Here is a 54185-nt window from a genome sequence, read left to right as displayed (position 1 = left end):
CTCGCCGGGCAGCCGGCGCAAGGCTTCCGCCACTCCGACACGCCGACGAAGCTGAAGGTGACGGGCATCAACCTCTATTCCGTCGGCGATTTCGCCGATGCGCCCGACCGCGAGGAGATCGTGCTGCGCGACGCCTCGGCCGGCGTCTACAAGCGCCTCGTCGTCAAGGACAACCGCATCCTCGGCGCCGTGCTCTACGGCGAGACGGCGGACGGCGGCTGGTTCGGGGACCTTCTGAAGAAGGGCACCGACATCGCCGAGATGCGCGACACGCTGATCTTCGGCCAGAGCTACCAGGGAGGGTCCCCGCTGGACCCTATGGCGGCCGTTGCAGCCTTGGGCGATGACGCCGAGATCTGCGGCTGCAACGGCGTCTGCAAGGGCAAGATCACCGGGGCCATCACGTCGAAGGGCCTGACCAGCCTCGACGACGTGCGCGCCCATACCAAGGCATCCGCCTCCTGCGGCTCCTGCACCGGCCTCGTCGAACAGCTGATGAGCCTGACGCTCGGGGACGCCTTCAACCCGAACGCGGTCAAGCCGATGTGCGGCTGCACCACGCTCGGCCACGGCGACGTGCGCCGGCTGATCATCGCAAAGGAACTCAAGTCCATCCCGGCCGTGATGCAGGAGCTGGAGTGGACAACCTCCTGCGGCTGCGCCAAGTGCCGGCCGGCGCTGAACTACTATCTCCTCGCCGACTGGCCCGGCGAGTACCAGGACGACAAGCAGTCGCGCTTCATCAACGAGCGCGTCCACGCCAACATCCAGAAGGACGGCACCTATTCCGTGGTCCCGCGCATGTGGGGCGGCATGACGACGTCGTCGGAGCTGCGCGCCATCGCCGACGTCGTCGACAAGTTCAACATCCCGGCCGTGAAATGCACCGGCGGCCAGCGTATCGACATGCTGGGCGTGAAGAAGGAGGACCTGCCCGCCGTCTGGGCCGACCTCAACGCCGCCGGCATGGTCTCGGGCGCGGCCTATGCCAAGGGCCTGCGCACGGTGAAGACCTGCGTCGGCACCGACTGGTGCCGCTTCGGCACGCAGGATTCGACCGGCCTCGGCATCCGGCTGGAGAAGTTCATGTGGGGCTCCTGGACCCCGGCCAAGCTCAAGATGGCCGTGTCGGGCTGCCCGCGGAACTGCGCCGAGGCGACCTGCAAGGACATCGGCGTGATCTGCGTCGACAGTGGCTACGACATCCATTTCGCGGGCGCCGCCGGCCTCGACATCCACGGCACGCAGGTTCTGTGCCACGTCGACACCGAGGACGAGGCCGTCGTCGTCATCGCGGCGCTCACCCAGCTCTATCGCGAGCAGGGCCACTATCTCGAGCGCATCTACAAGTGGCTGAAGCGCGTCGGCATGGATTCGATCCGCGCCGCGATCGTCGACGACCTCGGCAAGCGCCAAGCCTATTTCGAGCGCTTCGTCTTCTCGCAAGCGTTCGCGCAGGTCGACCCCTGGGCCGAGCGCGCCTCGAAAGGGGTCGCCGCCCACGAGTTCAAGCCGCTCGCCGATCTCACATCCTTCCGCGAGGCCGCAGAATGAGCAACGCTGGCAACTGGGCGCCGATCGGGCGTCTCGACGACATCCCCCGGCGCGGCGCGCGCTGCGTGAACTCGGCCCTCGGCCGGATCGCCGTGTTCCGCACGATGGACGACAAGGTCTTCGCCACCGAGGACCGCTGCCCCCACAAGGGCGGGCCGCTCTCTCAAGGCATCGTCCACGGCGGCTCGGTCACCTGCCCGCTCCACTCGCAGGTGATCGCGCTCGACACGGGCGTGGTGCAGGGGCCGGACGAGGGGCGGGTGCGCACCTTCCCCGTGCGCGTCGATGCGGACGGCGGACTGGAAATCCTGATCGAGGCTGAAGCCTTCCAACAGGCGGCGGAATAGGAGCTGAACATGCTATCGAAGAAGGACGTCACCGACCTCGTCTACGAGCGCAAGCGCCAGGCGGGCCTCTCCTGGGCGTCGATCGCGGAAGGGATCGGCATGAGCGAGGTGTTCACGACCTCGGCCTGCCTCGGCATGAACGCCCTGCCGCGCGACAAGGCCGACCTCCTCGTCACGAACCTCGGCCTGCCGCAGGAGGCGGCCGTCACGCTGGCGGAGTATCCGACCAAGGTCTGGGACCGCAGTGTTCCCACCGACCCCTGCGTCTACCGCTTCTACGAGATCGTCGGCGTCTACGGCGACACCCTGAAGGAGCTGATCCAGGAGAAGTGCGGCAACGGGATCATGAGCGCGATCGACTTCCACATGGAGGTCGAGAAGGTGGAGAGTCCCAAGGGCGACCGCATCGAGGTCCGCATGAGCGGCAAGTACCTCGCCTACAACGCGTGGTGAGATGAACACGCTGGCCGAAACGGGGTCGACCCGCACCACCTGCCCCTATTGCGGCGTCGGCTGCGGCGTGATCGCCAGCCCCCGCGCCGACGGCACGGTGGCGATCGCCGGCGACATAGCGCACCCCGCCAATTTCGGCCGCCTCTGCTCCAAGGGGTCGGCGCTCGGGGAAACGCTAATCCCCGACCGCCGCCTGCTGCATCCGACGATCGGGGGCGAGCGCGCGTCCTGGGATGCCGCGCTCGATCTCGTCGCGGCGCGCTTCAACGAAACGATCCGAGACCACGGACCGGATTCGGTGGCGCTCTACGTCTCCGGCCAGATCCTCACCGAGGACTACTACGTCGCCAACAAGCTGATGAAGGGCTTCGTCGGCTCGGCCAATATCGACACCAATTCGCGCCTTTGCATGGCTTCCTCGGTCGCCGGCCACCGCCAAGCCTTCGGCTCCGACACGGTGCCCGGCACCTACGAGGATCTGGAGGAGGCCGACCTTCTGGTGCTCGTCGGCTCCAACCTCGCCTGGTGCCACCCCGTCCTCTTCCAGCGGGTCCAGGCGGCGCGATCGAGGCGCCCGGAGATGCGCCTCGTCGTGGTCGACCCGCGCGAGACCGCGAGCGCGCGCGAGGCCGACCTTCATCTGCCGATCCGCGCCGATGGCGACACGGCGTTGTTTCTCGGGTGCCTCGCGGCCATCGAGACGGCCGGTGAGATCGACCGCGATTACGTCGCGGCCCATACCGAAGGGCTCGACGCTGCGCTCGATGCCGCCCGCCCCTTCGCCGACCTCGCACGCCTGGCCGAGGCGACCGGGATCGATGCCGACCGGCTCGGGCAGTTCCTCGATCTCTACGCCCGCACGGAGAGGACCGTCACCGTCTACAGCCAGGGCGTGAACCAGTCGGCGGGCGGCACCGAAAAGGTCGCGGCGATCCTCAACTGTCATCTCGCCACGGGCCGCATCGGACGCCCCGGCGCCGGGCCCTTCTCCGTCACCGGCCAGCCCAACGCGATGGGCGGGCGCGAGGTCGGCGGTCTCGCCAACCAGCTCGCCGCCCACATGGACCTCGGCAACCCCGCTCACACCGACGTGGTGCGCCGCTTCTGGCATGCGCCGAACGTCGCCGGGACGCCCGGCCTCAAGGCCGTGGACCTCTTCCATGCTGTGGCTGATGGCCGGGTGCGCGCGCTCTGGATCATCGGCACCAATCCCGTCGATTCGCTTCCCCAAGCCGACGGCGTCGCCGCCGCGCTCGGCCGCTGCCCCTTCGTCGTGGTCTCCGATGTCGTGACCGACACGGACACGATGCCCTTCGCCCATGTCGCCCTCCCCTCCGCCGCCTGGGGAGAGAAGGACGGCACGGTCACCAATTCCGAGCGCCGCATCTCGCGCCAGCGCGGCTTCCTGGCCGCCCCCGGCGAAGCGCGGCCGGACTGGTGGCAGATCCAGGACGTGGCAAGGCGCATGGGCTTCGGCGCCGCCTTCGACTACCCGAACGCGGCCGCGATCTTCCGCGAGCACGCCGCGCTGTCCGCCTTCGAGAACGAAGGCACGCGCGACTTCGACATCGGCGCCCTCTCCGCACTCGACGACGGGGCCTACGAGGCGCTGGCCCCGGTGCAGTGGCCGGCGCCCGACCGGGCCGAGCCGACGGCGCGCTTCTTCGCAAGCGGCGGCTTCTTCACGCCGAACGGCCGCGCCCAGCTCCTCCCCGTTGCGCCCGCCCCCGCGCCGGCCGTCACGCCCGAGCATCCGTTCGTCCTCAACACCGGCCGCATCCGCGACCAGTGGCACACCATGACGCGAACCGGCCGCTCGGCGCGCCTGTCCGCCCATCTCGCCGAGCCCTTCTGCGAGATCCACCCGGACGACGCCGCGCGCTTCGGGATCGCCGAGGCCGACCTCGTGGCGCTTTCGACCGACCACGGTGCGGCAACGCTCCGCGCTCTCCTGACGGACCGGGTGGCACCCGGCAGCCTCTTCGCCCCCATGCACTGGACCGGCCAGTTCTCGGGAGCGGCGCGCATCAACGCGCTGGTCCCTGCGCACACCGATCCCATCTCGGGCCAGCCCGCATCCAAGGCCGTGCCTGCCGCGCTGCGGCGCGTGTTCGCCTCCTGGTACGGGTTCGCCGTCTCGCGCGCCGAGCCGGACGCCGGCGACCTCCTCTATTGGGCCAAGGCGCGCGCGCCGGGCGGCTGGCGGCTGGAATTGGCGGGGTCGGGCGCGGCGCCCGACCCCCACGCCCTTCTCGGCCTCGCGCCTGGCGCCGACCTCCTCGACTACGCGGACCGCACCGGCCACCGGCGCCTCGCCGCCTTCGACGAAACCGGCCGGCTCCTCGCCGCGCTCTGGCTCTCGCCCGAGCCCGTCGCCGTCTCGCGCGCCTTCGCCGTGTCGCTGCTGGGCGCGCCCGCCTTCGAGCCCGCCGCCCGAGCGCGCGTCCTCGCCGGACGCCCGGGCGCGGACCGGCCGGACCCCGGCGCGCTGGTCTGCTCTTGTTTCGGCGTCGGGGCGGACGACGTCAGGAGGGCTGTGGGCAGCGGCTGCACGAGCGTCGTCGCCATCGGCCAGAGCTTGCGGGCGGGCACGAATTGTGGCTCCTGCAGAACCGAGATCCAGGGATTGATCGATGCGGAACGACGTGTCCTCCAGCCTGTCTGACGCCGCCTCCGCCCGCCAGCGCCCGCAGCGCATGGCCGAGCTCGCGACCCTGCCCGTCTTCTTCGACCTGAAGGGGAAGCGCGTCGTGATGGCCGGCAGCTCCGACGGCGCGGCCTGGAAGGCCGAGCTCTTGGCGGCCTCCGGCGCCTTGGTCGACCTCTACTGCCCGGCCGAGGAGATCGGCGAGGAAATGCGCACCGTCCTCGCCCTGCCCTTCCCGGACGGCGCGATCCGCCACCACGACCGCCCTTGGGCGCTCGACGTGTTCCCCGCCGCCTCGCTGGCGGTGGCCGACTGCGAAGGGGAGTCGGAAGCGCAGGCCTTCTTCTGTGCCGCGCGCGCCGCGGGCGTGCCGGTCAACGTCATCGACAAGCCGACCTTCTGCCAGTTCCGCTTCGGCACGATCGTCAACCGCTCGCCGGTCGTTGTCGGCATCTCGACGGACGGCGCGGCGCCGATCCTCGGCCAGGCGATCCGCCGCCGCATCGAGACGCTGCTGCCGGCCACCCTCACCGGCTGGGCGAAGATGGCGGCGCGCGTGCGCGCCGAGGTGATGGATCGCCTCGCGCCCGGCCCCGCCCGCCGCGCCTTCTGGGAACGCTTCTCCGACGACGCCTTCACCCGCCGCGCGCCCGACGAAGCGGCCGAGCTGGAGGCGCGCGCCTTCGTGCGCGATCTCGCCAGCCGACCGCAGGCCGGCGGGCGCGTGACCCTCGTCGGCGCCGGCCCCGGCGACGCCGAGCTTCTGACGCTCAAAGCCGTGCGCGCCCTCCAGGCCGCCGACGTGATCCTCTTCGACGACCTCGTGTCCGACGACATCCTGGAGCTCGCCCGCCGCGAGGCCAAGCGCATGCTGGTCGGCAAGCGCGGCGGGCGCGAGAGCTGCCGCCAGGAGGACATCAACCGCATGATGGCGCAGTTCGCGCATGCGGGTAAGCATGTCGTGCGCCTCAAGTCCGGCGACGTCTCGGTCTTCGGCCGCTCGGGCGAGGAGATCGCGGATCTGCGCGCCCAAGGCATCCCCGTCGCCATCGTGCCGGGCATCACGGCGGCCTCGGCGCTCGCCGGCGCCTTCGGCGTGTCGCTGACGCACCGCGACCGCGCCCAGCAGGTGCGCTTCGTCACGGCGCACAGCCAGAAGGGGGACTTCCCCGACGACATGGACTGGCGCGCGCTCGCCGACGACCACGCCACCACGATCTTCTACATGGGCGGGCGCATGGCCCCGCGCATCGCCGAACAGCTCGTCGCCCACGGGCTGCCGGCGGAGACGCCCGTCGCGGTCGCCGCAGCCCTGTCGCGACCGGACGAGATCCGCGCCGTCGGCACGCTGGAAAAGCTCGGCGAGATCGTCGGGCGCGTCGGCATCGACCGACCGATCCTGATCGGCGTCGGCCGGGTCTTCGCCGATGTCGAGCCGGCGGCGCTTCTCGGTTTCGAGCCCGAACGCCTCGACGCCTCTCGCCAAACCTCGCGCCTTCAGGCAAAGGCCGTCTGACCTTTTCTCACGGGGGCAGACATGGGCGAGCAGGTGACGCTGGCGGGGCTGACGAACGCGCTGCTCAGCGAGGAGGGCGAGCGCCGTCGGATCGTCGCCATCGCCGGCGCGCCGGGCTCGGGCAAGTCCACCACGGCCGAGCAGCTCAAGGAGCGGCTGAACGCCCGCCGCGCAGGCGTCGCCGACGTCTTCCCGATGGACGGCTTCCATTACGACGACATGGTGCTGAACGCGCGCGGCCACCGCCCCCGCAAGGGCGCCCCGCACACGTTCGACCTCGACGGCTACCGCGCCGCTCTGGAACGCCTTCGGGCGGACGACGGGCGCGAGGTGGCGGTGCCGGTCTTCGACCGCTCCATCGAGATCGCGCGCGCGGGCGGGCGCATCATCGAGCCCTCGGCCCGCATCGTCCTGACGGAGGGCAACTACCTCCTCCTCGACGAGCCCGGCTGGCGCGACCTTGCCGCCCTGTTCGACGTGACCGTGATGGTGGAGGCGAGCGAGGAGGTGCTGATCGGGCGGCTCACCGAGCGCTGGATGGGCTTCCAGCTCGATCCCGAGGCCATGCTGCGCCAGATGGAGGGCAACGACCTGCCCAACATGCGCCTCGTCCTGGCGAAGAGCCGCCCGGCCGACCTCGTCCTGCGCTCCGACGCGGCCTGATCCGTCACGCGCCGGTCAGCCAGACGGCGACGGTGATCCAGACGGGCAAGGTGACGATCGAGGCGACGGTGGTCGCGACCAGAGCGCCGCCCGATTCCGCCGTGCCCTCGCGATAGATCGCCGACAGGATCGTCCCGACGAAGCCGGCGGGAATCGCCATGGCGACGACGATGCGCGCCTCGATGGCCGGCGGGAGGGCCAGGAGGAGGCAGAGCCCGAGCGCCAGGGCCGGGCGCAGGATGTTGGACAAGGCGACGGCCAGGAGGCTCTCGCGCGACAGGCGCAGGCGCTGGGTCGAGAGGATCACGCCGGTCAGGAACAGGCCCGCCCCGCCCGTCGCCTGGGCCAGCGGCTTCAGCATCGCAAGGCCGAGTTCGGGAAAGGGCAGACCGGCGAAGGCGATCGCGAAGCCGAGCAGCGGCAGGATGGTCATCGGCTTGACGAGGGCCGCGGCGAAGGCCCGGCCGATATGCCCGCCGCCCTGCATCTCCAGACGCATGAAGCAGTAGAGCGTCACCGTCAGCGTGCCGACGAGGTTGGCGACGGCGAGCGTCACCTCCGAGCCCGGCCCCTCCAGCGACTGGAACAGGCCGAGCCCGATGCCGCCGAGATTGGGCATGCCGACGGTCTGCACATAGAGCGCAGTGGTGATCGCAGGCAGGCCCCAGGCGCGTGCGAAGACGAGGGTCAGGCCCAGCACCGCCAGAAAGGTGACGGCATAGGCGAGCGTCGGCACGAGTTCGGCCGCGATCAGCTCGCGCGGCGCGGTGACGATCGCCAGGAAAAGTGCGATCGGCAACGCGAACTGCGCGACGAAGGCGCCGAGCATGCCGGTCGCCTTCGCATCGACCCAGCCGCGCCGGCCGGCGGCGAAGCCGAGGCCGATGACGAAGAAGACCGGCGCGAGCGAGAAGAGGAGGATCTGGAACATCGGGCGGCATGCGGAACGAGAAAGGGCCGGCGGAGCGACCGCCGACCCTTCTGGCATGCTTACGATTACATGGCGAGGCTTCGCCCGCGCCTCAGCGCATCACAGGCATCGAGAACTCGGCGCCCGACTTGATGCCGGACGGCCAGCGGCTGGTCACCGTCTTGGTGCGGGTCCAGAACTTGATCGAGTCCGGCCCGTGCTGGTTGAGGTCGCCGAAGGACGAGCGCTTCCAGCCGCCGAAGGAGTGGTAGGCGAGCGGCGTCGGGATGGGCACGTTGATGCCGATCATGCCGATGGGAACGCGGCTGGCGAAGTCGCGCGCGGCGTCGCCGTCGCGGGTGTAGATCGCGACGCCGTTGCCGTATTCGTGCTGCGTCGGCAGAGCGAGCGCGGCCTCGTAATCCTTGGCGCGCACCACCGAGAGCACCGGCCCGAAGATCTCGGCCTTGTAGATCTCCATGTCGGGCGTCACGTGGTCGAAGAGGCACGAGCCGACGAAGAAGCCGTCCTCGTAACCCTGCATGCGGAACTGGCGCCCGTCCACGACCAGCTTGGCGCCTTCCTTCACCCCGGTCTCGACGAGCCCGAGGATCTTCTCCTGCGCCGCCTTCGTGACGACCGGGCCGTAGTCCGCGCCGGCATCGGTGTAGGGGCCGATCTTCAGCGCCTCGACCTTCGGGATCAGCTTCTCGATCAACGCGTTGGCGGTCTCCTCGCCGACGGGCACGGCCACCGAGATCGCCATGCAGCGCTCGCCGGCCGAGCCGTAGCCCGCGCCGATCAGGGCGTCCGCCGCCATGTCGAGGTCGGCGTCCGGCATGATGATCATGTGGTTCTTGGCGCCGCCGAACGTGTGGGCGCGCTTTCCGCGCTTGGTCGCCTCGGCATAGACATGCGCCGCGATCGGGGTCGAGCCGACAAAGGAGATCGCGCCGATCTCGGGGTGCTCGAGCACGGCGTCGACGGCCTCCTTGTCGCCGTTGACGACCTGGAGGATGCCCTTCGGCAGGCCGGCCTCCATCATCAGTTCGGCCAGACGCATCGGCACGGACGGGTCGCGCTCGGAGGGCTTGAGGATGAAGGCGTTGCCGCAGGCGATGGCCGGCGCGAACATCCACATCGGGATCATGGCCGGGAAGTTGAACGGCGTGATGCCCGCGCCGATGCCGACCGGCTGGCGGATCGAGTACATGTCGATGCCCGGTCCGGCGCCCTCGGTGAACTCGCCCTTCATGAGGTGCGGAATGCCGATCACGAACTCGCAGACTTCGAGCCCGCGCACGATGTCGCCCTTGGAATCCTCGACCGTCTTGCCGTGCTCGGACGACAGAAGCTCGGCGAGTTCCTGCATGTGGGCGTTGAGGAGCTCGACGAACTTGATGAAGACGCGGGCGCGGCGCTGCGGGTTGGTGGCGGCCCACTTCGGCTGAGCCTCGCGTGCGGCGTCCACCGCGCGTTGCAGCTCGTCGCGGCTGGCCAGCGCGAGGCGGGCCGAAACTTGGCCCGTGGCGGGATTGAAGACGTCCGCAAAGCGCCCGCTGGTGCCCGCGACGCGCGCGCCGTCGATGAAGTGACCGATCTCGTTCATGTCGTTTCTCCCATAAATCCTCACCGTTCTGGCGCGTCGACGGACTTGAACGCAAGGGGCCGGATCGTGCATCCGTTGTGCAAGAATTGAAGTCCTCGGAGCCCTGGACGCATGAACTGGGACGATGTGCGGGTGTTTCTGGCCGTGGCGCGGGCCGGGCAGATCCTGTCGGCCTCGCGTCGGCTCGGCCTCAACCACGCGACCGTCGGCCGACGGCTCGACGCCCTGGAGGCCGCGCTCGGCGCGCGCCTGTTCGAACGGCGGCCGAACGGATGCGCGCTCACCGGCGAGGGCGAGGCCTTTCTTCCGGCGGCCGAGCGGATGGAGGCGGAAGCCCAGAGCGCCCGCGCTCTGGTCGGCGAAACCGACCTCGCCCTGTCCGGCACTGTCCGGATCGGCGCGCCGGACGGGTTCGGCACGGCCTTCCTGGCGCCGCGGCTCGGGCCGCTGATGGAGCGCCATCCCGGCCTGACGCTGCAGCTCGTGCCCGTGCCCCGCGCCTTTTCCCTGTCGCGCCGGGAGGCCGACATCGCCATCACGGTGGAGCGCCCCGAGCAGGGGCGGCTCGTCGCCCGCCGCCTCGTCGACTATAGCCTGCGGGCCTATGCGTCGAAAGCCTATCTCGACCTGGCGGGCCGGCCCCGCGATGCCGGCGACCTCGCGAGCCATGCCCTGATCGGCTATGTCGACGACCTCCTCTACAGCCCGTCGCTCCACTATGCGGCGGAGTTCGCGCCCGGCTGGCAGAGCCGCTTGGAGATCTCCTCGGCGCTCGGCCAGATGGAGGCGGTCGCCGCCGGGCTCGGCATCGGCATTCTCCATGCCTTCGCGGCCGCCGGGCGGACGGACCTCGAACGCGTGCTGCCGGACCGGGAGATCCGGCGCGAATACTGGCTGGTCTATCACGAAAGCGCACGAGGCCTCGCGCGCGTCCAGGCGGTGGCGCGCTACATTGCCGAACTCGCGGAAGGCGAGCGGGACCGCTTCGGATGACGCACCGCAGCATGACCCGACCATCCCAACTCTTTGCACCGCAAAACGAATTTCAGGCGCCTGACGAGATATGACGTAAGCACAACTTATAGTATTCGCCAAAGGTCTCACACATCGTTTCAGAGCGGTTACATCGATTTACGTCGGGTGCCGACAGATCACGACAAAGGCCGAAACACGCGGGACTGGTAGGGAAACGCGCCGACATATCTGTTGAAAAGGCAGGTTTCCGCAGAGTCCGGGCGTTCCGGCCTGTGCAACTGCGAAAGAAATCGTTGCTGAATAGACTCAACTCATCTATAGGATGGTTACCGTTCTCTTAAGGACATGACGGCACCTCCGATGTCTAAGATCACCACCCTGGCGGCCGTCACCGAGAGCGACGTCGCCGCCAAGCGCGCGCCGGTCGATCTGTCCCGTCCGCTCGGCGGCTCCCTGAAGCGCACGGTCGACATCACCCTAACCCTGGCGGCGCTCCTGTTTCTCAGCCCGCTGATGCTGCTGATCGTCGTCGCCATGAAGATCAGCGACCCAGGTCCTGTCTTCTTCGGGCACAAGCGCGTCGGCTTCGACGGACGCCATTTCCGCTGCTACAAGTTCCGCTCCATGGCGACCAATTCCGCCGAGCTTCTGCAGCGGCTCCTCCATTCCGATCCCGCCGCGCGCGCCGAGTGGGAAGCGACGCAGAAGCTGCGCAACGATCCGCGCGTCACGCGCATCGGCCGCTTCCTGCGTGAGACCAGCCTCGACGAACTGCCGCAGCTCTTCAACGTCCTGCGCGGCGAGATGAGCCTGATCGGCCCGCGCCCGATCGTGGACGAGGAAGTCCACCGCTACACCCACCGCTTCGACGCCTACAAGCGCACCCGCCCGGGCGTCACCGGCATGTGGCAGGTCAACGGCCGTTCCAACACGAGCTACACCTCGCGCGTAAAGTTCGACAGCTACTACGTCCGCCACTGGTCGCTCTGGCTCGACATCCAGATTCTGATCAAGACGGTCAAGGTCGTCATGAACCGCGAAGGCAGCTGCTGAGGCTTCGCCCTTCCGCAAAGGCATCGACAGGGAGGGTCCGCCGGGTCCTCCCTTTTTTCTTGGGGCAGCGCGCCGCTTCCTCTTCACGCGGCTTCGTGTCAGGAAGGCGGGCATGATCCCGTCCGCGCCCCCGTCCTCCCGATCCGACCTCGCCGCGCTCCTCGAGCCTCTCGCGGCCCTGGCCCTGTCGGCGGGCGAGCGCATTCTCGTCCATTACCGGCCGGATGTCGCCGTCTCCCGCAAGGGCGACGGGTCGCCCGTCACCGCGGCCGACCAGGAGGCCGAGACGCTGATCCTGGAGGGTCTCCGCGGTCTCGCGCCCGGCATCCCCATCGTTGCCGAGGAGGAGGCCGCCGCGGGGCGCGTCCCGGCGGCCTGCGCCCGGTTCTTCCTGGTCGATCCGCTCGACGGGACGCGCGAGTTCGTCGGCGGCAACGGCGAGTTCACGGTCAACATCGCCTTGATCGAGGACGGCGAGCCGGTGCTCGGCGTCGTTCTTGCCCCCGCCCTGCGCCGGCTCTTCGCCGGCAGCCCGTCCGGCGCCTGGCGCCGCGAGGCGGACGGTCCGCTTGTGCCCATGCGCGTGCGCCCCGCTCCGGCGGCCCTCACCGCCGTCGGCTCGCGCAGCCACGGCTCGCCCGAGACGGCGGGCTTTCTCGACGGCCTGCCGGTCGCGGCCTTCGCCGCCTGCGGCTCGTCCCTCAAGTTCTGCCTGCTGGCGGCGGGCGAGGCCGATCTCTATCCGCGCTTCGGGCGCACCATGGAATGGGACACGGCGGCAGGCGACGCCATCCTGCGCGCCGCGGGCGGGCGGGTGACGACCTGCGACGGCCGGCCGCTCGTCTACGGCAAGCGGGGCCGGCCGGACGAGACCGACTTCGCCAATCCGGACTTCCTGGCCTTCGGCGATCCGGCCCTCGTGCGCTTGGCCTGCGTCGATGCGAGACCGGCCGCCCCGCGCGCCGGCCGGTCGCGGGCCTGAGGGCGGTCCCGTGTCGCCTCCCTCCTCTCCTGATCACGCCTTCTCGCGCCTCCTCGTCTGCGGCATGGAGGCGGAGGACTTCGCGTCGAGGTTCCTGCCCCGATCGCCCCCCTCGCAAGGCGCGGCGCCGCCACCGCCCTGGCGAGCGATCTCGTCCGGCGGACGGCTCCTTCTCGTTTCAAGCATCGGCGCCGGGGCGAACGAGCTCGGGGAGATCGCCGCCCTTGCCGCCCGGTGCGACGCGCTGGTTCTGCCGGCCAGTCTTCGGGGAGATGCAGGCGCCTCCTCCCGCCGCCGGGCGGCCGTCGCCCGGATGATGGGCGTGCGCCATCTCGTTCTGGCCATGGACGATTCCCCGGACGGCCCGGACGAACCGGCCCGCTTCGCCGAGGCGCTCGGCTTTGCGACCCATCATCTCGTCTTGGAGCGGCCGGAAGCCGGAGGCGATGTGACGTTCGCGGCCCTTCTCAAGACCCTTCCGCCCGCGGAGGCGTCTTCGGAGCGGGCGTTCCGCATGATCGTGGACGAGGCGGACGCGGAAGGCGTGCTGCGCGGGCCGGTCCTGTCCGGCCGCATCCAGCCCGGCGACGCGGTGGTCGCCGCCGGCTCCGGCCGGGGCGCGCTTGTCGTGTCGGCCCAGGCGGGCGAGGCGGCGGCGGGCGAGAGCGCGGCGCTGCGCCTCGACCGCGACCTCGGCGCCGGGCGCGGCACAGTGCTGGCCGCGGCGGAAGACCGGCCGGAATCCTGCGACCAGTTCGCCGCGCAGCTCCTCTGGTTGGGCGACGAGCCGCTCCTGCCCGGCCGCCCCTACGGACTTCGGCTTGCGGGACAGGACGCGGTGGCCAGCGTCACCCGCATCAAGCACCGGATCGAGGGGGGCAGCGCGGCACCGCTTGCCGCCGGCACCCTGCGGACCGACGATCGCGGCCAAGTGAACCTTTCCCTGTCCGAGCCGATCGTGTTCGAGCCCTTCGAGCGCGACCGCGCGCTCGGGTCCTTCGTGCTGACGGACCGCCGGTCCGGCCGGACGGTGGCGGCCGGCACGATCGACTTCGCCCTGCGCCGCGCCGCCAACATCCACCGGCAGGCGACCGACGTCAGCAAGGCGGCGCGCGCCGCGGCCAAACGTCAGCGCCCCGCGCTTCTGTGGTTCACCGGCCTTTCGGGCGCCGGCAAGTCCACCATCGCCAATCTGGTGGAGCAGCGCCTCTTCGCGCTCGGCCACCACACCTATCTCCTGGACGGCGACAACGTGCGCCACGGGCTGAACCGGGACCTCGGCTTCACCGCCGCCGACCGGGTGGAGAACATCCGTCGCGTGGCCGAGACGGCCAAGCTGATGGTGGATGCCGGGCTGATCACGCTGGCCTCCTTCATCTCGCCCTTCCGCGCCGAGCGGCAGCTGGCACGCGACCTTCTTCCCTCGGGCGAGTTCATCGAGATCTTCGTGGACGCGCCGCTCAGCGTCGCCGAGGGCCGCGATCCGAAGGGCCTCTACGCTCAGGCACGGGCCGGCCGTATCCCCAACTTCACCGGCATCGACAGCCCCTACGAGGCGCCGGAGGCGCCCGAGCTGCATCTTCGCACCCATCTCCGCTCGGCCGAGGACCTGGCGGAGGAGGTCGTCGCCCATCTCCGCCGGTCCGGCTTCCTGACGGCGGGCGGAGGCTGAACGGGGATCAGACCAGCAGCGTCACGTTGATCATGGCCAGCCAGAGGATGGCCGACAGCGCCAGTCCGACGGCAAGGCCGCGTGCGGGACGCAAGAGGTCGGGGCATGCCACGTAGGCCCTGGACGCGGCGCGCCGCACCAGGGCGGCGAACTCTTGCGATCCGGTCATGGGAGGTGCCTCTCGTTTCCGTTGCCCGGGGTCGGCCCAGGCGGGAGCGGATCCCGGGACGGCCGCGACCGGCGCCCCGGAAACCCATGTCCACACTAGCGCCGCGGACTCGCCCTGTCGCCTGAACTCGCGGTCAGGTTTTCGTCACGTGGCGCGCCGCCCGGAGATCGGGCCGCCGCGCCGCCGTCAGCCGCTCGGCCTCCTCGCGACGCCAGGCCTCCACGGCGCCATGGTTGCCCGACAGGAGCACGGGGGGGATGGCACGCCCCTCCCAGAGCGCGGGGCGCGTGTAGTGCGGATGTTCCAGAAGGCCGTTCTCGAAGCTCTCCGTCTGCCCGGACTGCGCATTGCCCATGACGCCGGGCAGGAGGCGCACGGCGGCGTCGAGCAGCACGAGAGCGGCCATCTCGCCGCCCGACAGGATGTAGTCGCCGATCGAGACCTCACGCAGGCCCCGCGCCTCGATCACCCGCTCGTCCACCCCTTCGAAGCGCCCGCACACAATCAGCACCCCCGGCCCGGCGGACAGCTCGCGCACCAGCGCCTGGTCGAGCGGGCGTCCGCGCGGGCTCATCAGAAGGCGGGGACGCCCGTCGCCGGGCGGGCTCGCGGCGTCGACCGCGTCGGCCAGGACGTCCGGCCGCAGCACCATGCCGGGCGAGCCGCCGGCCGGCGTGTCGTCCACCGTCCGGTGACGCCCGATCCCGTGGTCGCGTATCTGCCGCGCCTCGAGGCTCCAGTCGCCGCGCTCCAGCGCCCGGCCGGCCAGCGACAGGCCGAGCGGCCCCGGAAACATCTCGGGATAGAGCGTCAGGACGCTGGCGCGAAAGGACATGCGCGGCGGCCTTTTCGTCAGGCGAAGGGTTCGACCGAGGCGGTCTCGATCAGCTTGAGGTCGAGCCCCTTGACCTCGACGGTCTTGAGCGCGTCGCGCCAGACGGTCATGTGCGGCGCGCGCCCGTGCGCGTCCAGTGCCTCGCGGCTTTCCCACTCCTCGTAGATCCGGATCAGGCCGGGCTCGTTGAGATCGTCGGCGAAGGAATAGACGATGCAACCGGCCTCGGCATTGGTGGTCGTCACGGTGGCGCGCGCCACCTCGCGCAGCGAGGCGAGGCCCTCGGGCGTCAGTCTCAGGGTTCCGGCAACGACGATCATGGTGCACCCACCTCCCGGTCGAGGCGGGCGACACGTGTCCCGCCGCCGTCTCGCCTATCGCGGCGAGAGCCCCCGCGCAACGTCGAGGGCCAGGCGGAAGGCGGAAAGGCGGCCTAACGCAGGACGAGCGCGGCGATGCCCGCCCAGAGAAGGGTCGACAGGCCTAGGCCGACCATGATGCCACGGGCCGGGCTGAGCGCGTCCTTGCCCTGCGTGCGCGCCGGCGCGCTGCGGCGGGAAGACTTGGCGGAGAGGGTTGTGGCGGCCATGACGCGTTCCTCGAACTGATCCGCCGCGATCATGGGACGAAAGAGCCTAACGATCGCTGAGCGAACCACTGAAAATTCGCGGCTTTCGGCTGGAAGCCCAGGAATGACCGAAACCGCCAACCTTCGCGGGCTCAAGGGCTCAACGAGCCGGCGTCTCCTCCCCCAGCCAGGCCTCCGCCCGCGCTTGCAACGGCGGTGAGAACGGGCCGTCGAGGACCGGCCGGTCCCGGCCGCAGCGGAACAGGGGCGCGCGGCGATCGGCGAGCGCCGCCGCCCGCTCCGCCCCCGAACCGGACGGGCCGCCCGCGTCCTCGACCGCCCCGACCGGGCAGCCGGCCTTGCCCTCCCCTGCGGGCTTGAGGACGAGCAGGATATCGGCACCGCCTTCGGGGAAGCGGTAGCGCAGGACGGCGGCGACCGGCCGGTCGCCGAGAAGTCGCCAGGTCACCGAACGGCCGAGATGGGCGCCGCCCGGCGGCGGGGCGAGGAAGCCGTCCGGCCGCGCCAGCGCCACCTCGCGCGCCTCGTCCGGGCCGCGCAGGAAGACGTCCGTGCCCACCAGCCCGGCGCAGCGCAGGACGCCTCCATCGCCCGAGCCGGCATCCAGCGGGCGGCACAGGCTCGGCAGGAGCGGCGACACCGCCCCGGTGATGTCGGACGCCGGCGGCGGCGCGCCCCCGGCGGCGGACAGGACGGCGAACGCCGGAATCAGCGGGTTCATCGAAGCTCCTCCCTTGCCGGCCCTGCCCGGCCTTCAGAGCGTCACGCTCCCCTCGATCAGGACATGGGTCGCGCCGCCGATCAGGACGCGGCCGTCCGCTCCGGCGCGGACATGGACACGCCCGAGCCGGCCGATGGCCGTTCCCTGGGCGGCCGTATAGGACGTCGGCAACCGGCCCTCGGCCGCCATCCACGAGGCGAGCGCGGCATTGAGCGAGCCGGTGATCGGGTCCTCCGTCACGCCGGAGCCGATGGCGAACATGCGCACCTCGACATCCGCCTCGCCGCCCGGCGCGTGCGGCCCGATCAGCCCGATCCGGCGCTCGGGCGCAAAGCTAGCGCCGCGCGGATCGGCCGCGAGCACCGCCGCAGCGGAGGTCAGCTCGATCGCCTCCCAGGTCGGGCCGTTGTCGAGGCGGGCGCTGCGCACCACGGTGGACGGGTCGATCCGCAACGCCGCGAGCGCTTCGGCCAGACGCTCCGGATCCGACGGCTCGACGCGGGTCGGCGGCGCGACGAAGGCCGGAAGGGCGCCGCTCCGATCGATCTCGACGATGCCGACCGCGCATTCCTGGCGCACGTGATCGGCATCCTTCGGCACGCCGCCCGCATGGAGCCAGGCGGCGCAGCTTCCGAGCGTCGGATGGCCGGCAAAGGGCAGTTCGCCGCGCGTCGTGAAGATGCGCACGCGGTAGTCGGCGGCGGTCGGGTCGGTAGGCGGCAGGAGGAAGGTCGTCTCGGCAAGCTGCGTCCAGGTCGCGAAGCCCTGCATCGCCGCATCGTCCAGCCCGGCACCGTCGAGCACGACCGCCAGCCCGTTGCCGCGCGTCGGAACGGCCGAGAAGACGTCGCACTGTATGAACCGCCGCCGCGTCGCCCGCTCCTTCGCGCTTGGATCGAACTTATGCGCCATGGCCGGGCGCCGCGTCCAGCCGGCGCTTGCCGCGCCCGGCTTCGTCCGCTACGCGCGGTGCGAGGGGCGACATTACCGAACGGGAAAACGGCATGGCGACGGCTATCGGCTTTTCGGCGATCGTGATGTGGTCGGTCCTGGCGCTGCTCGCGGCGCGCAGCGGGTCGGTGCCGGCCTTCCAGCTCGCGGCGATGACCTTCGCCATCGGCACGCTGGTCTGCCTGGTGCCGCTTCTCCGGCGCCCCGGCGGCTTTGCCGTGATGCGTCAACCGGCCCGCGTGTGGCTGGTCGGGGTCGGAGGGCTCTTCGGCTACCATGCGCTGTATTTCGCCGCCGTGCGGGCCGCGCCTGCGGTGGAGGCAAGCCTGATCGCCTATCTCTGGCCGCTCCTGATCGTGGTCGGCTCCGCCCTCCTGCCGGGCGAGCGGCTTCGCTGGTACCATGTGACGGGGGCCGCGATCGGCCTCCTCGGCACCACCCTCGTGATCGCGGGGCGGGGCGAGGGCCTGTCCTTCTCGCCGCAATACGCGCCTGGCTACCTGTTGGCCCTGACGGCCGCCTTCTTCTGGGCCGGCTACTCGCTCCTGTCGCGTCGCCTGTCGGCGGTGCCGAGCGAAGTGGTCGGCGGCTTCTGCGCGGCAACGGCCCTTCTGTCACTTCTTTGTCATCTCCTCTTCGAGGAGACGGTCTGGCCCGCTTCGACGGGCGAATGGGCGGCCATTGCGCTGCTCGGCCTGCTGCCGGTCGGCGCCGCCTTCTTCTGCTGGGACATCGGCATGAAACGGGGCGACATCCAGCTCCTCGGCGCAGCGAGCTACCTCGCGCCGATCCTCTCGACCCTGGCGCTCGTCGCCTTCGGGGAGGCGCCCTTCTCCCTCTCGCTGATCCTGGCGGCGACGATGATCACGGCCGGTGCGGCCCTGGCCGCCCTTCCCATGTTCCGCCGCGCTCGTCACCCACCCGCCTGACGAGTGCAAACCATTAAGGCAATCAGACTATAGCTTGCGCATCATCCTTCGGAGGGGAGGCATCGCTTCATGCGCCTTACGATCTCGCGCAAGCTCGCATCGCTCATTGTTCTCGCAGCCCTCGGCAGTCTGGCCGTGATGGCCGTCCAGCTCATGGAGCTGCGCTCGACGATCTGGGGCGACCGCAAGCACATGCTGCAGATGCAGGTCGAGTCGGCGACATCCGTGATGAAGCATTTCGCCGCCGAGGCGGATGCCGGTCGCATGACGCAGGACCAGGCCAAGCTCGCCGCGCGCGAGGCGGTCCGCAACATGCGCTACGGCAAGGGCGAATACGTCTTCGCCTTTCTGCCCAATGGCGAGCGCGTGATCCACGGCGACCAGAAGCTGGAGGGCAAGAGCGGCTGGGACGAACAGGACGCCAACGGCCTCTACCATATCCGCGCTCTGATCGCGAACGCGGCCAATGGCGGCGGTTTCACGAGCTACTATCGCACCCGCGTCGGCGAGGACGTCGCGCAGCCGAAGCTCTCCTTCACCACGCAGTTCGCCCCCTGGAACTGGACGGTCGGCACCGGCGTCTATGTCGACGATCTCGACGCGCTGTTCCGCTCCTCGGTCTACAGCGCCGCGGGCTGGAGCGCGGTGATCCTCGCCATCCTGTGCGCGGCCGCCTTCGCCATCGCCCGCTCCATCTCGCAGCCGGTGATCCGCCTAACCGCCGACATGCGGCGCCTCGCCGAAGGCGACAAGACGGTGGAGGTCTCGGGCCTCGGCCGCGGCGACGAGATCGGCGACATGGCTGAGACCGTCCAGGTGTTCAAGACGGCGGCTATCGAGAAGGAACGCCTGGAAGGGGAAGCGGAAGCCTCGCGTCTCGCCCAGGCGTCCAGCCGCGAGCGCCAGGCCGCCATCGACAGCGCCCGCGCCGAGGACCTGCGCGCCTTCGTCCATCTCGTGGAGACGAGCTTCGAGCGCCTCTCCTCGGGCGACCTGACGGTGCGCATGGAGGCGGGCGTCGCGCCCGAGTTCGAGCCGATCCGCCAGACCTTCAACGCCTCGGTGGACGCCTTGGAGACGACGATCGGCGCCGTGGTCGGCGCGATCGGCACGATCCGCCTCGGCCTCGGCGAGATTTCCAACGCTTCCAACGACCTCGCCCAGCGCACGGAACAGCAGGCCGCCAATCTCGAGGAAACCGTCGCCGCCCTGTCGGAGGTGACGCGCGCGGTGAACGGGACGGCCGAAGGCGCCGCGCAGGCGCAGGGGTCGGCGGCGGCGACGCAGCGGAACGCCGAAGCCGGCGGCGCGGTGGTGAGCCGCGCCATGGAGGCGATGAGCGAGATCGAGGAGTCCTCGGGCAAGATCGGCCGCATCATCGGCGTGATCGACGAGATCGCCTTCCAGACCAACCTCCTCGCCCTGAACGCAGGTGTCGAAGCGGCGCGGGCCGGCGAGGCGGGGCGCGGCTTTGCCGTCGTCGCCCAGGAAGTGCGCGGCCTCGCCCAGCGCTCGGCGGAGGCCGCCAAGGAGATCAAGACGCTGATCTCGGTGTCGGGCACGCAGGTGGGCGCGGGCGTCGAGCTTGTCACCGCGTCCGGCCAGAGCCTCGAGCGGATCGTCGGCCAGGTGTCCGAGATGAACCGGATCGTCGGAGAGATCGCCGGCTCGGCCAAGGAACAGGCGGTCGCCCTTCGCGAAGTGTCGACGGCGGCCGATCAGATGGACAAGGTGACCCAGCAGAACGCCGCCATGGTCGAGCAGACCACGGCGGCCGCGCAGGCTCTGACCGCCGAGACCGAGCAGCTTGCCGCCCTCACCCGCCAGTTCCGCACCCGCGCCAACGGCGCGGCGCCCCAGGCGGTGCCGGCTTCGGCCCCCGCCGCGCGGCGTCCGGCCGCTCCGGCGGCGCGTCCCGTGGCGCAGATGCGCACCACGGGCCATGGCGGCGCGGCGCCGCGCGCGGCGCAGGTCGAGGACAGCTGGGAGGAGTTCTGATCCCCCTTCCCGGATGCGGCGTCGGCCGCGTCCGGGGCCTTCATGGCCCTATCGCCCGCGCGGCGGGCGGGGCATCGGGCGCCAGCCCGGCGGCGCCATCTCGAAGTTTTCGAACCGGAAGCCCGGCGCGACGGTGCAGGTCACCAGCGTCCACTCGCCGAGGCTCGTCGCCGTCTGCCACCATCCGGCCGGCACCGTGAACTGGGGCGCCTCGCCGGTGAGCACGCCGTTTCCCAGCCGATGGGCCGACGCGTCGTGCCCGTCGGGCGAGACCGTGATCACCAGCGGCGCGCCGGCATGCCAGGCCCAGATCTCGGCGGCGTCCGTCACCCGGTGCCATTCCGAGGTCTCGCCCAAATCGAGAAGATAGTAGATCGCGGTGGAGCGCGGGCGCCCGGCCTCGTCCACGGCCGCGTCGCGAAAGGTCTCGCGATACCAGCCGCCTTCGGGATGCGGCTGAAGCTCCAGCGCCGCGATGACGTCCGCAGCCCTCAATAGCCGTTCCTCTTGGTGCGCAGGGCCGCAAAGACCGCGACGGGGTCCGCCCCGGCCATGTCGAAGGCGGCCTGCAGTTCGGGATCGTCGGCCCTCAGGAACGGGTTGGTGCGCTTCTCGCGGCCGAGTTCGACCGGCAGCGTCGCCTCGCCGCGCACGCGCAACGCCTCCACCTCCTTGACCCGCTCCTGAAGCAGGAGATTGCCGGGATCGACGTCCAGCGCGAAGCGCGCGTTGGTCGCCGTGTACTCGTGGCCGGAATAGAGAAGCGTCTCGTCGGGCAGCGCGCGCAGCCGTTTCAGGCTCTCCCACATCGTTGCGGCATCGCCCTCGAACAGACGCCCGCAGCCGAGCGAGAAGAGCGTGTCGGCGGCAAACAGCACGCCCGCCCCTGGCACGAAATAGGACACGTGGCCCGCCGTGTGTCCGGGCGTGTCGATGACCTCGAACACCAGACTCCCGATCGAGAGGCGGTCGCCGCCGCGCACGCCCCGGTCGATGCCGGGAATGCGCGCCCGCTCGGCCTCCGGGCCGACGATCTCGGCGTCGAAGCGCGCCTTCAACGCCTCGTTGGCGGCCGTGTGGTCGTCATGATGATGGGTGGTGAGGATATGGGTGAGCCGCCAGCCCTCCCGTTCCAGCGCCTGGAGGATCGGCGTCTCCTCCGGCGCGTCGATCGACAGGGTGTTGCCGGTCTCCGGGTCGTGCAGGAGCACGCCGAAATTGTCCCGGCGGCACGGGAACTGCCTGATCGGATACGGGGGCATCGCAAACCTCGCGCCTTGGCTCTCGGCGCGCTACTTAGGGCGGAACCCTTTCGCCGGGAGAGCGGATGACCACTGTGAACGCCGACATCGTGGACCTGCGCGACTTCTACGCCTCGCGGCTGGGCGATGCCTGCGTGCGCTCGCTGGCCATGGCGCTCGGCGCCGTGTGGAAGCCGATCCGCGACGAGCGCCTGGTCGGCCTCGGCTACGTCACGCCCTATCTCGACCGGCTGACGGGCGAGGCGGAAAGGACGCTCGCCTTCATGCCGGCGACGCAGGGCGCGGTGAACTGGCCGCTCGGGCGCCCGTCGCTCGCCGCTCTCGTCCACCCGGCCGACCTGCCGCTCGGCGACGCCTCGGTGGACCGCATCCTCATGGTACACGCCCTGGAATTTTCCGAGGATCCGGCCGAGATGCTGGGGGAGGCCTGGCGGGTGCTGGCGCCCGGCGGGCGCCTCGTCATGGTCCTGCCGAGCCGTCGCGGGGTCTGGGCGCGCTTCGAGCACACGCCCTTCGGCTCGGGCCGCCCCTTTTCGCGTGCCCAGGCGACGCGGCTCCTGCGCGACACCCAGTTCACCCCGGCGGGCTTTTCCGAGGCGCTGTTCTTTCCGCCGCTGCGGCGCGAGGGCCTCCTGCGGTTCGCCGGCCCCTGGGACCGGGCGGGCCATCGCTTCTGGCCCATGTTCGCCGGCGCCATCATGATCGAGGCCGTGAAGCTCGTATATCGCGGCATTCCCGTCACCAGCCGGGAGCGCAGCCGCATTCGGGCCATGCGCCCCGTCCTCGTGCCGCAGGGCACCCCCTCCCCCGCCCTCAACCTCGAAAAGCCTCCGGGCGCGCCTTAGATCAGGGCTCCCAGCGACAAGCAGGAGCGTCCCATGCAGCAGCGCAAGCTCGGCCCCGACCTCACCGTTTCCGCCCTCGGCCTCGGCTGCATGGGCATGTCCGAATTCTACGGCGAGGGCGACGAGGGCGAGTCGCTTTCTGTTATCCACCGGGCGCTCGACCTCGGGATCACCTTCCTCGACACGGCCGACATGTATGGCGTCGGCCGGAACGAAGAACTCGTGGGCCGGGCGCTCAAGGGCCGGCGCGACCGCGTGGTGCTGGCCACCAAGTTCGGCAACGTGCGCGGGGCGAACGGCGAGCGGCTCGGCATCAACGGCCGGCCGGACTACCTGCGCCGCGCCTGCGACGAGAGCCTGAAGCGTCTCGGCACCGACCATATCGATCTCTACTACCAGCACCGGGTCGATCCGAACGTGCCGATCGAGGACACGGTGGGCGAGATGGGCCGGCTCGTGGAAGAGGGAAAGGTGCGCTTCCTCGGCCTGTCCGAAGCGGCGCCCGACACGATCCGCCGCGCCCATGCGACCCATCCGATCGCCGCGCTCCAGACCGAATACTCCCTCTGGAGCCGTGATCCGGAAGACGAAATCCTGCCGCTTCTGCGCGAGCTCGGCATCGGCTTCGTGCCCTATTCGCCGCTCGGCCGCGGCTTCCTGACCGGCCGGTTCGAGAAGCCCGAGGATCTGCCGGACGACGACTTCCGAAAGTCGAGCCCGCGGTTTTCGGCCGAGAACTTCGCCAGGAACCTCAAGCTGGTGGACACGGTGAAGGCGATCGCCAAGCGAAAGAACGCGACGCCCTCGCAATTGGCCCTTGCCTGGGTTCTGGCGCAGGGGCCGGACATCGTGCCGATCCCAGGCACCAAGCGCCTGCGCTATCTCGAGGAGAACGCCGAGGCGGTGCATGTCGAGCTGACGGCCGACGACCTCGCCGAGATCGACCAGGCGTTTCCCGCTGGCGCGGCTGCCGGCGAGCGCTATGCGGAAGCGGGCATGAAGACGCTCAACCTTTGAGGCCGACCGTCGGGGCGGCGCTCCTCAGCGCCGCCGCAGCACGAACACGCCTTGCGCGCCGAAGAGGTTCCACGCCGCCCAGGGAAGGCGCATGCCGATGCGCTGGCCGGCGGAATCGAGCGCGGTGGCGCTTTCCACCTCGGCACCGAGCTCGCGCGTCAGCTCCACGAAGTCGCGGATCGTGCAGAAGTGGATGTTGGGCGTGTCGTACCAGGAATAGGCCAGGCTCTTCGTCACCGGCATCCGCCCCTTGAAGAACAGGGACGAGCGCACCGACCAATGGCCGAAGTTCGGGAACGAGACCACGGCGCGGCGCCCGATGCGCAGGAGCTCGGCGAGCACGAGCTTGGGGTTCTCCGTCGCCTGTATCGTCTGCGACAGGATGGCGTAGTCGAAGGCAGCGTCGGGATAGTGGACGAGGTCGCGGTCGGCGTCGCCCTGGATCACCGACAGGCCCCGGCGCACGCATTCGTTGACGTTGGGCTGGCTGAGCTCGATGCCGCGCGCATCGACGCCGCGCCGCGCCTGAAGGAGGTCCATCAGCGAGCCGTCGCCGCAGCCAACGTCCAGCACGCGCGCGCCAGGCGTCACGAGATCGGCGATGACGCGCAGGTCGACGCGGGCGCCGCCCTCCTCCGCCGGCGCCGAGAGCGGCGCGGGTGCGGCTTCCAACGTGCTCACAGAAGCCCCCTCGCCTTGGCTGCCGATGACAGGAAACCCTGCACCGCGCCGGTGAACTCCGGCTCGTCCAGCAGGAAGGCGTCGTGGCCCTTGTCGGTCTCGATCTCCACGAACGACACCGAGGCCGCGTTGGCATTCAGCGCATGGACCACCGCGCGGCTCTCGCTCGTCGGGAACAGCCAGTCCGACGAGAAGGACACGAGGCAGAAGCGCGTCTTGGCGCCCCGGAACGCGTCGGCGAGGCGTCCGCCATGCTCGGCGGCGATGTCGAAATAGTCCATGGCCCGCGTGAGATAGAGATAGGCGTTGGCGTCGAACCGGTCGACGAAGGTCATGCCCTGGTGGCGCAGGTAGCTCTCGATCTGGAAGTCCGCCTCGAAGCCGAAGCCGAGCTTCTCCCGGTCCTGGAGGTTGCGGCCGAACTTGCGGTGGAGCGCCGCCTCCGAGAGGTAGGTGACGTGCGCGGCCATGCGTGCGACGGCCAGCCCCTTGTGGGGCCGCGTGCCGTGCTGGAGATAGTGCCCGCCGCGCCAGTCGGGGTCGGCCATCACGGCCTGGCGCCCGACCTCGTGGAAGGCGATGTTCTGGGAGGAATGGCGCGCGCCGGTGGCGATCGGCAGGGCCGCGAAGACGCGCTCGGGATAGGCCACCGTCCATTGCAGCACCTGCATGCCGCCCATCGAGCCGCCGATCACGGCGAAGAGCTGGTCGATGCCGAGCCGGTCGATCAGCATGGCCTGCGCCCGCACCATGTCGCCGATGGTGAGCACCGGAAGGTCGAGCGCATAAGGCAGGCCCGTGCGCAGATCGACGGAGGCCGGGCCGGTCGAGCCCATGCACGAGCCGATGACGTTGGACGAGACGACGAAGAAGCGGTCGGTGTCCACCGGCTTGCCCGGGCCGATCAGGCTCGACCACCAGCCGGGCTTGCCCGTCACCGGGTTGCGGCTTGCGGCATACTGGTCGCCGGTCAGCGCGTGGCAGACGTAGATCGCGTTCGACTTGTCGGCGTTCAGCTCGCCATAGGTCTCGTAGGCGATGTGGAAGGGCGAGAGCGTGCGCCCGGCATCGAGCCGGAGCGGCTCGTCCTCGCCGAAGAAGGCGACCTTGGACGAAGGCTGGCGCGCCTCGCGGGCGCTCAGGGATTCTTCGGTGACGGGATCGGCGATGATCGACATGGCCCGTGCTATCGTCCGCCGTCCCCCAGCGCAACGGATTGTTGCGGCTCGGCTCGACAGGCGAAGCGCCGGGGAGTATGCGCGGGCGCATGTTCCTTCCCGGACCACCGTCAGGACCCGCCATGACCAGCCTTCCCGCGCGCCCCCAGCCCAAGCCCGGCGTCCTCGACATCGAGGCCTATGTCCCCGGCAAGAGCAAAGCCCCGGCGGGCGTCAAGCTGCATAAGCTGTCCTCCAACGAGACGCCCTTCGGCGCTTCGCCGGACGTGCAGGCGGCGCTTCGAGACGTCGCGGGCAAGCTCGAGCTTTATCCCGACGGCCAGGCCGCCGCGCTGAAGCAGGCGATTGCCGAGGTGCACGGGCTCGACGCTTCGCGCATTCTCTGCGGCAACGGATCGGACGAACTGCTCGGGCTCCTGGCGCAGGCCTACCTGTCGCCCGGGGACGAGGCGATCCATACCGAGCACGGGTTCCTCGTCTACGACATCTATATCCGCGCGGCCGGCGCGACGCCCGTCGTCGCCAAGGAGCGGGACGAGCGAGCCGAGGTGGACGCGATCCTCGCCTGCGTTTCGCCGCGCACCAAGATCGTGTTCCTCGCCAACCCGAACAACCCGACCGGCACCTACCTGCCGGAAACGGAGATCCGCCGCCTCCATGCGGCCCTGCCGCCGCATGTCCTCCTGGTGCTCGACGCGGCCTATGCGGAATACGTGCGCCGGGACGACTACGAGGCCGGTGCGGCGCTGGTGGCTTCGAGCGACAACGTCGTGATGACGCGGACCTTCTCGAAGATCCACGGCCTTGCGGCCCTGCGCGTCGGCTGGATGCTGGCGCCCGAAGCCATCGTGGACGCGCTGGACCGCATTCGCGGGCCGTTCAACCTCAACGCCATGGCGATCGCGGCCGGGGCGGCGGCGATCCGCGACCGCGCGCATGTCGAAACGAGCGCCGCGCACAACGAGGAATGGCTGGAGCGGCTGACGCGGGAGCTTTCCGCGCTGGGCCTTCGCGTCACGCCCTCCGTCGGCAATTTCGTCCTGATCCACTTTCCCGAAGAGACGGGACGCACGGCAGCCGACGCGGACGCGTTCCTTACCGAGCGTGGCTTCATCCTGCGCCGCGTGGCGGGCTACGGTTTCCCGAACGCGCTGCGTCTGACCGTCGGCTCGGCGGAAGCCAACGAGGGCGTCCTCGCCGCGCTGAAGGACTTCCTCGCCCGATGACCGAACCGCTCTTCGACAAGATCGCGCTGATCGGCATCGGCCTGATCGGTTCCTCCATCGCGATCAACATCCGCGACCGGGGCCTCGCGCGCGAGGTGGCCATCGCCACGCGCCGCGAGGCGACGCTCGCGCGCGCCGAGGAGCTGCGGCTCGGCACGAGCTACCATCTCGACCCGGCGGAAGCCGTCCGGGACGCCGACCTCGTGATCCTGTGCCTGCCGGTCGGCTCCTGTGGCGCGGCCGCCGCCGCCATCGCGCCGAACCTGAAACCCGGCGCCATCGTCTCCGACGTCGGCTCGGTGAAGAAGGCCGTGGTGGACCAGATGCAGCCGCATCTGCCGCGCCACGTCCATTTCGTGCCGGGCCACCCGATCGCGGGCACCGAGCAGTCGGGTCCCGATGCCGGCTTCCTCGAACTCTTCGAGAACCGCTGGACGATCCTGACCCCCCTGCCCGACACGGACGAGGCCGCGACGGAGCGGCTGCGCGCGCTGTGGCTGGCCAGCGGGGCCATGGTCGAGGTCATGACGCCCGAGCACCACGACCTCGTGCTCGCGATCGTCTCGCACGTGCCGCACCTCATCGCCTACAACATCGTCGGCACGGCGGCCGATCTCGAGACGGTGACCCAGTCCGAGGTGATCAAGTTCTCGGCGTCCGGCTTTCGCGACTTCACGCGCATCGCGGCCTCCGACCCGACCATGTGGCGCGACATCTTCCTGACCAATCGCGAGGCGGTGCTGGAGATGCTCTCGCGGTTTTCGGAGGACCTCGCTTCCCTCCAGCGCGCCATCCGATGGGGCGACGGGGACGCGCTGTTCGACCTCTTCACGAGGACGCGCGCCATCCGCCGCTCCATCGTCCAGGCCGGCCAGGACACGGAGGAGGCCAATTTCGGTCGCCTCAAGCCGCGCAAGGACCCCTGGAACGAGAAGGGCGTGCCGGGCGAGTAACGCCCCGCCCGGCTCAGATTCGCGGCAGACGGCCGAGCGGAATGAAGCCGAGCTGCGCCTGGCCGTCGCGCACGGCGACGTCGAGCACGGTCTGCCCGTTCTCCTGGCGTCCGACGAGGCCGATGCCGCCCGCCACCGCCGAGGCGATGCCGGCGCTTCCCGGCACGAGGGCGGCGACGAGCGCCGCGATCGCCTGTGGGTTCTCGACGCCGAGCCGGAAGTCGCCGGAAATCTCGCCCGTCTCCGACACCCGGAACGGGCCGGACACGTCGACGCTCGCCCCCGCCGAGGAGACGAGGCGCAGCGCGCGGATCATGCCCGCCTCGCCCCGCAGCGCCGGCCCGACCTGGCCGCCCGGCACGCCGTCGCGCAGCCAGCCGGCCGCGCCGTCCACCGTAAGGTCGGCGGCAAAGTCGAAGGGCGGCAGTTCGCCGATCACCGGCACGGTGGCGACGACGCCCGTGTCCGACAGGGCGAAGTCGAGCCCCGCCCCGTTCTGGCGGGCATGAGTCTCCAGCCGGGCGGAGCGGGCGATGGGGGCGAGCGCCCCCGCCTCGCCGACCAGCGACAGGACGGGCTGGTCCACCGCGATCGACACGCGCTCCATGCCTTCGCTCCAGAGGCTGGTCGACGCTTGCGCCAGCGTCCAGCTCGCCTCCAGCGGCGGCAGGTCGGGCAAGGTGGCGCGCAAGGGGCCGGCGAGCTCGGCGACGATGTGCTGGGGCTGGTAGACCTGGGCTGCCGTCTTGAGCGAGCCGGCGGACAAGCGGATGCCGTTCTCCGGCGCCTCGACGCCGACCGCGTCGCAGGACAGGCCGATGCGGAAGGGATAGCCGAAGACCTCGCGCCCCTCGCAGGCGATCGTGGTTCCGCCGCCGGCCGAGGCGTCGAGGAACGAGGCGACGCGCCGGTCGAGCTCCTGCGCGAGATAGTACCAGACGCCGGTGAGCGCCGCGGCCAGCACGACGACGAGGATCGCGACACCCGCGAAGACGCGGCCCGCCGCCGAACGGCGGCCCGTTTCCCCTTCCGCTCTTGACCTCGTCATCGCGGCATCCTTTCTGCACGGCCGAACCGGCGCCTTCATGAAGCGCCGGGAACGGGAATGGCAAGAGCGATGGACGATTTGTGGGTCTTCGCCTACGGCTCGCTGATCTGGCGGCCGGGCTTCGAATACGAGGAGCGCGCCAAGGCGCGGCTCGCGGGCTTCCACCGCTCGCTCTGCATCTACTCCCATGTTCATCGCGGCACGCCCGAGCGGCCGGGCCTCGTGTTCGGGCTCGACCGGGGCGGCTCGTGCGTCGGCATGGCGTTTCGCGTGGCCGGCGACAAGGCCGAGGCGACGATCGCCTATCTTCGCGAGCGCGAACTCGTGACCAGCGTCTATCTCGAAACCACGCTGCCGGTGCGCCTCCTCGACGGGCGCCCGGTGCGCGCGCTCGCCTATGTCGTGGACCGGGGCCATGCCCAATATGCCGGCCGGCTGTCGGTGGACACGGCGGCCTTCCTCGTCGGCCGGTCGCACGGGCAGTCCGGCGCCAATCGGGACTACGTCCTGTCGGCGCTGGCCGAGATTGGCGCCCTCGGCCTTAGCGACCGCTGGCTGGAAAGCGTCGCCGCGCGTTTGTGAGCGGGATCAGAGCCCCTGCGTGCCCTCGGGCGCCCGTTCTTGCTCCACCGAATGCGGGTCGGGATCGACCAGGAGCCGGGCCACCAGCGAACTGACGGGAAGGTCGGGCCGCTCGGCATAGGCGGCCTTGATGAGGTCCAGCGAGCGGGCCTCGATGCGGTCGCGCAGCTCGGAGATGAAGGGCTCGCGTTCGAGGCCGGGCGGGATGGCGTCGAGGAACTCGGCGCGGATCGTGCCGGGCTCGCGGCGCACGGCCTGCCGCGGCCAGAACAGGCCGGAATTCAGCGCCACGGGCACGACCGGCAGCCCGAGCTCGGAATAGAGATAGTGGATGCCGGGCCGGTAGTTCGGCGCCGTCCCCGGCGCCGAGCGCGTGCCTTCCGGGTAGATCACGATCTGCCGCCCCGCGGCCACCGCCTTGCGGGAACCCGCGACCAGCGAGGGCAGGACGGCCGCGCGGCGCGACCGGTCCACCGGAATCATGCCCATGGTGCGCGCGTACCAGCCGAAGACCGGAATTCCCATCAGCTCCTTCTTGAGGATGAAGGTCGGGCGCTCCACGACGAGAAGCAGCGCGATCACGTCCCAGAAGGACTGGTGCTTGGCCGCCACGATGGCGGGGCCGGTCGGCATGGTCTCGGCTTTTGCGATCACCGAGCGCGTGCCCGCGACGTTGCGCAGGAGCCAGAGGCTGTTGCGCGCCCATCCCTTCACGATGCGCCAGCGCCGCTCTTCCGACAGGAAGAAGAAGAAGGGCAGGTTCAGGAGAAGCTGCCCGACCAGATGGGTGTAGAACAGGACCTGGAACAGGACGGAACGCAGGAGGATCATCGGGCGGCGGCTCGAAACGCAAGGCGCCCGTCGGCGGGCGGGTTCCTCATACGGGGCTTCACGGCGGAGGGAAAGGCGCTACTCGCCGCGTCCTGCCACGCGATGGTGGCTCCCGCCGAGCGGTGCGAGGTCGAGCCCGGTGGCGAGCCGCGCCTTGACCGCCAGGACCTTGGCATATTCCGTGACGAGGAGGCGAAGCCCGAGCCGCGTCGGCCAGCCGTCGGAGCGCCAGAGTTTGTCGGGCGAGACGGGATAGGGAACGATCGCGGGCGCCCCGTCCACGCCGCCCATCTCGAGCAGCGAGCGGGGAATGTGGTAGTCGCTGGTGACGAGCAGCAGGCGGTCGAAGCCGTGTTCCTTGGCCCAGCGCGCCGTCGCCTCGGCGTTGCCGATCGTGTCCATCGCCTCGTAGTCGAGGTCGATGCAACAGTCGATCAGCGCCATCTCGGTGCCCGTGGCGCGCGCGATGGCGCCGGCGCTCGTGTCGGGGTTCACGCCGCTGATCAGAAGACGCCGCCCCTGCCCTTCGCGCAGGAGCCCGATCGCCTTGCGCAGCCGCTGCTCGCCGCCCGTCAGCACCACGATCCCGTCGGCCCGCGCCGTGGTCGGGGGAGCCGACAGGGCGGCTACGTCGCTGGCGAAGCGCACGAAACCGCCGACGAGGTAGGCGCCGCCCGCCAGCACCGCGAACAGGAGGAGCCAGGCCGCGCGGCGGGGCCAGCGCGAGCGCGCCTTCGCCCGCGCCGTCACCGCGCCATCTCGCGTCCGAGCCGGGTCTTTGCGTTCATTCTCATCCGTCCACCGGCGACAGCATGTCGATCGCGGCCAATTGGCTGGTGACCGTGATCCTCGACGTCAACGCGGTCAAGACGCCGATCAGCACCATCAGACCCACGGTTCCGGCATAGCCCCACCAGCCGATGGTGAAGGAGCCGAACAGGGCGCTGATCTGGTCGGCCTCGGGTGTCGCCTGGTTGGCACGCGTCCACTGGCCGACCGCGAAGAACACCAGAAAGGCGCATAGCCCCCCCGCCAGCGCCCCGGCAAGCCCGAGCTTCAGGAAATGGCGCTGGAACTCGCCCGCGATGAAACCGCTCCGCGCGCCGACGAAATGCAGCACCTCGATGATGTGCCGGTTGCCGGTCATCGCGCCGCGCGTGGCGAAGACGACGGTCAAGACGGTCGCGATCATCACGAGGGCGAGGATCGCGATGCCGATCAGCACCGTCGCATGGGCCATCGAGACGAGGCGCGAGACCCAGGCGCGATGGTCGTCGAGGCTCGCCTGCGGCACGGCGGCGCGCACCAGATCGCGCAGCCGGGCGAAGTCCGGCGGCGACCGTTCGTCGATCCCGACGATCACGAGCCGCGGCACCGGCAGTTCGTCGAGATCGAGCCCCTCGCCGAGCCAAGGCTCCAGGAGCCGCCCCGTCGCCGCGTCGTCCAGCGGCGTCGCCGAGACGACGCCGGGAACTGCGAGCACCGTCGTGCGCACGGTATCGAGCGCGCCCGCCATGTCGAGCCCCTCGTCCGGGCGGATCTGCACGGTCACCTCGCGCGCGATCTCGCTCTGCCAGTCGGCCGCCGTGTCGGCCACCAGCGTCACCGCGCCGAGCGTGAGGCTGGCGAGGAATGTCATGATCGCGATCACGGTGAGGAGCGCCCGGCCCGCCACGTTGCCGGGCGGCACGATCGGGTTCGGCCGCGCCTCGCGGCGCTCCCGCCACTTCGCGACGAGGGTGCGGGGGTCAGTCATAGATCTGCAGCCGCCCGTCCGCCAGGATCAGGCGCCGCGCCTCGATCTGGTCCATCAGGCCGAGGTCGTGGGTGGCAATCACGACGGCCGTGCCGGTCCGGTTCAGTTCCATGAAGAGACGCAGCAGGCGGCGCGCCAGCGGCGGATCGACGTTTCCGGTCGGCTCGTCGGCGAGGAGGATGTCGGGCCGGTCGATCAGGGCGCGCGCGATCGCCGCGCGCTGCTTCTCGCCGCCCGACAGGACCACAGGCGAAGCGTCGAGGCGCTCGCCGAGGCCGACCCACTTGATCAGTTCGATCACGTCGCGCCGGTAGCTCGCCTCCTCGCGTCCGCGCACGCGAAGGGGAAGCGCGACGTTCTCGTAGGTCGTCAGGTGGTCGAGCAGGCGGAAGTCCTGGAACACGACGCCGATGCGCCGGCGGATGGCGGGCAGGTCGGTACGCTTCAGGGTCGCGGCGTCCTTGCCGAGCACGGTGATCAGGCCGCGCGTGGGTTTCAGCGCCAGGAACAGCATGCGCAGGAGGCTGGTCTTGCCGGCGCCCGACGGGCCGGTCAGGAACTGGAAGGACTTCGACCGGATCTCGAAGGTCAGGTCGCGCAGGACTTCCGGCCCCATGTCGTAACGCAGGCCCACGTTCTCGAACCGTATCAAGCCGTCTCGGCCTCCCGCCCTCGCGCGCCGCCCGGCGCCCTGCCCGTCCCTGGTCCATCAATCCGGCCGCATTCGGGCCGCCGCGTCTTTGCACAAGCTTCCGTTAACCATAAGAGCTTACCGAATCCTGACCTTCGCGACCCGAACGGCCGCGATCCATCGATCGGAAGGAGGGCGGCATGGCGCCGAACGAGCCCCTAAGCCCGCGCAGCCGGCAAATCCACGACTGGCGCGAGACGCGGGGCCTCGTGATCGAGGGCGAGGCGCGCGTCCTCTCGCGCAAGCCCGGCGCAAGCCCGGCGGCCGAACCCTCCGGCCCGCGCTGGGGCGCCGCGCTGGAGCGGGCTTCGGCCCTCGCCCCCGCCAGCCCGCGCCTTGCCCGCATCGCGCTGCCGGCGGGCCTTGCCCTCGTCGCGCTCGCCGCCCTTGCCCTGTCGCCGAGCGAGCCGGAACGTCACGGCGCCCTCGAGGGGAGCGTGCGGGTCGCCGCCGCCCCGGTGATCCGATGATCGCGGTGCGCGGGCGCGAGCTCGAGATCCTCTTCTCGGAAGAGGCCATCGCGCGCGAGGTCGATCGCATGGCGGCCGAGATCGCGGCCAAGAAGCCCGAGAACCTCCTCGTCGTCGCGGTCCTGAAAGGCTCCTTCGTCTTCGCGGCCGACCTGATCCGCGCCCTGCACCGCCACGGCGTCGCGCCGGAGATGGAGTTCATTTCCCTGTCCTCCTACGGCGCTGGAACGGTCGGCGGCGACGTGCGCATCGTGCGCGACGTGGAAGGCGCGATCGCCGGGCGCAAGGTGCTCCTCGTCGACGACATCCTCGAATCGGGCCGCACGCTCCTCTTCGCCCGCGACCTGATGCTGGCGCGCGGCGCGACGGGCGCCGAGATCGCCGTCCTCCTCGACAAGCGCATGAAGCGCGCCGCCGCCATCGAGGCCGAGCATGTCGGCTTCGACTGCCCGGATGTCTTCGTCGTGGGCTACGGCATGGATGTCGGCCACGCCTTCCGCGAACTGCCCTTCGTCGGCCGCGTCGTGGACTGACGGCGGAAAGGCCCAGCAACACGGAGCGCTCATGCCTGCGACGCCTGTGGCTGTTTTGTGACAGTCGGCGACACACGACCGTGAGTTGCGCGTGATGGATTGTTCCGCGCCGTTTCCTCGGGCATCACCGATCTGCTCACCCAGAAGGCAGGTCGATGGCGACGAGAGACCACGCGTTGGACGGCCTTCGGGGGCTTGCCGCCCTGTCCGTCGCCGGTGGTCACAGCATCCTGGCCTTTACCGGCCTCGGCGTCTGGAACCTGACCGTCTCGCAGTTCGGCACTCAGTCGACGGCGGACGTTCTGGCCCGCCTCGGCTATCTCGTCGCGCCGAGCGACGCCGCCGTGATGGTGTTCTTCGTTCTCAGCGGCCATGTGCTCTGGTCGATGTTCGATCGTCGATACGCCGGGATCGAAGACGTTCCGCGCTGCATCGCCGAGCGGCTGTGGCGCCTTCTTCCCGTCTCGGTCGCGGCCGGACTCCTGTTCGGCGCCGCCGCCCATATCGGCTATGTCGCGCCGATGGACGGGTTCGAACTCCTGCGCACCATGTTCATCCTCAGCGCCAAGACCAACGGGGTGCTGTGGTCGCTGCAGATCGAGGTGGTCGCCTCCTTCCTCCTCTTCGGCATCTGGGCGATCACCGGGGGCCGGGCCGGGCTCGCGCTTCTCGTCGCGCCGGTGTCGCTCTATGTCTTCCTGAAGACCGGCTCGGGCTACGCCCTGTTCCTGCCGGCCTTCCTGCTCGGGGCCGTCCTCCATGTGATCCCGACGCGCCTCATGCGCTCGCCCTGGCTCGTCGCCGCCGGGCTTCCCCTGCTGGTGAGTTCGAGCCTCTTCCTCGGGCGCGGCTGGGAAGGGCGCGTGTTCGAGATGGCGGGCGCCGTCCTCGTGGTCGCCTATGTCCGCGCGGTCCAGCCGCGCTGGCTGCTCGGCCGTCCCGCGCAGTTCCTCGGCCTCGTCAGCTATCCCTTCTATCTCCTCCATCCCCTCGGCCAGGCCTTCGCCTTCCGCAACATGGCCTTCGTTCCCGCCGACCAGATTGCCCTGCGCATCGCGACGATCTTCGTCCTGTCGACACTGGCGGGACTGGCCATCGCCTATGTGGTGCACCGGCTGGTGGAGCGCCCGGCCATGCGCCTCCCCGCCCTTCTGCGGGCGCCGGCGCCGCGGGTGGAGCAGGCGGCGGGCTGAAGCCGGCAGGCTTGCGCCCTTCACCTTCGGTTAGCCCTGTTCGGTAAGGGTTCGGACAAGGATGGGCGGGCATACTCCGTGCCACGGACCGGACTTTGCCCTGTCCGGCCGGCCCGTTCCGGAGCGTGCAAGGAGCAGACTGCCATGGCCCGAATCTTGATCGCCGAGGACGACACCGGCATCCGGCTTCTGGTGGCGCGCGCCCTCCGTCTGGAAGGCCACGAGGTCCTGGTCGCCGAGGACGGCGAGATGGCGGTCGATATCCTGGCCGAGGAGAACGGCGCCTTCGACCTCCTCCTGTCGGATATCCGCATGCCCGGCATGACCGGCATCGAGCTCGCCCATGCCGCCCATGCGACCTTTCCCGCGCTGCCGATCCTCCTGATGACCGGCTATGCCGAGCAGAAGGAAGCGGCCGAGGACCTGTCGGCCTTTATCCTGGGCGTCGTCGAGAAGCCCTTCACCATCGCCGAAATCCGCCAGCGCGTGGCGCAGGCGCTCCGCGGCAGCGCAGCCTCCGCGCCGGACGCCACGCCGCTGCGCCGCTACGCCTGAGGCTCAACGCCGCCGCGCCACGAAGAACAGGCGCGGAAAGGCGAGAAGCCGCCGCCCGTCGGCGCGCGGCGGATAGGCCGTCTCCATCGCCTCCGTGTAGCGCGCCGAGAACCGGGCCCGGTCGCCCTCGTCCAGCGGATCGAGGAACGGCTTCAGGCCCGTCGAGGTGAACCAGTCGGTGATCGCCTGCGCCGATTCCATCGGATGGTTGTAGACCGTGGTCCAGACGTCCACCTCCGACGCTTCCCCCACCAGCCAGTCGTAATAGGCCTCGCGCGGGGCGATCGCCTCGCGCGCCTCGTCCATGCCGGAAAGCGTCGCGGCGAAGGGCTCCTCGGCGGCGATGTCGCGCATGGCGGTCTGCGACGCTTCCGCAAGGTTGTCGGGAATCTGCGCGGCAAGGAGGCCGTCCGGCCGCACCGCGGCGAACAGGGCCGGGATCAGCCGCTCGTGGCCGAGCACCCATTGCAGCGCCGCGTTGGAGAAGACGAGGTCGAACGGCTCGTCGGTTACGAAGGCGCCGATGTCGGCGCGCTCGAAGCGGGCGCCGGGCAGGCGCTCGCGCGCCGCCGCCAGCATCGCCTCCGACGTGTCGAAGCCGATCACCTCGGCCTGCGGAAACCGCTCCACGAGAAGCGCCGTCGAATTGCCGGGACCGCAGCCGAGGTCGGCGATCCGCAGGCCCGCCCCGCCACCCTCCCCGATCCGGCAGCGGGCGAAGAGGTCGCGCGCCGGGCGCGTGCGCTCGTCCTCGAAGCGCGTGTAGAGAGCGGGGTTCCAGTCGGCCATGGGATGCGGTCCTCGAACGGGGCTTGCCTCGCTCTACGCCTCCCAGCCGCGTCCTGCCAGAACCTTTGCGGGCTGAACGCCGTGGCTCGACCGCCGGAGACCGGCGTAGAGGCGCGTCCGCCGATCAGGGCGTGCGCAGCAGGCGCTCCAGATAGTCGCGTTCCTGCTCGGGCGAGAGCGGACGGCCGAGGCGGTCGCGGATCTGGTCGAGGATGCGGCGGGCGCGCTGGATATCGATCTCGTCGGGCACGCCGACATCCTGGCCGAAGTCCGGCCCTTGCGTCTGGCGCTCGCGGCCGAGCGGATCGCGGCCCGAGCGCTGCTGGCCGGGTCCCTCGCCGTAGAGGCCGGGGCCGCCCGGCTGCTGGCCCTGGCCGGGCTGCTGGCCTTCACCTTGTCCCTGCCCCTGGCCCTGCATGGCCTGCATCTGGCGCATGGCGTCCTGCGCGCCGCGTCGGAGCGCGTTCATCGCCTCGCCTTGCTGGCCCACCGCCTCGCCGTCGTCGCCCTGGCCGAGCGCGCCTTCGGCGCGGCCCATCGATTCGCCGGCCTGGCCGAGATCCTCGCTCGGCTGCAGGCCCTGGCCCTGCATCGCCTCCTGCAAGGCCTGGAGGTCCTTCTGGAGCTGGCCCTGCTCGGCCTGAAGCCGTTCCTGCATGGCGCGCAGCTCCTCCTCCGTCATCGGCGGGCGCTGGCCCTGGCTGCCCTGCTGGCTCTCCTGCCCCTGTTCGCTCGGATCGCTGCCGCGCTCGTTCTCCATCTGGCGGCGCATCTGCTGGCGGCCGAGCTCGAAGGTCTCGTCCATCAGCTTCTGCTGGCGCTGGAGCATCTCGCCGAGCTGGTTCATCTGCTGCTGCATCGGGCTCTGCTGGCCCGACTGCTGCTGGCCCTGTTGCGGGCGCATCGCCTGGAGGCTGTCCATCATCTCGCGCAGCTCGGACAGGAGCTGCTGGGCGGCGTCCTTGGAGCCGGAGCGGGCGAGGTCCTCGATCCGGTCGAGCATGCGGTCCAGATCCTGCGGGCGGATCTCCTGCATCTCGCCCATCTGCGACAGGCTTTGCGGCGGCATGTTGCGCATCGCCTCGGCCATGGCCTGCATGTATTCCTGCATGGCCTGGCGAAGCTCCTGCATGAGGCGCGCGATCTCCTCCTCGCTCGCCCCGTTCTCGATCGCCTCCGAAAGCTGCTCCTGCAGGTCGCGCAGGCGGCGCTCGGTGGCGCCGAGATCGCCGTCCTCGATGCCGACCGCGATCTCCCAGAGGAAGTCTACCGCCGACAGGAGCGTCGGGTCGTCCGGCGCATGGGCGATGCGCTCGCGCACGGCGCGCAGCGCCAGATAGTGCGAGGGGTTGGGGATGAACTCGTCGCCCCGCAGCGTCACGGCGTCGAGCATGTCGACCACACGAGGCGCGGCGTTGGCGTCGAGCGCCAGGATGCGGCGCTGTTCCACGACGGCGCGCGCCAGCGAATCGGTGAAGCGGCGCTCGGGCAGCGTGATCTCCATCGGCGCCGTCTCGCCGACCTGGCCGGCATCGTCGCGCACCACCAGCGTCAGGGCGGCGCGGGTTCCGGCATAGGGGCTGTCGGCGAGCGCGAGGCTGGTGCGCCCCTCCGCCTCGCCGGCGCGGCGTCGCGGCAGGGAGAGCGAGGGTTCGGGGGGCGCGACCAGCGGCCGGGCGCCGGGGGCCACCGGCTCGCGGGTGGCGAGCTTCGCCTCGCCGCCTGCGACGCCGTAGTCGTCGGTCACCGCGAAGGCGAGGTCGAGCGAGCCGTTGCGCCCCGGCTTGGGCTCGCCGCGAAAGGCGACGGTCGGCGGCGTATCGGGAGTGACCGCGAAGGTCCAGGCGCCGAGCTCGCGGAAGGTCGTGGCGATGCGGGCGGTTCCGCTTCCGCGCAGCGGCAGTTCGTATTCGCCGGCGACCGGCGTTTCCGCAGCGTCCGCCTCAGGCGCCTGCCCTTCGGGCATGACAGGAGCGATCGGAGCTGCCTCGCCGCCGTCGGGGCGGAAGGTCACGTCGGCGCCGCGGCGATCGGAGACGCGCAGGGACAGGACCGTCCCCTGCGGCACCTCGATCGGGCCGCTCGTCGCGGCGTCGGCCGTCAGAAGAATGGGCGCGCGGCCGGTATAGCCCGGCGGGGTCGCCCAGGCGTCCACGCGCACGCCGGCCACCAGTTCGGTGCGCAAGGGCGCAACGGCGTCGGCGATCCGCCCGCCGCGCGGGCCGAAGGAGAAGGCGAAGCCCGTCACCACGAGGAGCGCCACCACGGCGCGCAGGCCATAGGGGTCGATCGCATAGGTGCGCGTCTGCGGCCCGGACGAACGGAGGCCCCGCAGGCGCTCGGCCATGCGGCGCTGGTGCTCGCGCCAGAGGGCGGCGGCGAAGTCGTCGGCCGCCGGCACCCGGTCCTCCTGCGCCTGGAGCGGCTGGTGCTGGAGCGCGCTGTCGGCTTCGACACGGCGCGCGACCTCCGCCCGCGTCGGCAGCCGCATGCGGCGCGCCCCCCAGAGAACCGCGAGCGTGGCGAGGCCGAGGATCGCGAGCAGGCCGATCCGCAGCCAGTCGTGGACCGCCGCGAAGACGCCGAACCAGGCCAGGATCAGGAAGACGCCGCCAAGGGCCGCGAGGCGGACGAGCGTCGGCCAGACCCGCTCCACCAGGAGGGCGGCATAGGCCGCGCCCCGCACAGTGGCGGTGCGGGCCAGATCGAAGCCGGAGGTTTCAGGACCCATGGAGCCGCTTTCGGAACGGGCGGGCCGTGCCGCCGCCGGCTCGGTCTCCGCGCCTCATCGCGAAGGGGCGGGAACGCGGCCCGAGCCCCGCCGCCCCTTATGTCTCTGGACAGACTAGCAGCTTTTGAGGCGAAGGCGAGGCGGCGGTGCGGGCGTGATGCCGCGCCCCGGCCCCTTCATCCGAGCCAGGGCGGCAGGCGGTCGAGCGCGATGATCTCCTCGACGCTCACCCGCGGGCGCACCACGGCATAGGCACCGTCCCGGACCAGCACTTCCGGGACGAGCGCTCGGGTGTTGTAAGTCCCGGCCTGGACGGCCCCGTAGGCGCCGGCCGAGGCGACGGCGAGGAGGTCGCCGGCCTGAGCGGCGGGCAGCGAGCGGTCCTTGGCGAGGAAGTCGCCGCTCTCGCAGACCGGGCCGACGACGTCGGCGGTCACGAAATCGGCATCGGGGTCCGGCTCCACCACGGGGCGGATCTCGTGCCACGCCTCGTAGAGCGTCGGGCGGATCAGGTCGTTCATCGCCGCGTCGACGATCAGGAAGGTGCGGCCCGCCTCCTCCTTCCGGTAGACGACCGAGGTGACGAGGATGCCGGCATTGGCGGCGATCAGCCGGCCGGGCTCGAAGATCACCTTGGCGCCGAGGTCGCGTACATGGCGCTTGACGATCTCGGCATAGGCCGGCGGCCCCGGCGGCAGCTCGTTGGACTGGCGGTAGGGCACGCCGAGGCCTCCGCCGAGGTCGATATGGGTGATGTCGTGGCCGCGGCCCCGCAGCCGGCGCACCAGCTCGGCGAGCTTGGCGAAGGCGAGGTCGAAGGGCTCGAGCTCCACGATCTGCGAGCCGATATGCATGTCGATGCCCGAGACCGCGATGCCCGGCAGCGTCGCGGCGAGATCGTAGACTTCTTCCGCCCGCTCGAAGGCGATGCCGAACTTGTCGGACTTCTTGCCGGTCGAGATCTTGGCATGGGTGCGTGCGTCGACGTCCGGGTTGATGCGGAACGAGACATGCGCGGTGCGCCCGGAGGCCGCCGCGCGTGCCGAGATGGCGCGCAGTTCGGGCTCGGACTCGATGTTGAAGCAGAAGATCCCGGCGTCGAGCGCGGCGTCGATCTCGGCCGCCGTCTTGCCGACACCCGAGAACATGATCTTCTCCGCTGGGATGCCGGCTTTGAGCGCTCGCGCGAGTTCGCCGCCCGACACGACGTCGGCGCCCGCGCCGAGCGCCGCCAGGGTCTTCAGGACGCCCTGGTTGGAATTGGCCTTCATCGCGTAGCAGACGGTGGCGTCGATGTCGGAAAAGGCTTCGGCGAAGACGCGGTAGTGCCGGCTGAGGGTCGCCGTGGAATAACAGTAGAAGGGCGTGCCGACGGCGGCGGCGATCTCGCGCAGGTCCACGTCCTCGGCATGAAGGATGCCGTCCCGGTATTCAAAATGGTTCATGGGGCGGTCCGGGGGCCTAGTTCAGGAGGCCGTCGAGGAGGAAGCGCTTCCGCTCGGCGTCGGGATTGGTGGTGATCTCGGTCGGCAGCACCGAGCGGTCGGTGGCGAGCGGGGCGATCTTGGGCAGGCGGGCGGTGCCGGTCGGGTCCGGCACCACGGCGCGCGAGACCTGTCCGTCGGCGCGCGTGGCCACCGGCACGGATTTGCGTCCGCAACCGGCGAGCGCCAGGGCGGCCACGAGGCCGAGACAGATCGCGTAAGCTCGTTTGGTCATGCTGCCGGCATCCCGTCGTCCGTTCGCCCGGGCGCGCAGCCCGATCCTTCGTGCTTACCCCGTCTCCGGGCCGATCACTAGCCTTCCGCGTCCAGCCGTTCGCGCCAAGCTCGGACTTGCGCGCGCACGCCGTCCGGCGCGGTGCCGCCATAGCTCGTGCGCGAGGCGACGGAGGCATCCACCGAGAGGACCGAGTAGATCTCCTCCCCGATCCGCGGCTCGACCCCCTGGAGGTCCGACAGGGGCAGATCCTCCAGCGCGACGCGCCGCTCCTCGGCGAGCGCGACGACCCGGCCCGTCACGTGATGGGCCTCGCGGAAGGGCAGGCCGAGTTCGCGCACCAGCCAGTCGGCGAGGTCCGTCGCGGTGGAGAAGCCGGCGCCGGCCGCCGCGCGCATCTTGGCTGCGTTGACTTGGAGATCGCTGACCATGCCGGTCATGGCGGCGAGCGCCAGCGCCAGGCTGTCGACGGCGTCGAAGACCTGCTCCTTGTCCTCCTGCATGTCCTTGGAATAGCTGAGCGGCAGGCCCTTCATGATGGTCAGCAGCGCCACCAGCGAGCCGGCGATGCGGCCCGTCTTGGCGCGCACGAGTTCGGCCGCGTCCGGGTTCTTCTTCTGCGGCATGATGGAGGAGCCGGTGGAGAAGGCGTCCGACAGGCGCACGAAGTCGAACTGCGGCGTCGACCAGATCACGATCTCCTCGGCGAGGCGCGAGAGGTGCGTGGCGCAGATCGAGGCCGCGGCCAGGAATTCCAGCGCGTAGTCGCGGTCGGAGACCGAATCGAGAGAGTTGCGCGTCGGCTCGCGGAAGCCGAGCGCCTCCGCCGTCCGGTGCCGGTCGATCGGAAAGCCGGTGCCGGCGAGGGCCGCGGCGCCCAGCGGCGATTCGTCCATGCGCCGGATCGCGTCCTGCACCCGGCCCCGGTCGCGCGCCGCCATCTCGACATAGGCTAGGCAATGGTGGCCGAAGGTCACGGGCTGGGCGGCCTGAAGATGGGTGAAGCCCGGCATCACGGTCGCCGCGTGCTCCTCGGCGCGGGCCAGAAGCGCCTCCTGGAGCGCCCGCAGCGCACGGTCGAGGTCCGTTGCGGCGCCCTTCACGAAGAGGCGGAAGTCGACCGCCACCTGGTCGTTGCGCGAGCGGGCGGTGTGGAGGCGCCCGGCGGCCGGGCCGATCAGCTCGGCAAGCCGCGCCTCCACGTTCATGTGGATGTCCTCGCGCGCCTTGGAGAAGGCGAACCGGCCTTCGTCGATCTCGGTGCGGATCGTTTCCAGGCCCCGCCTGATTTCCGCCGCGTCGGCGGGCGAGATGATGCCTTGGCTCCCAAGCATCTCGGCATGGGCGATCGACCCGGCGATGTCTTCGCGGTAGAGGCGCTTGTCGAAGTCGATCGAGGCGTTGATCGCTTCCATGATCGCGCTGGGGCCGGAGGCGAAGCGTCCGCCCCACATCTCGTTGCTCGTCGTCTTGTCCACGAAAAGGCCTTTCCTGCCGATGTCCGACCCGAAGCCGACCCCGTCCCCCGCACCCCGGCCGTGGGGCACGAAGCGGATCTTGAGCCTCGCGCTCGCCGGCGGACTGCTCGCCGGGGCCTTCGGCGTATACGTGATGGAAACGCGCTCTGGCAACGAAACGGTGGCCGCCTGCCCGGCCGCGACCGGTCTCGCTTCGGCGCTGGACGCCGCGGCCCGTGGCGAGGTCGCGGCGATGCGGCCGCTGGAAACCCCGTTCGACGTCTCGGGCCTCGCCTTCAAGGACGGCGAGGGGCGCGACACGAGCCTCGGCGCGATGAAGGGGCAGTCGCTCCTCGTCAACCTCTGGGCGACCTGGTGCGCGCCCTGCCGGGCCGAGATGCCCGCCCTGGACGAGCTGGAGCGGGAAGCCGGTGACGAGAGCTTCGCCGTGGTGCCGATCAACGTCGACATGGGCGACGACGCCAAGCCGCGCGGCTTCTACGCCGAGACGGGTCTCACGTCCCTGCCCTACTTCCGCGACGAGACGATGGCCGTCTTCAACGACCTCAAGCGCCAAGGCGTCGCGCTCGGCCTGCCGGTGACGCTGCTGGTGGACGGCGAGGGCTGCGCGCGGGCCGCGATGAACGGCCCGGCGGAATGGGCGAGCCCGGACGGGCTGCGCCTCATTGACGCCCTGAAGGGCGGCGGTGCCTGACGATCAGGCTTTCTTCAGGAACTCGGTGCGCAGCACGAGATCCTTCACCTTCTCGGCCCGGCACTCCACGAGGTCCGGGTCGCCGGTGAGGCGGATGTTCTTCACCAGCGTGCCGCGCTTCAGCGTGACGCTGGTGCCTTTCACCTTCAGGTCCTTGATCAAGGTCACGCTGTCGCCGTCGGACAGCGGCGTGCCGTTGGAATCGCGGGTCGTGTCGCTCAATGCGTGAAGCCTTTCAGCGGGTCGGGACCGGCGTCTCGCCGCGATAGTCGTAGAATCCGCGCTTCGTCTTGCGGCCGAGCCAGCCGGCCTCGACGTATTTCACCAAGAGCGGGCACGGCCGATACTTGGAATCGGCCAGCCCGTCGTGCAGCACCTGCATGATCGAGAGGCAGGTGTCGAGGCCGATGAAGTCGGCGAGCTGGAAAGGCCCCATCGGATGGTTGGCGCCGAGCCGCATGGAGGCGTCGATCGATTCCACCGAACCGACGCCCTCGTGCAGCGTGTAGATCGCCTCGTTGATCATCGGGATCAGGACGCGGTTGACGATGAAGCCCGGAAAGTCCTCCGAGATCGTCATGGTCTTGTCGAGGCTGGCGACGAAGCCCTTGGACGTCTCGAACACGCCGTCGTCGGTGGCGATGCCACGTACCAGCTCGACCAGCTTCATGACCGGGACCGGATTCATGAAGTGAATGCCGAGGAAGCGCTCGGGACGGTCCGTGCTGGATCCGAGCCGCGTGATGGAGATGGAGGAGGTGTTGGTGGCGAGGATCGCGTCGGGGCGCAGGATCGGGCAGACCTGCGCGAAGATCCGCCGCTTGATCTCCTCCTTCTCCGTCGCCGCCTCGATCACGAGATCGCAGGGAGCGAGGTCGTTGACCCCGTCGGCGGGTTTCAGGCGGGCCAGCGCGGCATCGCGCGCGCCCCCCTCCATCTTGCCGCCGGACACCATCCGGTCGAGCCCGGCCGCGATCTTCTCGATCCCCTTGGTCGCAAGGTCGAGGCTGACATCGTAGAGCACGACGTCGTAGCCGGCCTGGGCGCTCACCTGCGCGATGCCCGCCCCCATCTGGCCGGCGCCGATCACGCCGACCGTCTTGATCTCGACCATGCCTCGCCTCCCCTCGGTCTCAGATCTTGCCGGTGAGTTCGGGCACGATCTGGAAGATGTCGCCGACGAGGCCGTAGTCTGCGACCTGGAAGATCGGGGCGTCCTCGTCCTTGTTGATGGCGACGATGACCTTGGAGTCCTTCATGCCGGCCAGATGCTGGATCGCGCCCGAGATGCCGCATGCCACATAAAGGTCCGGCGCGACGACCTTGCCGGTCTGGCCGACCTGCCAGTCGTTCGGCGCATAGCCCGCGTCCACCGCCGCGCGCGACGCACCGACCGCCGCGCCGAGCTTGTCGGCGAGCGGCAGCATGACCTCCTCGAACTTCTCCTTCGAGCCCAGCGCCCGACCGCCGGACACGATGACCTTCGCGCCCGACAGTTCGGGACGCTCCGAATGCACAACGGCTTCGGAGACGAACTTCGACACGGCCGGATCGGCCGCCGCACCGACGCTCTCGACCGACGCGGAACCGCCCTCGCCCGCTGCCGCAAACGCCGCAGTGCGCACGGTCAGCACCTTGATCCTGTCGGTGGAACGCACGGTCTCCACCGCGTTGCCGGCATAGACCGGGCGCTCGAACGTGTCCGTGCCGTGCACCGCGATGACGTCCGACACCTGCATGACGTCGAGAAGGGCGGCCGCACGCGGCAGGGCGTTCTTGAGCGAGGCGGTGGCGGGCGCGGCGATGGCGTCGTAGCTCGGCGCGAGCTGGACGACGAGGGCGGCCAGCCGCTCGGCGAGGTGGTGGCCGAGACCGGCGGCGTCGGCATGCAGCACCTTGGCGACGCCCGAAAGCTTGGCGGCGGCCTCGGCGACCGCGGCGGAGCCCTCGCCGGCCACGAGGACGTGGACGTCCCCGCCGAGCTGGGCGGCGGCGGTCAGGGCCTTGGCGGTCTCGCCCGAGAGCGTCTTGTTGTCGTGTTCGGCGATCAGAAGCGTGGTCATGGAACGGATCTCGCGAAAAACTTCGGGGAAAGGCGGTGCGGTCGCGGGCGGCTCAGACCAGCCCGGCGCCCTTGAGGGCCGAGACCAGCTCGTCCACCGAGCCGACCTTGACGCCCGCCTGCCGGCCCTTCGGCTCGGCGACCTTGACGACCTCGAGGCGGGGCGAGAGATCGACGCCGAACTCCGCCGCGTCCCGCTCCTCCAGCGGCTTCTTCTTCGCCTTCATGATGTTGGGCAAGCTCGCATAGCGCGGCTCGTTGAGGCGAAGGTCGGTGGTGACGATGGCGGGCAGGGTGAGGCCGACCGTCTGGAGTCCGCCATCGACCTCGCGCGTGACGTTCAGGGCGCCGTCCGCGACCTCGACCTTGGAGGCGAACGTCCCCTGCGCCCAGCCCAGGAGCCCCGCCAGCATCTGGCCGGTCTGGTTGCAGTCGTCGTCGATCGCCTGCTTGCCGAGGATCACGAGGTCGGGCTTCTCGGCCTTCACCACGCCCTTCAGGAGCTTGGCGACGGTCAGCGGCTCCAGCCGCCCCTCGGCCTTGACGAGGATGCCGCGGTCGGCGCCCATCGCGAGCGCCGTGCGGATCGTCTCCTGCGCTTGCACCGGGCCGGCCGACACGACGACGATCTCGGTGGCCGCGCCCTTCTCCTTGAGGCGCAACGCTTCTTCCACCGCGATCTCGTCGAACGGGTTCATCGACATCTTGACGTTGGCGAGCTCGACGCCCGTCCCGTCCGCCTTCACACGGACCTTCACGTTGTAGTCGACGACGCGCTTCACGCAGACGAGAATCTTCATGCGGCTCTTCCCTGACTAGGCGCTCGGAGTCGCGCTCCGGGCCGATCTCCTTGACCTCGTCCCTTGTACGAACAGGGCGAGGCGCATTCAAGCAAGCGGGCGCCGAGCGCGCCCTCCGTATCACGCCCTTAAGCTAACTTCCTTTGACGTAAAGGTCAAAAGACCATATCGTCAGCGGTTGGCGCCCGGCACCCAAAGGACATCCCCTCGCCCGCCGTCGTTGGCGTGACGCGCCGCGACGAAGAGGTAGTCTGACAGGCGGTTGACGTATTTCAGCGCATGCTCCGACACGCGCTCCCCTTCCCTGCGGGACAGTTCGACCATGTGGCGCTCGGCCCGGCGCGCGACAGTGCGGGCGACGTGCAAATGGCTGGAGGCGTGCGTGCCCGCCGGCAGGACGAAGGAGTTCAGCGGCTGGAGGTCGGCGTTGAGCCGGTCGATCTCCCGCTCCAGCCAGTCGACCTGCGATTCGACGATCGCCAGCCGCTCGAAGGGCAACGGTTCGTCGGTCTCGGGCGTCGCGAGATCGGCGCCGAGGTCGAACAGGTCGTTCTGGATGCGCGACAGGCTCCGGTCGAGCTCGGGCGAGGCATGGAGGCGGGCGACGCCGATCAGGGAGTTCGCCTCGTCCACCGTGCCATAGGCCTCGATCCGCAGATCGCTCTTCAGCCGCCGCTCGCCGCTGCCGAGCGCCGTCGTGCCCTTGTCGCCCGTGCGCGTGTAGATCTTGGTCAGTCGCACCATGGTCCGCAGATCCCCTGTTCCCCCGATGCCGCCTCATCTAGGACGCGGCACGGGAGGCGGGAACGGCGTCAGCGCGCGAAGTAGAGTGCGCCGACGATCACCGCCACGGCGATCGCCTGGAGCATGACGCGCGCGCGCATCAGCTTCTGGGACGTGTTGCCGGGGCCGCCGCGCATCATGTTGGCAAGGCCCATCACGAGGACAACGGCGACCGCGATCATGAAGATCACGGCGAGAATGGTGAAGATCGTCGACATCTGGCTTCTTTCCGGCTGTTTGCCGCCACGCGTCATATAGGCATCGCGGAGAGCGGCCGCGACCGCCGCGACCTCATGCCTCGCGCGAGCGCCCTTTGATCCGCAGCGCGCCCGTGGCGGCCGCGACGCCCCCAGCCGCCAGCACCATGCCGAGAAGCTGTATCGGGGTCAGCGCCTCGCCGAACAGGACGAAGGTCTGGAGCGCGGTGACGGCCGGCACGAGATACATCAGCGAGGCGACCCGCGACACCGCGCCCTCGCGGATGAGGTAGAGAAGCAGGAAGATCGCCCCGATCGACAGGGCCAGCGTGAGCCAGAGAAGGGCGAAGACGAGCTCGCCCGTCCACTCCACCCGCATGGTCTCGAAGGCGTAGGCTGCCATGAAGGTCGGCAGCAGGGCGCCGACATACTGGACCGCCGTTCCGACGCGCAGATCGAGCGTGCCGACGAACCGCTTCTGCCAGACCGTGCCGAGCGAGATGCCGGCGACGGCGATCAGCGCGGGCGCCAGCTGCCCGAAGGAAAAGCCGCTCGCCTGGCCGAGCTTGGGCGCCACGACCAGCCCGACGCCGAGGAGCCCGACCGCCAGCCCCGCCCAATGCCGCCACGTGATGCGCTCGCCGACCAGCGAGGCGGCGAGCAGCGCCGTCAGGAGCGGCTGGAGCCCCGCCACCAGCGCCGTGACGCCAGCCGGCAGCCCGTGGCGCACGGCGTAGAACACGCCGCCGAGATAAAGGCCGTGGATCAGGCTGCCGGCAAAGGCGGCATGGGCGAGCTGCGGCGCGGAGGCGCCGACCTTTCCGCTGAGCGCGACGGCGGCCATCGGCACGAGGATCACGAGCGCCAGGGCGTAGCGCATCGACAGGAAGGTGAAGGGCTCGGCATGGGGCATGGCGTATCGCGCGCCCACGAAGCCCGTGGACCAGAGAAACACGAAGATGGCCGGGAAGAAGGGCAGGAGCCGGCGCACGTCAGCGGTCCTTTCGGTCGGCCGCTTGCGCGGCGCAGGGGCACGCGCTCGCGATACCAGCCCGGTCCGGCGCGTCAAGTCCGCGCAAGTCCGCCCTCGCATCGCCTGCTCCCGCGTACTAAGAGACTGGCCCGAGAGTTCGCCGGGTCCGCTCGACGGGTCTTTCGGTCGCCGATCCTGCGTCGGGGACGTCCGAAACAGCCTCGAAGCGGGGCGCACAACGCTTGCCGCCGAGATGCCATGACGCTCGTCCTTTCCGTCGTCGCCCCGATCTTCCTCCTGATCGCGCTCGGCACGATCTCCGCCCGCTCCGGCTACCTGCCCGGCTCGACGGGCGACGCACTGTCGGGCTTCGTGTTCAAGGTCGCGGTTCCCGCACTGATGTTCCGTACCGTCGCGACGGCGGATTTCGGCGAGGCCAACCCCGCCCTACTCTGGATCGCCTATTTCGCCGGCGTCGCGCCCGTCTACGCGCTGGGCATGTGGATCGGCCGACGCTTGGGCCGCACCGACCGGCGCGGCGCCGTGATCGCCGGCGTCTCGGCGAGCTTCTCCAACCTGATCTTCGTCGGCGTGCCGATGACCGAGCGGGCCTTCGGGCGTGAGGGGCTGGATGCGCTGGCGCTTCTCCTCGCCATCCATCTGCCCACCATGATGCTGGTCTCGACCCTGCTTCTGGAGCGCGCCGCCTTGAGCGACGCGCGCGAGGCGGGCCAGGAGGCGAGCTTCTCGGCCGCCCGCGTGGTGCGCCAGGTGGCGCGCAACCTCCTGCGCAACGCGCTGGTTCTCGGGCTCGCGGGCGGCGCCCTCTGGCGCTGGACGGGCCTGCCGCTCGACGGGCCGCATGGCGAGGTCGTGCGGCTGGTGGCGGGAACGGCGGGGCCGACGGCGCTGTTCGCCCTCGGCATGTCGATGGTGCGCTATCCCGTGAGCGGCAACCTCGCGACGCCGCTCGCCCTGACCTCGCTCGCCCTGCTGCTTCAGCCGCTGATCGTCTATCTCGTGGGCTCGGCGCTCCTGCCGCCGCTCTGGCTGTCGGTAGCCGTGGCGGCCGCCGCCTGCCCGGTCGGCGTCAACGCCTTCCTCTTCGCCACCCATTTCCGCACCGGCGAGCGGCTTGCGGCCGGCGTCATCGTCCTGTCGACCCTCCTGGCCGCCTTGACCCTCACCGGCTGGCTGGCGCTTCTCCACTGAGCCCGACCATGCGCCGGACATCGGCCGGTGTCAGCCCCGCCTCGCGCAGTGTCTGAAGCGCCGTGTCGCCCCGGCTCTTGGAGAGCTTCAATCCGTCGTCACCGAGGATCAGGTCGTGATGGCGATAGACCGGCGCCGGCAGTCCCAGAAGCGCCTGCAGAACACGATGCACGGAGGTGGACGGCAGGAGATCGCGCCCGCGCACGATATGGCTGACCCCCTGGAGCGCGTCGTCCACCACGACCGACAGGTGGTAGCTCGTCGGCACGTCGCGCCGCGCCAGCACCACGTCGCCCCAGAGCGCGGGCTCGGCCACGACATCGGCCGCCTTGCCCCCGCCCGTCTCGATGAAGCGGAGCGGCGCGCCCAGCCGACGGAGCGCCGCCGCCATGTCCAGCCGCCAGGCGAAGGGCTCGCCTGCCGCGATCCGCGTCCGGCGCTCGGCTTCCGGCAGCGTGCGGTCGAGGCCGGGATAGAGCGGCGCGCCGTCCGGATCCGCCGGCCACGCCCGCCCCTCCGCTTGCGCGGACGCCGCCGCGAACCGCCGGATCTCTCCCCGCGTCATGAAGGCGGGATAGGCGAGGCCCTCCTCGGCGAGCGCCTCCAGAGCCGCGCGGTAGTCGTCGAAATGTTCGGACTGGCGACGCACCGGCGTCTCGAAGTCGATCCCGAGCCAGGCGAGATCCTCCAGAAGCATCGCCTCCAGCGCCGGCGGGCAGCGGGCGAGGTCGATGTCCTCCAGCCGCAGGAGGAGCCGGCCGCCGGCCTCGCTTGCGAGGTCCGCATTGAGGCAGGCGGAGTAGGCATGGCCGAGATGCAGGAGGCCGTTGGGGCTCGGCGCGAAGCGGAAGACGGGTGGGTCGGCGGCCATGGCTCCCTATCTCACGCAAGGTTTGGCGGGGAAAGGAGGCGAGCGTGATCCGCACGCAAGGGGATGTGGACAGGGGCCTCGAGCGCCTTCTCGACCGCGACCCGCGGCTCGGGCCGATCGTCGCCCTGGCCGGCCCCGTGCCGCTGCGCCCGGGCTCGCCCGGTCTCGCCGGCCTCGTCTCCACGATCGTCGCGCAGCAGGTCTCGCGCGCCAGCGCCACCGCCATTCTCGGCCGCCTCGCCGCGCTGGTCGACCTGTCCGATGCTCACGCACTCGGCCTCGCGCCGGACGAGACGCTGCGCCGGGCCGGCCTGTCGGGTGCCAAGATGCGCACGCTTCGCGCCGTCGCGGCGGCAATCGATGCGGGCGCCCTCGACCTTGCCGACATGGCCGAAGCCGAGCCCGCGGACGCCATCGCCCGTCTCACCGCCGTTCCGGGCATCGGGCGCTGGACGGCGGAATGCCATCTTCTCTTCGGCATCGGGCATCCCGACATCTTCCCGGCGGGCGATCTCGCGCTGCGGGTCGCGGTCGGCCGCGGCCTTGGCCTCGGCGAGCGCCCGCCCGAGCGCCTCGTGGCGGAGGCGGCCCGGGCCTGGACGCCGCTGCGCTCCGTCGCCGCCCGGCTGTTCTGGGCCTACTACGCCGCCCTCACGCGGCGCGAGGCGGCGCCGCCCGCGCTTGTCGGCGAGGCGGGCGGGTAGCCGCGCCTGTGCATGGCGATTTGCGAGGCGCGCCAACGGCTTCACAAAGGCGACATGATAGGCCACGATAAAGGCGACGCATATGAAACGTGCATGAGCATACGGTTTCGCAAAACCAAGCTCCCGTTCCTGCGAAGCCGCTGCCTTGCGTGAAGGAGAAGATCCTTGACGATCGCAGTGCCGTCTTCCTTGTCTCCGGCGCTCGTGCTGAACGCCGACTACCGACCGCTCAGCTACTACCCGCTGTCCCTTTGGTCGTGGCAGGACGCGATCAAGGCCGTGTTCCTCGATCGCGTGACGATCCTGGCCGAGTACGACCGGGCGGTTCACAGCCCGACCTTCTCCATGCGGCTGCCGTCCGTGGTCTGCCTGAAGAGCTACGTGAAGCCGGCCCGGCATCCGGCCTTCACGCGCTTCAACGTCTTCCTGCGCGACCGCTTCCAGTGCCAGTACTGCGGCTCGCCGCACGAGCTCACCTTCGACCACGTGATCCCGCGCTCGCGCGGCGGCCTCACCACCTGGGAGAACGTCGTCGCCGCCTGCTCGCCCTGCAACCTCAAGAAGGGCGGCCTGATGCCGCGCGACGCAGGGATGCATCCGCACCAGGCGCCCTACCAGCCCACGGTCCACGACCTCCACAACAACGGCCGGCAGTTCCCCCCCAACTTCCTGCACGAAAGCTGGCTCGACTACCTCTACTGGGACACCGAACTGGAAGCCGAATAGAAGCCCGCGCGAGATCTCGCCGCGGGCTTTTTTCGTTCAGGCGAAGCGATCGCCGCGCGCCAGAGCGCTGCGCAGGGCGAGCGCGGCGAGGCTCGCTGCGATCAGCGCGTTCCAGCCCGCCAGCGACAGGCCGAGGATGCGCAGCGCGGCTTCCGAGCAGGAGGGCGGGCGCAGGGCGTCCATGGAGGCGAGGAGATCGCCCGTGAGATCCACCGTGCCGCCCGCGGCGCAGTCCGCCGGACCGGCCCAGAAACCCCATTCGACGCCGGCATGATAGACGCCGAGCCCAGCCGCCCAGATCATCAGGACGCCGACGAGAAGAAGCAGGCCGCGGGTCAGCAGTGGGGGCGCCCGGAACTTGGAGGCCAGAAGCGCGGCCAGCGCGACCGGAATGCCGAGATAGTAGGGCGTGCGCTGCTCGAGGCAGAGGGCGCAAGGGATGTAGCCGCCGACATGCTGGAACAGGAGGGCGCCGCCCACGGTCGCCGCCATGGCGCCCGCCAGAAGCCCCGCCGAGAGGGTCTGCCGGAAGCCGGTCCGCCCCTGCAAAGTCACATGTGCCGCCATTCTCGCACCCGTTTCCGATCCCGGCCCGAACGACGGACCCCGCGCGCCAGCGCTATGGACGCTTTCCCGCTTTTCTGGCAAGAGGATCGCGGCACCGCCAAGGCGGCACCCGCTGCGGGCGTGGCGGAATTGGTAGACGCAGCGGACTCAAAATCCGCCGTCCTCACGGATATGTCGGTTCGAGTCCGACCGCCCGCACCACCGTTCCTTTTCGACTCTACAGGCTCTCCACCAGCGCTGCGCCCGCCACGGCCGAGAGGAGCAGTGCCGAAGCGGCCTTTACGGGGATCCGGAAGCCTTGGCGCTTGGGCGGCTCGATGGAGAAGAGGTTGAACGGGAAGAGGTGGTGGTGCGCGCCGCCCGCCTCCGCCCGCGGCGCTTCGAGATAGCACTCCTCGGCGAACCAGGACCAGTCGTCGGCCCAGGTCCAGCAGCCCTCCTCGCGGTAGATCCCGGCGATCCGTTCGGCCAGCGCGCGGTCGGCGGGGAGCCGGACGTAAGGGACCGGGCTCTTCTGGAAGTAGCGCGTGGCGAGCGGCAGGGTGCGCTCGGTGCAGTAGTTCGACATCCAGAGCCGGAAGCCGATCTCCTCGCGCAAGCTCTCCAGGACGCGGAAGACCTGGATATGGTCCTCGTGCCCGTATTCGCCCCAGGGATTGTGGGTGAAGACGTTCATCCCGGGCGAGAGGCGCGGGCGCAGCGCGGCGCGGATGCGCTCGAAGTTGGCGCGGTACTGCCGGTCGATGCGCTCGGGCGAGGCGACGGGGGCGAAGGGCACGACCTTGCCGACCGAGCGCTTCACCTGCCTCGCGAACTCGCGGCGCGTCTCCTCCTTGCCGAGTTCCATGCCGTAGTCGGTAAGGACCGGATCCGACCAGTCGGCGCAGCCGTAGGTGCCGGCTTCCGCAATGTCGAGGCAGGTGACGTTGTTCAGCGGCAGGCGGGCGATGGCCCGGGCGCGCCGCTCGCCGATGCCGGGCTGCGCCCAGTAGTCGCGATAGACGATCACGACCTGGTCGACCTTCCCAGCGATGGCCGTGAACCATAGGAGTTCGTCGTCCGGATGGGCGCCGACGATCATCGAGTTTTCGAGAAAGGACGGGCTCACGTGTCGGCGGCTCCGGCTTGAGGGGCGGATGGAGGCGGGTCGCCCTCGCGCCGGCGAAGCTGCGAGACCTGCGCATGGACGTCGAAGGCGAGCCGCGCCGCCTTGCCGAGGATGGTGGGCGTGGCGATCAGCATCTGCATGGGCGTCGCCACCGTCGCGAAATCGCGCTTGAACGGTTCGTCTCCGATGGTGAAGTCGAAGACGGCGTCGGGCTCCCGCGACCAGTCCTCCATCATCATGTCGTAGAGGACGAGGCCCGGCGAATGGCGCGAGAACGCCGCATAGTCGCAGCCGATCAGGAGGTAGAGGAGCCGCCCGGCATGGGCGATGCAGAAGGCATAGGCGGCCGGCACGCCGCCGTCGGACAGGCGGTAGAGGTGCACGAAGCCCCGCCCCTCGCGCGCCACGCCCGCATAGAAGGTCTCCACCGCTTCTCCCTGGATCGGATCGCCGGCAAAGCGCCCGGCGCGCAGGCGGCGGATCTCGCCGACCGCCTGCGCGGCCTCCTCACCCTCCAACCTGTCGAGCCGCAAGGTGCCGGCCGCTTCCCAGCGGCGCCTCCGACGGTCGAGATACTTGGTGAAGCTCGGCGTCAGCGCCGTCTTGCGCCAGGCCGCATAAGGGGCCGACAGCGCGGTCGCATGCGCCGCGAAGTCGAGCGGCACGAGGCCGGCGTCGAAGAACAGGCGCCAGGCGTCGACCTGCTCTGGCCGGACCGGGCGCAGGCGCAGGATGTCGTGCCCCGGCAACGTGTCGCGCACGCGCGCCCTCAGATCGCGGTCGGCCGCAAGTCGGGCGCGTGCCTGCCGCGAAACGATCGGGGCGGCATAGTCGCCAACGCCGAGATCGGCCGTTTCCAGAAGACGCACGCCCTTCAGTCGACGCAGAATCAAGGGCAGCACGAAGAGAAGTGTGCCTTGGTCGTCGCGCCCCACAAGGGAGCATGGATCGCATCCTCGCGAGGGCGCCAATGTCGCGAAAAAATGGCGCATCCAGATCGGATGCCGAAAGGCATCCGCATCGCTGTTCTCAAACAACGACGTGTATTCTGAAGACGCAAAATCGAAATCACCCTCGACGCGCAGAAAGATGGGAGAACGAACGTGACGGACGATGGATCTCATGACCGAACGTTACGTGCGACGTCCTTACGCCACCATTGTTCGGATCCAACACAAGCGCGTGAGAGGTCGATCGTCGCCGGCACGGTTACCGAAACGTTGAGGAAATCGACGGAGCTGCGAACGGGCGATTCTTGCGCGGGGCGGAATTGTCACTTTCCGAGATCCGCAGGTCGAACTCAATCGAGTCGCATGTGGCGGGGGGGGGGGGGGCCCCGGACGAGGTCGGCAGGCGGCAAGGGGGGGCGCGGGGGGG

58 protein-coding genes and 1 tRNA gene (1 of these 59 running past the window's edge) are annotated in these 54185 nt (G+C 70.3%); 26 read left to right on the top strand and 33 right to left on the bottom strand.

The features are described from left to right. The 6 genes in view from nirB to O5O54_RS11690 are tightly spaced (at most 31 nt apart) and all read left to right on the top strand, a layout consistent with a single transcriptional unit that may run on beyond the window. On the top strand, window positions 1-1554 hold the 3' portion of the coding sequence (nirB, locus tag O5O54_RS11715) for a nitrite reductase large subunit NirB (protein WP_279481932.1). 903 nt of this gene lie to the left of the window's left edge; only the last 1554 of its 2457 coding nucleotides appear in the window; the start codon falls outside the window, past its left edge; its stop codon occupies window positions 1552-1554. Beyond that, window positions 1551-1901 (top strand): nitrite reductase small subunit NirD, encoded by a 351-nt coding sequence (nirD, locus tag O5O54_RS11710; RefSeq protein WP_279481930.1) that lies wholly within the window; start codon window positions 1551-1553, stop codon window positions 1899-1901. The genes nirB and nirD overlap by 4 nt, the downstream gene beginning before the upstream one ends. A gap of 9 nt (window positions 1902-1910) precedes the next feature. Next, window positions 1911-2354: a cyanase gene (cynS, locus tag O5O54_RS11705; protein ID WP_279481928.1), complete on the top strand. Its 444-nt coding sequence runs from the start codon at window positions 1911-1913 to the stop codon at window positions 2352-2354. 1 nt (window position 2355) lies between these two features. Next, on the top strand, window positions 2356-5019 hold the full coding sequence (locus O5O54_RS11700) for a nitrate reductase (RefSeq protein WP_279481925.1): 2664 nt from the start codon (window positions 2356-2358) through the stop codon (window positions 5017-5019). A gap of 31 nt (window positions 5020-5050) precedes the next feature. Continuing rightward, a complete protein-coding gene (gene cysG, locus O5O54_RS11695) occupies window positions 5051-6517 on the top strand; it encodes a siroheme synthase CysG (protein ID WP_407061700.1) in 1467 nt (488 codons plus the stop codon). A 21-nt stretch (window positions 6518-6538) separates the two neighbouring features. Further along, window positions 6539-7180, top strand: a complete 642-nt coding sequence (locus O5O54_RS11690; protein ID WP_279481922.1) for a nucleoside triphosphate hydrolase — start codon at window positions 6539-6541, stop codon at window positions 7178-7180. Window positions 7181-7184: 4 nt separating this feature from the next. Here O5O54_RS11690 and O5O54_RS11685 read toward each other — a convergent pair whose 3' ends face one another. Continuing rightward, window positions 7185-8111, bottom strand: coding sequence for an AEC family transporter (locus tag O5O54_RS11685; RefSeq protein WP_279481921.1), 927 nt, complete (start codon window positions 8109-8111; stop codon window positions 7185-7187). A gap of 91 nt (window positions 8112-8202) precedes the next feature. Further along, window positions 8203-9699 carry a CoA-acylating methylmalonate-semialdehyde dehydrogenase gene (locus tag O5O54_RS11680; RefSeq protein ID WP_279481919.1) on the bottom strand — a complete coding sequence of 499 codons (1497 nt, stop codon included), beginning with the start codon at window positions 9697-9699 and terminating at the stop codon, window positions 8203-8205. Window positions 9700-9810: 111 nt separating this feature from the next. Between O5O54_RS11680 and O5O54_RS11675 the strand changes: the two genes are divergently transcribed. The 4 genes from O5O54_RS11675 to cysC all read left to right on the top strand — a co-directional run bounded on the left by O5O54_RS11675 (window position 9811) and on the right by cysC (window position 14381). Beyond that, window positions 9811-10692 (top strand): LysR family transcriptional regulator, encoded by an 882-nt coding sequence (locus O5O54_RS11675; protein WP_279481918.1) that lies wholly within the window; start codon window positions 9811-9813, stop codon window positions 10690-10692. Between the two features lie 342 nt (window positions 10693-11034). After that, a complete protein-coding gene (locus O5O54_RS11670) occupies window positions 11035-11727 on the top strand; it encodes an exopolysaccharide biosynthesis polyprenyl glycosylphosphotransferase (RefSeq protein WP_279481916.1) in 693 nt (230 codons plus the stop codon). Window positions 11728-11839: 112 nt separating this feature from the next. After that, a complete protein-coding gene (cysQ, locus tag O5O54_RS11665; protein WP_279481914.1) occupies window positions 11840-12709 on the top strand; it encodes a 3'(2'),5'-bisphosphate nucleotidase CysQ in 870 nt (289 codons plus the stop codon). 10 nt (window positions 12710-12719) lie between these two features. After that, the gene (gene cysC, locus O5O54_RS11660) at window positions 12720-14381 is read left to right on the top strand and encodes an adenylyl-sulfate kinase (RefSeq protein WP_279481912.1); all 1662 of its coding nucleotides are present in this window, start codon (window positions 12720-12722) and stop codon (window positions 14379-14381) included. A 7-nt stretch (window positions 14382-14388) separates the two neighbouring features. On the opposite strand, the gene O5O54_RS11655 is transcribed toward cysC, so the two are convergent. The 6 genes from O5O54_RS11655 to O5O54_RS11630 form a co-directional block, all read right to left on the bottom strand. Continuing rightward, on the bottom strand, window positions 14389-14550 hold the full coding sequence (locus O5O54_RS11655) for a hypothetical protein (protein ID WP_279481910.1): 162 nt from the start codon (window positions 14548-14550) through the stop codon (window positions 14389-14391). Window positions 14551-14683: 133 nt separating this feature from the next. Further along, on the bottom strand, window positions 14684-15385 hold the full coding sequence (trmD, locus tag O5O54_RS11650) for a tRNA (guanosine(37)-N1)-methyltransferase TrmD (protein ID WP_279481908.1): 702 nt from the start codon (window positions 15383-15385) through the stop codon (window positions 14684-14686). Between the two features lie 17 nt (window positions 15386-15402). Beyond that, window positions 15403-15705 (bottom strand): putative quinol monooxygenase, encoded by a 303-nt coding sequence (locus O5O54_RS11645; RefSeq protein WP_279481907.1) that lies wholly within the window; start codon window positions 15703-15705, stop codon window positions 15403-15405. A gap of 113 nt (window positions 15706-15818) precedes the next feature. Then, window positions 15819-15974 carry a hypothetical protein gene (locus tag O5O54_RS11640; protein WP_279481905.1) on the bottom strand — a complete coding sequence of 52 codons (156 nt, stop codon included), beginning with the start codon at window positions 15972-15974 and terminating at the stop codon, window positions 15819-15821. A 139-nt stretch (window positions 15975-16113) separates the two neighbouring features. Continuing rightward, window positions 16114-16695: a hypothetical protein gene (locus O5O54_RS11635; protein ID WP_279481903.1), complete on the bottom strand. Its 582-nt coding sequence runs from the start codon at window positions 16693-16695 to the stop codon at window positions 16114-16116. A gap of 33 nt (window positions 16696-16728) precedes the next feature. Continuing rightward, entirely contained in the window at window positions 16729-17607 is an 879-nt protein-coding gene (locus tag O5O54_RS11630) for a PhzF family phenazine biosynthesis protein (protein WP_279481901.1), read from the bottom strand. Between the two features lie 92 nt (window positions 17608-17699). On the opposite strand from O5O54_RS11630, the gene O5O54_RS11625 reads away from it, so the two are divergent. Continuing rightward, the gene (locus O5O54_RS11625; RefSeq protein ID WP_279481900.1) at window positions 17700-18575 is read left to right on the top strand and encodes a DMT family transporter; all 876 of its coding nucleotides are present in this window, start codon (window positions 17700-17702) and stop codon (window positions 18573-18575) included. A gap of 69 nt (window positions 18576-18644) precedes the next feature. Further along, window positions 18645-20573 carry a methyl-accepting chemotaxis protein gene (locus O5O54_RS11620; protein ID WP_279481898.1) on the top strand — a complete coding sequence of 643 codons (1929 nt, stop codon included), beginning with the start codon at window positions 18645-18647 and terminating at the stop codon, window positions 20571-20573. A 48-nt stretch (window positions 20574-20621) separates the two neighbouring features. Here the strand turns inward: O5O54_RS11620 and O5O54_RS11615 are convergent, their stop codons facing one another. Then, window positions 20622-21068, bottom strand: a complete 447-nt coding sequence (locus O5O54_RS11615; protein WP_279481895.1) for a cupin domain-containing protein — start codon at window positions 21066-21068, stop codon at window positions 20622-20624. Continuing rightward, the gene (gene gloB, locus O5O54_RS11610; RefSeq protein ID WP_279481893.1) at window positions 21065-21835 is read right to left on the bottom strand and encodes a hydroxyacylglutathione hydrolase; all 771 of its coding nucleotides are present in this window, start codon (window positions 21833-21835) and stop codon (window positions 21065-21067) included. Before gloB ends, O5O54_RS11615 begins: the two co-directional genes overlap by 4 nt. Before the next feature lie 74 nt (window positions 21836-21909). Here gloB and O5O54_RS11605 point away from each other — a divergent pair, with 74 nt between their 5' ends. Both O5O54_RS11605 and O5O54_RS11600 read left to right on the top strand, forming a co-directional pair. Next, window positions 21910-22680 (top strand): methyltransferase domain-containing protein, encoded by a 771-nt coding sequence (locus tag O5O54_RS11605; protein WP_279482095.1) that lies wholly within the window; start codon window positions 21910-21912, stop codon window positions 22678-22680. 33 nt (window positions 22681-22713) lie between these two features. Beyond that, window positions 22714-23697, top strand: a complete 984-nt coding sequence (locus O5O54_RS11600) for an aldo/keto reductase (protein ID WP_279481891.1) — start codon at window positions 22714-22716, stop codon at window positions 23695-23697. A 24-nt stretch (window positions 23698-23721) separates the two neighbouring features. On the opposite strand, the gene metW is transcribed toward O5O54_RS11600, so the two are convergent. Continuing rightward, window positions 23722-24378, bottom strand: coding sequence for a methionine biosynthesis protein MetW (gene metW, locus O5O54_RS11595; RefSeq protein WP_279481889.1), 657 nt, complete (start codon window positions 24376-24378; stop codon window positions 23722-23724). Continuing rightward, window positions 24375-25556: a homoserine O-acetyltransferase gene (locus tag O5O54_RS11590; RefSeq protein WP_279481886.1), complete on the bottom strand. Its 1182-nt coding sequence runs from the start codon at window positions 25554-25556 to the stop codon at window positions 24375-24377. Before O5O54_RS11590 ends, metW begins: the two co-directional genes overlap by 4 nt. Window positions 25557-25678: 122 nt before the next feature. On the opposite strand from O5O54_RS11590, the gene hisC reads away from it, so the two are divergent. Continuing rightward, on the top strand, window positions 25679-26782 hold the full coding sequence (gene hisC, locus O5O54_RS11585) for a histidinol-phosphate transaminase (protein WP_279481884.1): 1104 nt from the start codon (window positions 25679-25681) through the stop codon (window positions 26780-26782). Then, the gene (locus tag O5O54_RS11580; protein WP_279481882.1) at window positions 26779-27735 is read left to right on the top strand and encodes a prephenate/arogenate dehydrogenase family protein; all 957 of its coding nucleotides are present in this window, start codon (window positions 26779-26781) and stop codon (window positions 27733-27735) included. Before hisC ends, O5O54_RS11580 begins: the two co-directional genes overlap by 4 nt. 13 nt (window positions 27736-27748) lie before the next feature. Here O5O54_RS11580 and O5O54_RS11575 read toward each other — a convergent pair whose 3' ends face one another. After that, on the bottom strand, window positions 27749-28783 hold the full coding sequence (locus tag O5O54_RS11575; protein WP_279481881.1) for a DUF2125 domain-containing protein: 1035 nt from the start codon (window positions 28781-28783) through the stop codon (window positions 27749-27751). A gap of 69 nt (window positions 28784-28852) precedes the next feature. Here O5O54_RS11575 and O5O54_RS11570 point away from each other — a divergent pair, with 69 nt between their 5' ends. Continuing rightward, the gene (locus O5O54_RS11570) at window positions 28853-29365 is read left to right on the top strand and encodes a gamma-glutamylcyclotransferase (RefSeq protein ID WP_279481879.1); all 513 of its coding nucleotides are present in this window, start codon (window positions 28853-28855) and stop codon (window positions 29363-29365) included. Between the two features lie 6 nt (window positions 29366-29371). Here the strand turns inward: O5O54_RS11570 and O5O54_RS11565 are convergent, their stop codons facing one another. The 4 genes from O5O54_RS11565 to ftsE form a co-directional block, all read right to left on the bottom strand. Next, complete coding sequence (locus O5O54_RS11565; RefSeq protein WP_279481877.1) at window positions 29372-30196, bottom strand: lysophospholipid acyltransferase family protein; 825 nt, start codon at window positions 30194-30196, stop codon at window positions 29372-29374. Between the two features lie 78 nt (window positions 30197-30274). Continuing rightward, the gene (locus O5O54_RS11560; RefSeq protein WP_279481876.1) at window positions 30275-30946 is read right to left on the bottom strand and encodes a YdcF family protein; all 672 of its coding nucleotides are present in this window, start codon (window positions 30944-30946) and stop codon (window positions 30275-30277) included. A 40-nt stretch (window positions 30947-30986) separates the two neighbouring features. Next, window positions 30987-31952 carry an ABC transporter permease gene (locus tag O5O54_RS11555; protein ID WP_279481874.1) on the bottom strand — a complete coding sequence of 322 codons (966 nt, stop codon included), beginning with the start codon at window positions 31950-31952 and terminating at the stop codon, window positions 30987-30989. After that, entirely contained in the window at window positions 31945-32604 is a 660-nt protein-coding gene (gene ftsE / locus O5O54_RS11550; protein WP_279481872.1) for a cell division ATP-binding protein FtsE, read from the bottom strand. The genes O5O54_RS11555 and ftsE overlap by 8 nt, the downstream gene beginning before the upstream one ends. Window positions 32605-32783: 179 nt before the next feature. Here ftsE and O5O54_RS11545 point away from each other — a divergent pair, with 179 nt between their 5' ends. The 4 genes from O5O54_RS11545 (at window position 32784) to O5O54_RS11530 (ending at window position 35394) form a co-directional block, all read left to right on the top strand. Continuing rightward, window positions 32784-33113, top strand: a complete 330-nt coding sequence (locus tag O5O54_RS11545) for a hypothetical protein (RefSeq protein WP_279481871.1) — start codon at window positions 32784-32786, stop codon at window positions 33111-33113. Further along, window positions 33110-33646 (top strand): phosphoribosyltransferase, encoded by a 537-nt coding sequence (locus tag O5O54_RS11540; RefSeq protein WP_279481869.1) that lies wholly within the window; start codon window positions 33110-33112, stop codon window positions 33644-33646. Before O5O54_RS11545 ends, O5O54_RS11540 begins: the two co-directional genes overlap by 4 nt. Window positions 33647-33801: 155 nt before the next feature. Further along, a complete protein-coding gene (locus O5O54_RS11535) occupies window positions 33802-34839 on the top strand; it encodes an acyltransferase (protein WP_279481867.1) in 1038 nt (345 codons plus the stop codon). Between the two features lie 144 nt (window positions 34840-34983). After that, window positions 34984-35394 carry a response regulator gene (locus tag O5O54_RS11530; RefSeq protein ID WP_279481866.1) on the top strand — a complete coding sequence of 137 codons (411 nt, stop codon included), beginning with the start codon at window positions 34984-34986 and terminating at the stop codon, window positions 35392-35394. A 3-nt stretch (window positions 35395-35397) separates the two neighbouring features. On the opposite strand, the gene tam is transcribed toward O5O54_RS11530, so the two are convergent. From tam to argH, 5 genes are all read right to left on the bottom strand, one after another. After that, window positions 35398-36183 carry a trans-aconitate 2-methyltransferase gene (tam, locus tag O5O54_RS11525; RefSeq protein WP_279481864.1) on the bottom strand — a complete coding sequence of 262 codons (786 nt, stop codon included), beginning with the start codon at window positions 36181-36183 and terminating at the stop codon, window positions 35398-35400. Window positions 36184-36307: 124 nt separating this feature from the next. Beyond that, a complete protein-coding gene (locus O5O54_RS11520; RefSeq protein WP_279481862.1) occupies window positions 36308-38914 on the bottom strand; it encodes a TIGR02302 family protein in 2607 nt (868 codons plus the stop codon). Between the two features lie 176 nt (window positions 38915-39090). Beyond that, on the bottom strand, window positions 39091-40359 hold the full coding sequence (gene lysA, locus O5O54_RS11515; RefSeq protein ID WP_279481861.1) for a diaminopimelate decarboxylase: 1269 nt from the start codon (window positions 40357-40359) through the stop codon (window positions 39091-39093). A gap of 16 nt (window positions 40360-40375) precedes the next feature. After that, a complete protein-coding gene (locus O5O54_RS11510) occupies window positions 40376-40633 on the bottom strand; it encodes a hypothetical protein (protein WP_279481859.1) in 258 nt (85 codons plus the stop codon). A 77-nt stretch (window positions 40634-40710) separates the two neighbouring features. Then, window positions 40711-42087 (bottom strand): argininosuccinate lyase, encoded by a 1377-nt coding sequence (gene argH, locus O5O54_RS11505; RefSeq protein WP_279482094.1) that lies wholly within the window; start codon window positions 42085-42087, stop codon window positions 40711-40713. Window positions 42088-42130: 43 nt separating this feature from the next. Between argH and tlpA the strand changes: the two genes are divergently transcribed. Further along, window positions 42131-42805: a thiol:disulfide interchange protein TlpA gene (gene tlpA / locus O5O54_RS11500; RefSeq protein WP_279481857.1), complete on the top strand. Its 675-nt coding sequence runs from the start codon at window positions 42131-42133 to the stop codon at window positions 42803-42805. A 3-nt stretch (window positions 42806-42808) separates the two neighbouring features. Here the strand turns inward: tlpA and O5O54_RS11495 are convergent, their stop codons facing one another. From O5O54_RS11495 to O5O54_RS11465, 7 genes are all read right to left on the bottom strand, one after another. After that, window positions 42809-43027 carry an alkylphosphonate utilization protein gene (locus O5O54_RS11495; RefSeq protein ID WP_279481855.1) on the bottom strand — a complete coding sequence of 73 codons (219 nt, stop codon included), beginning with the start codon at window positions 43025-43027 and terminating at the stop codon, window positions 42809-42811. 13 nt (window positions 43028-43040) lie between these two features. Continuing rightward, entirely contained in the window at window positions 43041-43919 is an 879-nt protein-coding gene (locus O5O54_RS11490; protein WP_279481853.1) for a 3-hydroxybutyryl-CoA dehydrogenase, read from the bottom strand. 19 nt (window positions 43920-43938) lie between these two features. Next, entirely contained in the window at window positions 43939-44868 is a 930-nt protein-coding gene (locus O5O54_RS11485; protein ID WP_279481851.1) for an electron transfer flavoprotein subunit alpha/FixB family protein, read from the bottom strand. Window positions 44869-44920: 52 nt separating this feature from the next. After that, window positions 44921-45667, bottom strand: coding sequence for an electron transfer flavoprotein subunit beta/FixA family protein (locus O5O54_RS11480; protein ID WP_279481849.1), 747 nt, complete (start codon window positions 45665-45667; stop codon window positions 44921-44923). 171 nt (window positions 45668-45838) lie between these two features. Further along, window positions 45839-46411 carry a cob(I)yrinic acid a,c-diamide adenosyltransferase gene (locus tag O5O54_RS11475; RefSeq protein WP_279481847.1) on the bottom strand — a complete coding sequence of 191 codons (573 nt, stop codon included), beginning with the start codon at window positions 46409-46411 and terminating at the stop codon, window positions 45839-45841. Window positions 46412-46479: 68 nt separating this feature from the next. Beyond that, a complete protein-coding gene (locus O5O54_RS11470) occupies window positions 46480-46668 on the bottom strand; it encodes a twin transmembrane helix small protein (protein WP_055893403.1) in 189 nt (62 codons plus the stop codon). A gap of 73 nt (window positions 46669-46741) precedes the next feature. Continuing rightward, window positions 46742-47638 (bottom strand): DMT family transporter, encoded by an 897-nt coding sequence (locus O5O54_RS11465; RefSeq protein ID WP_279481840.1) that lies wholly within the window; start codon window positions 47636-47638, stop codon window positions 46742-46744. 240 nt (window positions 47639-47878) lie between these two features. On the opposite strand from O5O54_RS11465, the gene O5O54_RS11460 reads away from it, so the two are divergent. Beyond that, complete coding sequence (locus O5O54_RS11460) at window positions 47879-48832, top strand: AEC family transporter (protein WP_279481838.1); 954 nt, start codon at window positions 47879-47881, stop codon at window positions 48830-48832. On the opposite strand, the gene gluQRS is transcribed toward O5O54_RS11460, so the two are convergent. Further along, on the bottom strand, window positions 48804-49703 hold the full coding sequence (gene gluQRS, locus O5O54_RS11455) for a tRNA glutamyl-Q(34) synthetase GluQRS (protein ID WP_279481836.1): 900 nt from the start codon (window positions 49701-49703) through the stop codon (window positions 48804-48806). The genes O5O54_RS11460 and gluQRS overlap by 29 nt on opposite strands. A 44-nt stretch (window positions 49704-49747) precedes the next feature. On the opposite strand from gluQRS, the gene O5O54_RS11450 reads away from it, so the two are divergent. Then, a complete protein-coding gene (locus O5O54_RS11450) occupies window positions 49748-50407 on the top strand; it encodes a DNA-3-methyladenine glycosylase 2 family protein (protein ID WP_279481834.1) in 660 nt (219 codons plus the stop codon). A gap of 165 nt (window positions 50408-50572) precedes the next feature. Next, window positions 50573-51133 carry an HNH endonuclease gene (locus tag O5O54_RS11445; RefSeq protein ID WP_279481832.1) on the top strand — a complete coding sequence of 187 codons (561 nt, stop codon included), beginning with the start codon at window positions 50573-50575 and terminating at the stop codon, window positions 51131-51133. A 36-nt stretch (window positions 51134-51169) separates the two neighbouring features. Here the strand turns inward: O5O54_RS11445 and O5O54_RS11440 are convergent, their stop codons facing one another. Next, window positions 51170-51700 carry a disulfide bond formation protein B gene (locus O5O54_RS11440; RefSeq protein ID WP_279481830.1) on the bottom strand — a complete coding sequence of 177 codons (531 nt, stop codon included), beginning with the start codon at window positions 51698-51700 and terminating at the stop codon, window positions 51170-51172. Between the two features lie 114 nt (window positions 51701-51814). Here O5O54_RS11440 and O5O54_RS11435 point away from each other — a divergent pair. Beyond that, a tRNA-Leu gene (locus O5O54_RS11435) sits at window positions 51815-51901 on the top strand. Between the two features lie 16 nt (window positions 51902-51917). Here the strand turns inward: O5O54_RS11435 and O5O54_RS11430 are convergent. Next, window positions 51918-52808: a hypothetical protein gene (locus tag O5O54_RS11430; RefSeq protein WP_279481828.1), complete on the bottom strand. Its 891-nt coding sequence runs from the start codon at window positions 52806-52808 to the stop codon at window positions 51918-51920. Then, the gene (locus tag O5O54_RS11425; protein ID WP_279481825.1) at window positions 52805-53710 is read right to left on the bottom strand and encodes a GNAT family N-acetyltransferase; all 906 of its coding nucleotides are present in this window, start codon (window positions 53708-53710) and stop codon (window positions 52805-52807) included. The genes O5O54_RS11430 and O5O54_RS11425 overlap by 4 nt, the downstream gene beginning before the upstream one ends. Window positions 53711-54185: the final 475 nt, after the last annotated feature.

The sequence above is a fragment of the Aureimonas sp. SK2 genome, from assembly GCF_029813115.1.
Lineage (GTDB): Bacteria > Pseudomonadota > Alphaproteobacteria > Rhizobiales > Rhizobiaceae > Aureimonas.
The sequence above is the reverse complement of the archived record's forward strand: the minus strand, read 5'-3'. Positions and strand labels throughout refer to the sequence as shown.

What these genes read in the sequence shown, in the direction of transcription:
- nirD (WP_279481930.1), top strand. Translation starts at nt 1,551, where the DNA reads ATGAGCAACGCTGGCAACTGGGCGCCGATCGGGCGTCTCGACGACATC.
- cynS (WP_279481928.1), top strand. Translation starts at nt 1,911, where the DNA reads ATGCTATCGAAGAAGGACGTCACCGACCTCGTCTACGAGCGCAAGCGC.
- O5O54_RS11700 (WP_279481925.1), top strand. Translation starts at nt 2,356, where the DNA reads ATGAACACGCTGGCCGAAACGGGGTCGACCCGCACCACCTGCCCCTAT.
- cysG (WP_407061700.1), top strand. Translation starts at nt 5,051, where the DNA reads ATGGCCGAGCTCGCGACCCTGCCCGTCTTCTTCGACCTGAAGGGGAAG.
- O5O54_RS11690 (WP_279481922.1), top strand. Translation starts at nt 6,539, where the DNA reads ATGGGCGAGCAGGTGACGCTGGCGGGGCTGACGAACGCGCTGCTCAGC.
- O5O54_RS11685 (WP_279481921.1), bottom strand. Translation starts at nt 8,111, where the DNA reads ATGTTCCAGATCCTCCTCTTCTCGCTCGCGCCGGTCTTCTTCGTCATC.
- O5O54_RS11680 (WP_279481919.1), bottom strand. Translation starts at nt 9,699, where the DNA reads ATGAACGAGATCGGTCACTTCATCGACGGCGCGCGCGTCGCGGGCACC.
- O5O54_RS11675 (WP_279481918.1), top strand. Translation starts at nt 9,811, where the DNA reads ATGAACTGGGACGATGTGCGGGTGTTTCTGGCCGTGGCGCGGGCCGGG.
- O5O54_RS11670 (WP_279481916.1), top strand. Translation starts at nt 11,035, where the DNA reads ATGTCTAAGATCACCACCCTGGCGGCCGTCACCGAGAGCGACGTCGCC.
- cysQ (WP_279481914.1), top strand. Translation starts at nt 11,840, where the DNA reads ATGATCCCGTCCGCGCCCCCGTCCTCCCGATCCGACCTCGCCGCGCTC.
- O5O54_RS11655 (WP_279481910.1), bottom strand. Translation starts at nt 14,550, where the DNA reads ATGACCGGATCGCAAGAGTTCGCCGCCCTGGTGCGGCGCGCCGCGTCC.
- trmD (WP_279481908.1), bottom strand. Translation starts at nt 15,385, where the DNA reads ATGTCCTTTCGCGCCAGCGTCCTGACGCTCTATCCCGAGATGTTTCCG.
- O5O54_RS11645 (WP_279481907.1), bottom strand. Translation starts at nt 15,705, where the DNA reads ATGATCGTCGTTGCCGGAACCCTGAGACTGACGCCCGAGGGCCTCGCC.
- O5O54_RS11640 (WP_279481905.1), bottom strand. Translation starts at nt 15,974, where the DNA reads ATGGCCGCCACAACCCTCTCCGCCAAGTCTTCCCGCCGCAGCGCGCCG.
- O5O54_RS11635 (WP_279481903.1), bottom strand. Translation starts at nt 16,695, where the DNA reads ATGAACCCGCTGATTCCGGCGTTCGCCGTCCTGTCCGCCGCCGGGGGC.
- O5O54_RS11630 (WP_279481901.1), bottom strand. Translation starts at nt 17,607, where the DNA reads ATGGCGCATAAGTTCGATCCAAGCGCGAAGGAGCGGGCGACGCGGCGG.
- O5O54_RS11625 (WP_279481900.1), top strand. Translation starts at nt 17,700, where the DNA reads ATGGCGACGGCTATCGGCTTTTCGGCGATCGTGATGTGGTCGGTCCTG.
- O5O54_RS11620 (WP_279481898.1), top strand. Translation starts at nt 18,645, where the DNA reads ATGCGCCTTACGATCTCGCGCAAGCTCGCATCGCTCATTGTTCTCGCA.
- gloB (WP_279481893.1), bottom strand. Translation starts at nt 21,835, where the DNA reads ATGCCCCCGTATCCGATCAGGCAGTTCCCGTGCCGCCGGGACAATTTC.
- O5O54_RS11600 (WP_279481891.1), top strand. Translation starts at nt 22,714, where the DNA reads ATGCAGCAGCGCAAGCTCGGCCCCGACCTCACCGTTTCCGCCCTCGGC.
- O5O54_RS11590 (WP_279481886.1), bottom strand. Translation starts at nt 25,556, where the DNA reads ATGTCGATCATCGCCGATCCCGTCACCGAAGAATCCCTGAGCGCCCGC.
- hisC (WP_279481884.1), top strand. Translation starts at nt 25,679, where the DNA reads ATGACCAGCCTTCCCGCGCGCCCCCAGCCCAAGCCCGGCGTCCTCGAC.
- O5O54_RS11580 (WP_279481882.1), top strand. Translation starts at nt 26,779, where the DNA reads ATGACCGAACCGCTCTTCGACAAGATCGCGCTGATCGGCATCGGCCTG.
- O5O54_RS11575 (WP_279481881.1), bottom strand. Translation starts at nt 28,783, where the DNA reads ATGACGAGGTCAAGAGCGGAAGGGGAAACGGGCCGCCGTTCGGCGGCG.
- O5O54_RS11570 (WP_279481879.1), top strand. Translation starts at nt 28,853, where the DNA reads ATGGACGATTTGTGGGTCTTCGCCTACGGCTCGCTGATCTGGCGGCCG.
- O5O54_RS11565 (WP_279481877.1), bottom strand. Translation starts at nt 30,196, where the DNA reads ATGATCCTCCTGCGTTCCGTCCTGTTCCAGGTCCTGTTCTACACCCAT.
- O5O54_RS11555 (WP_279481874.1), bottom strand. Translation starts at nt 31,952, where the DNA reads ATGACTGACCCCCGCACCCTCGTCGCGAAGTGGCGGGAGCGCCGCGAG.
- O5O54_RS11545 (WP_279481871.1), top strand. Translation starts at nt 32,784, where the DNA reads ATGGCGCCGAACGAGCCCCTAAGCCCGCGCAGCCGGCAAATCCACGAC.
- O5O54_RS11540 (WP_279481869.1), top strand. Translation starts at nt 33,110, where the DNA reads ATGATCGCGGTGCGCGGGCGCGAGCTCGAGATCCTCTTCTCGGAAGAG.
- O5O54_RS11535 (WP_279481867.1), top strand. Translation starts at nt 33,802, where the DNA reads ATGGCGACGAGAGACCACGCGTTGGACGGCCTTCGGGGGCTTGCCGCC.
- O5O54_RS11530 (WP_279481866.1), top strand. Translation starts at nt 34,984, where the DNA reads ATGGCCCGAATCTTGATCGCCGAGGACGACACCGGCATCCGGCTTCTG.
- tam (WP_279481864.1), bottom strand. Translation starts at nt 36,183, where the DNA reads ATGGCCGACTGGAACCCCGCTCTCTACACGCGCTTCGAGGACGAGCGC.
- O5O54_RS11520 (WP_279481862.1), bottom strand. Translation starts at nt 38,914, where the DNA reads ATGGGTCCTGAAACCTCCGGCTTCGATCTGGCCCGCACCGCCACTGTG.
- lysA (WP_279481861.1), bottom strand. Translation starts at nt 40,359, where the DNA reads ATGAACCATTTTGAATACCGGGACGGCATCCTTCATGCCGAGGACGTG.
- O5O54_RS11510 (WP_279481859.1), bottom strand. Translation starts at nt 40,633, where the DNA reads ATGACCAAACGAGCTTACGCGATCTGTCTCGGCCTCGTGGCCGCCCTG.
- argH (WP_279482094.1), bottom strand. Translation starts at nt 42,087, where the DNA reads ATGTGGGGCGGACGCTTCGCCTCCGGCCCCAGCGCGATCATGGAAGCG.
- tlpA (WP_279481857.1), top strand. Translation starts at nt 42,131, where the DNA reads ATGTCCGACCCGAAGCCGACCCCGTCCCCCGCACCCCGGCCGTGGGGC.
- O5O54_RS11490 (WP_279481853.1), bottom strand. Translation starts at nt 43,919, where the DNA reads ATGGTCGAGATCAAGACGGTCGGCGTGATCGGCGCCGGCCAGATGGGG.
- O5O54_RS11485 (WP_279481851.1), bottom strand. Translation starts at nt 44,868, where the DNA reads ATGACCACGCTTCTGATCGCCGAACACGACAACAAGACGCTCTCGGGC.
- O5O54_RS11480 (WP_279481849.1), bottom strand. Translation starts at nt 45,667, where the DNA reads ATGAAGATTCTCGTCTGCGTGAAGCGCGTCGTCGACTACAACGTGAAG.
- O5O54_RS11475 (WP_279481847.1), bottom strand. Translation starts at nt 46,411, where the DNA reads ATGGTGCGACTGACCAAGATCTACACGCGCACGGGCGACAAGGGCACG.
- O5O54_RS11470 (WP_055893403.1), bottom strand. Translation starts at nt 46,668, where the DNA reads ATGTCGACGATCTTCACCATTCTCGCCGTGATCTTCATGATCGCGGTC.
- O5O54_RS11460 (WP_279481838.1), top strand. Translation starts at nt 47,879, where the DNA reads ATGACGCTCGTCCTTTCCGTCGTCGCCCCGATCTTCCTCCTGATCGCG.
- gluQRS (WP_279481836.1), bottom strand. Translation starts at nt 49,703, where the DNA reads ATGGCCGCCGACCCACCCGTCTTCCGCTTCGCGCCGAGCCCCAACGGC.
- O5O54_RS11440 (WP_279481830.1), bottom strand. Translation starts at nt 51,700, where the DNA reads ATGGCGGCACATGTGACTTTGCAGGGGCGGACCGGCTTCCGGCAGACC.